At 59.8% G+C, this 57,137-nt stretch carries 54 protein-coding genes, 3 tRNA genes and 1 pseudogene (2 of these 58 only partly in view); 29 read left to right on the top strand and 29 right to left on the bottom strand.

Annotation, left to right across the window (positions count from 1 at the left end; translation table 11 throughout):
* Positions 1-254: the start of a ribose-phosphate pyrophosphokinase gene (locus JHX88_RS08680; protein WP_076528113.1), read on the bottom strand. The gene continues 766 nt to the left of window position 1, outside the view; 254 of the gene's 1,020 nt are visible here — the first part of the coding sequence; it begins with the start codon at positions 252-254; its stop codon lies off the left edge, out of view.
* 87 nt (positions 255-341) lie between these two features.
* On the opposite strand from JHX88_RS08680, the gene JHX88_RS08675 reads away from it, so the two are divergent.
* The 15 genes from JHX88_RS08675 to JHX88_RS08605 all read left to right on the top strand — a co-directional run bounded on the left by JHX88_RS08675 (position 342) and on the right by JHX88_RS08605 (position 12,040).
* Positions 342-941, top strand: coding sequence for a 2-hydroxychromene-2-carboxylate isomerase (locus JHX88_RS08675; protein WP_076528162.1), 600 nt, complete (start codon positions 342-344; stop codon positions 939-941).
* Positions 938-1,714: an alpha/beta fold hydrolase gene (locus JHX88_RS08670; RefSeq protein ID WP_076528111.1), complete on the top strand. Its 777-nt coding sequence runs from the start codon at positions 938-940 to the stop codon at positions 1,712-1,714. Before JHX88_RS08675 ends, JHX88_RS08670 begins: the two co-directional genes overlap by 4 nt.
* Positions 1,715-2,090: 376 nt before the next feature.
* A complete protein-coding gene (locus JHX88_RS08665) occupies positions 2,091-3,404 on the top strand; it encodes a tyrosine-type recombinase/integrase (protein WP_076528109.1) in 1,314 nt (437 codons plus the stop codon).
* An 87-nt stretch (positions 3,405-3,491) separates the two neighbouring features.
* Complete coding sequence (locus tag JHX88_RS08660) at positions 3,492-4,706, top strand: phage portal protein (protein WP_076528107.1); 1,215 nt, start codon at positions 3,492-3,494, stop codon at positions 4,704-4,706.
* A complete protein-coding gene (locus JHX88_RS08655) occupies positions 4,703-5,029 on the top strand; it encodes a gene transfer agent family protein (RefSeq protein ID WP_076528105.1) in 327 nt (108 codons plus the stop codon). Before JHX88_RS08660 ends, JHX88_RS08655 begins: the two co-directional genes overlap by 4 nt.
* Positions 5,022-6,566 carry a phage major capsid protein gene (locus JHX88_RS08650; RefSeq protein ID WP_076528103.1) on the top strand — a complete coding sequence of 515 codons (1,545 nt, stop codon included), beginning with the start codon at positions 5,022-5,024 and terminating at the stop codon, positions 6,564-6,566. Before JHX88_RS08655 ends, JHX88_RS08650 begins: the two co-directional genes overlap by 8 nt.
* Positions 6,567-6,599: 33 nt before the next feature.
* Positions 6,600-7,214 (top strand): hypothetical protein, encoded by a 615-nt coding sequence (locus tag JHX88_RS08645; RefSeq protein WP_141225920.1) that lies wholly within the window; start codon positions 6,600-6,602, stop codon positions 7,212-7,214.
* A gap of 38 nt (positions 7,215-7,252) precedes the next feature.
* The gene (locus JHX88_RS08640) at positions 7,253-7,573 is read left to right on the top strand and encodes an HNH endonuclease signature motif containing protein (protein ID WP_272848221.1); all 321 of its coding nucleotides are present in this window, start codon (positions 7,253-7,255) and stop codon (positions 7,571-7,573) included.
* Between the two features lie 41 nt (positions 7,574-7,614).
* The gene (locus JHX88_RS08635; protein ID WP_076528098.1) at positions 7,615-8,697 is read left to right on the top strand and encodes an AAA family ATPase; all 1,083 of its coding nucleotides are present in this window, start codon (positions 7,615-7,617) and stop codon (positions 8,695-8,697) included.
* Positions 8,697-9,365 carry a DUF3226 domain-containing protein gene (locus tag JHX88_RS08630; RefSeq protein ID WP_076528097.1) on the top strand — a complete coding sequence of 223 codons (669 nt, stop codon included), beginning with the start codon at positions 8,697-8,699 and terminating at the stop codon, positions 9,363-9,365. The genes JHX88_RS08635 and JHX88_RS08630 overlap by 1 nt, the downstream gene beginning before the upstream one ends.
* A 142-nt stretch (positions 9,366-9,507) precedes the next feature.
* A complete protein-coding gene (locus tag JHX88_RS08625; protein ID WP_084203286.1) occupies positions 9,508-9,807 on the top strand; it encodes a head-tail connector protein in 300 nt (99 codons plus the stop codon).
* On the top strand, positions 9,807-10,259 hold the full coding sequence (locus tag JHX88_RS08620) for an HK97 gp10 family phage protein (protein ID WP_076528095.1): 453 nt from the start codon (positions 9,807-9,809) through the stop codon (positions 10,257-10,259). The genes JHX88_RS08625 and JHX88_RS08620 overlap by 1 nt, the downstream gene beginning before the upstream one ends.
* A gap of 230 nt (positions 10,260-10,489) precedes the next feature.
* Complete coding sequence (locus tag JHX88_RS08615) at positions 10,490-10,675, top strand: hypothetical protein (protein WP_076528093.1); 186 nt, start codon at positions 10,490-10,492, stop codon at positions 10,673-10,675.
* Positions 10,676-10,772: 97 nt separating this feature from the next.
* On the top strand, positions 10,773-10,997 hold the full coding sequence (locus tag JHX88_RS08610; protein WP_141225919.1) for a hypothetical protein: 225 nt from the start codon (positions 10,773-10,775) through the stop codon (positions 10,995-10,997).
* A gap of 305 nt (positions 10,998-11,302) precedes the next feature.
* A complete protein-coding gene (locus JHX88_RS08605; RefSeq protein ID WP_076528092.1) occupies positions 11,303-12,040 on the top strand; it encodes an HNH endonuclease in 738 nt (245 codons plus the stop codon).
* Positions 12,041-12,227: 187 nt separating this feature from the next.
* On the opposite strand, the gene JHX88_RS08600 is transcribed toward JHX88_RS08605, so the two are convergent.
* Both JHX88_RS08600 and JHX88_RS08595 read right to left on the bottom strand, forming a co-directional pair.
* A tRNA-Asn gene (locus tag JHX88_RS08600) sits at positions 12,228-12,302 on the bottom strand.
* A gap of 59 nt (positions 12,303-12,361) precedes the next feature.
* Complete coding sequence (locus tag JHX88_RS08595) at positions 12,362-13,225, bottom strand: MBL fold metallo-hydrolase (protein WP_076528090.1); 864 nt, start codon at positions 13,223-13,225, stop codon at positions 12,362-12,364.
* A gap of 34 nt (positions 13,226-13,259) precedes the next feature.
* Here JHX88_RS08595 and JHX88_RS08590 point away from each other — a divergent pair, with 34 nt between their 5' ends.
* From JHX88_RS08590 to JHX88_RS22245, 7 genes and pseudogenes are all read left to right on the top strand, one after another.
* Complete coding sequence (locus JHX88_RS08590) at positions 13,260-14,612, top strand: ATP-binding protein (RefSeq protein ID WP_076528088.1); 1,353 nt, start codon at positions 13,260-13,262, stop codon at positions 14,610-14,612.
* A 159-nt stretch (positions 14,613-14,771) separates the two neighbouring features.
* Positions 14,772-17,192, top strand: a complete 2,421-nt coding sequence (lon, locus tag JHX88_RS08585; protein WP_076528087.1) for an endopeptidase La — start codon at positions 14,772-14,774, stop codon at positions 17,190-17,192.
* 121 nt (positions 17,193-17,313) lie between these two features.
* A tRNA-Val gene (locus JHX88_RS08580) sits at positions 17,314-17,388 on the top strand.
* A gap of 95 nt (positions 17,389-17,483) precedes the next feature.
* On the top strand, positions 17,484-17,993 hold the full coding sequence (locus JHX88_RS08575) for a hypothetical protein (protein ID WP_076528085.1): 510 nt from the start codon (positions 17,484-17,486) through the stop codon (positions 17,991-17,993).
* Positions 17,994-18,005: 12 nt separating this feature from the next.
* Positions 18,006-18,557 carry a histidine phosphatase family protein gene (locus tag JHX88_RS08570; RefSeq protein WP_076528083.1) on the top strand — a complete coding sequence of 184 codons (552 nt, stop codon included), beginning with the start codon at positions 18,006-18,008 and terminating at the stop codon, positions 18,555-18,557.
* Between the two features lie 29 nt (positions 18,558-18,586).
* Positions 18,587-18,662: transfer RNA gene (locus JHX88_RS08565), tRNA-Val, on the top strand.
* Between the two features lie 91 nt (positions 18,663-18,753).
* Positions 18,754-18,882, top strand: a pseudogene (locus tag JHX88_RS22245) (DUF6538 domain-containing protein); the annotation flags it as partial.
* Here the strand turns inward: JHX88_RS22245 and JHX88_RS08560 are convergent.
* Positions 18,865-19,071: a hypothetical protein gene (locus tag JHX88_RS08560; RefSeq protein WP_176011494.1), complete on the bottom strand. Its 207-nt coding sequence runs from the start codon at positions 19,069-19,071 to the stop codon at positions 18,865-18,867. The pseudogene JHX88_RS22245 and the gene JHX88_RS08560 sit on opposite strands and share 18 nt — an antisense overlap.
* 69 nt (positions 19,072-19,140) lie before the next feature.
* Between JHX88_RS08560 and JHX88_RS08555 the strand changes: the two genes are divergently transcribed.
* The gene (locus JHX88_RS08555) at positions 19,141-20,289 is read left to right on the top strand and encodes a hypothetical protein (RefSeq protein WP_176011493.1); all 1,149 of its coding nucleotides are present in this window, start codon (positions 19,141-19,143) and stop codon (positions 20,287-20,289) included.
* Between the two features lie 274 nt (positions 20,290-20,563).
* Positions 20,564-21,559 (top strand): DUF2806 domain-containing protein, encoded by a 996-nt coding sequence (locus JHX88_RS08550; RefSeq protein WP_084203285.1) that lies wholly within the window; start codon positions 20,564-20,566, stop codon positions 21,557-21,559.
* A 382-nt stretch (positions 21,560-21,941) separates the two neighbouring features.
* Here the strand turns inward: JHX88_RS08550 and JHX88_RS08545 are convergent, their stop codons facing one another.
* From JHX88_RS08545 to hemC, 11 genes are all read right to left on the bottom strand, one after another.
* Entirely contained in the window at positions 21,942-22,802 is an 861-nt protein-coding gene (locus JHX88_RS08545; RefSeq protein ID WP_076528158.1) for a methylenetetrahydrofolate reductase, read from the bottom strand.
* 113 nt (positions 22,803-22,915) lie between these two features.
* Positions 22,916-24,253 (bottom strand): glycine cleavage T C-terminal barrel domain-containing protein, encoded by a 1,338-nt coding sequence (locus JHX88_RS08540; protein WP_076528077.1) that lies wholly within the window; start codon positions 24,251-24,253, stop codon positions 22,916-22,918.
* Between the two features lie 698 nt (positions 24,254-24,951).
* Entirely contained in the window at positions 24,952-25,158 is a 207-nt protein-coding gene (locus JHX88_RS08535) for a hypothetical protein (protein WP_419182363.1), read from the bottom strand.
* A gap of 283 nt (positions 25,159-25,441) precedes the next feature.
* Positions 25,442-26,434 carry an adenosine kinase gene (locus JHX88_RS08530; RefSeq protein ID WP_076528073.1) on the bottom strand — a complete coding sequence of 331 codons (993 nt, stop codon included), beginning with the start codon at positions 26,432-26,434 and terminating at the stop codon, positions 25,442-25,444.
* A 10-nt stretch (positions 26,435-26,444) separates the two neighbouring features.
* Complete coding sequence (gene ahcY / locus JHX88_RS08525; protein ID WP_272848220.1) at positions 26,445-27,857, bottom strand: adenosylhomocysteinase; 1,413 nt, start codon at positions 27,855-27,857, stop codon at positions 26,445-26,447.
* Positions 27,858-27,885: 28 nt separating this feature from the next.
* Positions 27,886-29,070 (bottom strand): methionine adenosyltransferase, encoded by a 1,185-nt coding sequence (gene metK, locus JHX88_RS08520; RefSeq protein ID WP_076526293.1) that lies wholly within the window; start codon positions 29,068-29,070, stop codon positions 27,886-27,888.
* 40 nt (positions 29,071-29,110) lie between these two features.
* Positions 29,111-31,786: a methionine synthase gene (gene metH, locus JHX88_RS08515; protein WP_076526291.1), complete on the bottom strand. Its 2,676-nt coding sequence runs from the start codon at positions 31,784-31,786 to the stop codon at positions 29,111-29,113.
* Positions 31,783-32,859: a homocysteine S-methyltransferase family protein gene (locus JHX88_RS22445; RefSeq protein WP_076526290.1), complete on the bottom strand. Its 1,077-nt coding sequence runs from the start codon at positions 32,857-32,859 to the stop codon at positions 31,783-31,785. The genes metH and JHX88_RS22445 overlap by 4 nt, the downstream gene beginning before the upstream one ends.
* Positions 32,860-32,872: 13 nt before the next feature.
* A complete protein-coding gene (gene metF / locus JHX88_RS08505; protein WP_076526288.1) occupies positions 32,873-33,751 on the bottom strand; it encodes a methylenetetrahydrofolate reductase [NAD(P)H] in 879 nt (292 codons plus the stop codon).
* Between the two features lie 76 nt (positions 33,752-33,827).
* Positions 33,828-35,516: a glycine/sarcosine N-methyltransferase gene (locus JHX88_RS08500; RefSeq protein ID WP_076526286.1), complete on the bottom strand. Its 1,689-nt coding sequence runs from the start codon at positions 35,514-35,516 to the stop codon at positions 33,828-33,830.
* Between the two features lie 486 nt (positions 35,517-36,002).
* Positions 36,003-36,947: a hydroxymethylbilane synthase gene (gene hemC, locus JHX88_RS08495; RefSeq protein ID WP_076526284.1), complete on the bottom strand. Its 945-nt coding sequence runs from the start codon at positions 36,945-36,947 to the stop codon at positions 36,003-36,005.
* A gap of 72 nt (positions 36,948-37,019) precedes the next feature.
* Between hemC and hemE the strand changes: the two genes are divergently transcribed.
* Both hemE and JHX88_RS08485 read left to right on the top strand, forming a co-directional pair.
* The gene (gene hemE, locus JHX88_RS08490; RefSeq protein WP_076526282.1) at positions 37,020-38,048 is read left to right on the top strand and encodes a uroporphyrinogen decarboxylase; all 1,029 of its coding nucleotides are present in this window, start codon (positions 37,020-37,022) and stop codon (positions 38,046-38,048) included.
* Complete coding sequence (locus JHX88_RS08485) at positions 38,045-38,923, top strand: DMT family transporter (protein WP_076526280.1); 879 nt, start codon at positions 38,045-38,047, stop codon at positions 38,921-38,923. Before hemE ends, JHX88_RS08485 begins: the two co-directional genes overlap by 4 nt.
* Before the next feature lie 166 nt (positions 38,924-39,089).
* Here the strand turns inward: JHX88_RS08485 and JHX88_RS08480 are convergent, their stop codons facing one another.
* Positions 39,090-39,833 (bottom strand): cytochrome c biogenesis CcdA family protein, encoded by a 744-nt coding sequence (locus JHX88_RS08480; RefSeq protein WP_076526278.1) that lies wholly within the window; start codon positions 39,831-39,833, stop codon positions 39,090-39,092.
* A 158-nt stretch (positions 39,834-39,991) separates the two neighbouring features.
* Positions 39,992-42,739 (bottom strand): ribonuclease E/G, encoded by a 2,748-nt coding sequence (locus tag JHX88_RS08475; RefSeq protein WP_076526276.1) that lies wholly within the window; start codon positions 42,737-42,739, stop codon positions 39,992-39,994.
* A gap of 790 nt (positions 42,740-43,529) precedes the next feature.
* Here JHX88_RS08475 and JHX88_RS08470 point away from each other — a divergent pair.
* Positions 43,530-44,426, top strand: a complete 897-nt coding sequence (locus JHX88_RS08470; protein WP_076526274.1) for a lipase family protein — start codon at positions 43,530-43,532, stop codon at positions 44,424-44,426.
* Between the two features lie 4 nt (positions 44,427-44,430).
* On the opposite strand, the gene JHX88_RS08465 is transcribed toward JHX88_RS08470, so the two are convergent.
* Both JHX88_RS08465 and JHX88_RS08460 read right to left on the bottom strand, forming a co-directional pair.
* Entirely contained in the window at positions 44,431-45,039 is a 609-nt protein-coding gene (locus JHX88_RS08465; RefSeq protein WP_076526272.1) for an inner membrane-spanning protein YciB, read from the bottom strand.
* A gap of 20 nt (positions 45,040-45,059) precedes the next feature.
* Positions 45,060-45,959, bottom strand: a complete 900-nt coding sequence (locus tag JHX88_RS08460) for a DMT family transporter (protein ID WP_076526325.1) — start codon at positions 45,957-45,959, stop codon at positions 45,060-45,062.
* 204 nt (positions 45,960-46,163) lie between these two features.
* Here JHX88_RS08460 and JHX88_RS08455 point away from each other — a divergent pair, with 204 nt between their 5' ends.
* Positions 46,164-46,391, top strand: a complete 228-nt coding sequence (locus JHX88_RS08455) for a hypothetical protein (protein WP_076526270.1) — start codon at positions 46,164-46,166, stop codon at positions 46,389-46,391.
* Positions 46,392-46,432: 41 nt separating this feature from the next.
* On the opposite strand, the gene JHX88_RS08450 is transcribed toward JHX88_RS08455, so the two are convergent.
* Both JHX88_RS08450 and JHX88_RS08445 read right to left on the bottom strand, forming a co-directional pair.
* The gene (locus JHX88_RS08450; protein ID WP_076526268.1) at positions 46,433-46,822 is read right to left on the bottom strand and encodes a VOC family protein; all 390 of its coding nucleotides are present in this window, start codon (positions 46,820-46,822) and stop codon (positions 46,433-46,435) included.
* A 322-nt stretch (positions 46,823-47,144) separates the two neighbouring features.
* Positions 47,145-48,140, bottom strand: coding sequence for a DUF1223 domain-containing protein (locus JHX88_RS08445; RefSeq protein WP_272848219.1), 996 nt, complete (start codon positions 48,138-48,140; stop codon positions 47,145-47,147).
* Between the two features lie 236 nt (positions 48,141-48,376).
* Here JHX88_RS08445 and acnA point away from each other — a divergent pair, with 236 nt between their 5' ends.
* Complete coding sequence (gene acnA, locus JHX88_RS08440) at positions 48,377-51,148, top strand: aconitate hydratase AcnA (RefSeq protein ID WP_076526266.1); 2,772 nt, start codon at positions 48,377-48,379, stop codon at positions 51,146-51,148.
* Between the two features lie 58 nt (positions 51,149-51,206).
* Here acnA and ggt read toward each other — a convergent pair whose 3' ends face one another.
* The 8 genes from ggt to secF all read right to left on the bottom strand — a co-directional run.
* The gene (gene ggt / locus JHX88_RS08435) at positions 51,207-53,021 is read right to left on the bottom strand and encodes a gamma-glutamyltransferase (RefSeq protein ID WP_076526264.1); all 1,815 of its coding nucleotides are present in this window, start codon (positions 53,019-53,021) and stop codon (positions 51,207-51,209) included.
* A 75-nt stretch (positions 53,022-53,096) separates the two neighbouring features.
* Positions 53,097-53,639 (bottom strand): DsbE family thiol:disulfide interchange protein, encoded by a 543-nt coding sequence (locus JHX88_RS08430; protein WP_076526262.1) that lies wholly within the window; start codon positions 53,637-53,639, stop codon positions 53,097-53,099.
* Positions 53,632-53,775, bottom strand: a complete 144-nt coding sequence (ccmD, locus tag JHX88_RS08425) for a heme exporter protein CcmD (protein WP_076526260.1) — start codon at positions 53,773-53,775, stop codon at positions 53,632-53,634. Before ccmD ends, JHX88_RS08430 begins: the two co-directional genes overlap by 8 nt.
* Positions 53,772-54,497, bottom strand: a complete 726-nt coding sequence (locus JHX88_RS08420) for a heme ABC transporter permease (RefSeq protein WP_076526258.1) — start codon at positions 54,495-54,497, stop codon at positions 53,772-53,774. The genes ccmD and JHX88_RS08420 overlap by 4 nt, the downstream gene beginning before the upstream one ends.
* Before the next feature lie 41 nt (positions 54,498-54,538).
* Positions 54,539-55,195 carry a heme exporter protein CcmB gene (gene ccmB, locus JHX88_RS08415; protein ID WP_076526256.1) on the bottom strand — a complete coding sequence of 219 codons (657 nt, stop codon included), beginning with the start codon at positions 55,193-55,195 and terminating at the stop codon, positions 54,539-54,541.
* A gap of 175 nt (positions 55,196-55,370) precedes the next feature.
* Positions 55,371-56,000, bottom strand: a complete 630-nt coding sequence (ccmA, locus tag JHX88_RS08410; protein ID WP_076526254.1) for a heme ABC exporter ATP-binding protein CcmA — start codon at positions 55,998-56,000, stop codon at positions 55,371-55,373.
* Positions 55,997-56,350 (bottom strand): Mth938-like domain-containing protein, encoded by a 354-nt coding sequence (locus tag JHX88_RS08405; RefSeq protein ID WP_076526252.1) that lies wholly within the window; start codon positions 56,348-56,350, stop codon positions 55,997-55,999. The genes ccmA and JHX88_RS08405 overlap by 4 nt, the downstream gene beginning before the upstream one ends.
* A protein-coding gene (gene secF, locus JHX88_RS08400) for a protein translocase subunit SecF (protein WP_076526250.1) crosses the window boundary here: on the bottom strand, positions 56,350-57,137 show its 3' portion. It continues 187 nt past the right edge of the window; only the last 788 of its 975 coding nucleotides appear in the window; the start codon falls outside the window, past its right edge — the gene reads right to left on this strand; it ends in the stop codon at positions 56,350-56,352. Before secF ends, JHX88_RS08405 begins: the two co-directional genes overlap by 1 nt.

The following is a 57,137-nucleotide window of genomic DNA, read 5'->3' as shown; positions in this document are numbered from 1 at the left end:
GCATCGGCGATGATCAGTAGCTCCATCAGGTTGTCATTCGCCGGGTTCGAGGTGGGCTGGATGACATACATGTCCTCGCCCCGGACATTCTCGAAGACCTCGACGAAGATCTCCTGGTCGTTGAAGCGTTCGATCCGCGCGTCGCAAAGACCCACATTCATGCCGCGATGCATCGACATGCGGCGCGCAATGGCGGCGGCAAGGGGAGTGTTGGCGTTTCCGGAAATAAGCTTGGGTTCGGTCATGACGGGCATGGAATGCAGGGCCTCTGGCGGGATTCGTGAGATTGCACAGCCCTTAGCACCCGGTTAACCTCCGGGCAAACCAAGAAGGACATGCGCATGGCCAGCATCGACTATTATCTGGGTACAATCAGCCCATATTGCTATCTCGCCGGTAAAAAACTGGAGGAACTCGCCGAAAAGCACGATGCAAGCGTCACCTACAAGCCGGTGGACCTGCTGCAGCTTTTCGACCGGACCGGAGGGATTCGCCCCGCCGACCGCCATGTCAGCCGGATGGAATACCGAACGCAGGAACTTCTGCGTTGGGCCGATTACCTTCAGGTTCCGTTCAATATCAAGCCCGCGCATTGGCCGGTCAACATGGCGCCATCGTCCTATGCCGTCATCGCCGCGCAACAGGCCGGCGGCGGCAATCTGGGCGGACTTGCCCATGGTTTCACCCGCGCTGTCTGGGCGGAAGAGCGCGATATCAGCGACGATTCGGTGATCCGCGAACTTCTGGGCACGCATGGCTTCGACCCGGCGCTGGCCGACAAGGGCCTGCTGGCGGGCGCCGAGACTTATGGCCGCAACCTGGAAGAGGCGGTCGAGACCGGGGCCTTCGGAGCGCCCTTCTATGTCGTACGCGAAACCGGTCAGCGTTTCTGGGGGCAGGATCGGCTGGACTTCCTCGACCGGCATCTCGCGTCGCTGTGAGCGGGGTTCATAGGCGGCATTGGCCGGGCGACACCGAGCGTCCGGCACTGGCTTTGCATTGCATGTTGGCCTCGGGCAGCTACTGGGGACCAATCTCGGAGCGCCTGGAGGGGCGGATCGACCTGCAAGGCTTCGACATGCCCGGCCACGGACGCAGCGATCCCTGGAGCCCGGAGCCTGATGATCCGGATTACCATACCGCCGTCACCCGTATTGCGGCCAGCTTCATCAACCGCCCGCTGGATCTGATCGGGCACAGCATGGGCGCCACCGTCGCCCTGCGCATCGCGGTTGCGGCCCCCGAGGCCGTTCGCAGCCTGACCCTGATCGAGCCCGTCCTGTTCGCCGCCGTTCCCGCAGCCGCGCAGGCACAGCCCGAAATGCAGATCGACCGCCTGCTTGCCGAAGGCCGCGAGGAGGATGCCACACGGGGGTTCCTGTCGGCCTGGGGCTCGCAGGGTTATGACGATCTGTCAGAGCGAATACAGGCTCAGATGCGGGCACGGATCGGATTGGTTGCGGAATGCACGCCGACGCTTGCCGATGACCGTCCGCGAATCTTGCGTGAAGGTGGGCTCGAATCGATCGATGCGCCGGTGCTGCTGATTGCTGGCGGTGACTCGCCTCAGGTGATTCACGATATCGCCGAAGCACTTGCCGCGCGCCTGCCCGATGTCGGGCGTGCTACCGTGCCGGACGCGGGGCATATGCTGCCGATCACCCATCCAGATGAGGTTGCCGGGCTGATCGATGTCAATTTGGAGCGGGCCTGAAACGCGTATATGGGCCCGCCGCACGCTCCAGCCATCGGTTCAAACTTGGCTTACGCATCTCGGAAACTTGTTTGCCATCTCATCGAAACTCCGATCCAAAATTCGGAAATTTCAAATATAAGCAACCGCTTAGGATGATTTGGCTCCGGCGGTAGGGATCGAACCTACGACCAATTGATTAACAGTCGCATCGGTAAGATTTTTTGACCAAACCCTGAAAAGCAGGAGTTCGGAAAAATTCCAGCGAATACTTGCGCTTACCGCACGTGCCGTCCTTTGCTTAACTGCCGGGTAACGGCGGAAGCGGATCGAAACTGACCAATCTGTTACCCCAGACGTTACCCCGGCTGATGGTTTTTCTGCTGCGGGATGGTCGATGGCGAAGGTTCTGACGACAAGCACAATCGAGAAAATGAAACCCGATCCGGTCAAGCGCATCGAGGTGCCGGACCCCGCGCTGATCGGTCTTTACCTCGCGCTGCATCCAAGCGGGTTGAAGACATGGGCGCTCCGGTATCGATTCGATGGTAAGCCGAAGAAGCTCACCTTGGGACGATGGCCGATCATGGGTATATCTGACGCTCGCAAAGCAGCGTCCGAGGCTATCGAAGCCGTTCAGCACGGCGATGACCCATCGGCAGAAAAGCAGGCGACCAAGGCGGCGAAGCTGAAAGCGCAACAGGAGGAGCGCAACAAGGTCAAAACGCTTATCGAGCAATTCGACAAGCGGCACCTTTCGGCACTTCGGACCGGTAAGACGGTCCGGCGCGAGCTTGATCGTTTCGTTGTAGCGCAATGGGGTGATCGCAACATCCATGAGATCACCAAGCGTGATGTTATCGATCTGCTAGACGATATTGCGGACAGTGGCCGCGTGGTCTCGGCAAACCGCCTTCGCTCATATCTCAACAAGTTTCTGAATTGGCTGGTCGAACGGGATATTCTCGCCATGAGTCCTGCGACCGGCGTTAAACCGGTGGCGAAGGAAGCCAGTCGCGACAGGGTTCTGACTGATGATGAAGTCCGGTGGTTTTGGCAAGCCTGCGACGATCTGGGTCACCCGTGGGGGCCGTTCAGCAAGATGCTCTTACTTACCGGACAACGACTGAACGAGGTCGCGCAAATGACCGAGGCTGAAATCACCGGCAACGTATGGCACCTGTCATCGGATCGCACGAAGAACCGTCGCGCACATGACGTGCCGCTGTCTAACCTTGCGCAGTCAGTTCTGGCGAAGATCGAGCGGATCAGGTGCCGCAGCAGCAATGTGCAGTTCATTTTCACCACGACCGGCAGAAGCCCTGTGAGCGGTTTTCATAAAGGGCGGCATCACATCGCGAAGCAGATGGAAGCTATCGCGTCAAAGGAGCGGCGGACAACGGTCGAGATACCCAAGTGGAATTTCCATGATCTTCGGCGGACGGCAGCGACTGGCATGGCGCGTTTAGGTGTTCCGGTGCGAGTGACCGAAGCAGTCTTAAACCATGTCAGCGGCACCGGCGGCGGTATTGTCGCGATCTATCAGCGGCATGATTACGCATCTGAAAAGGCAGAAGCTTTGGAGAAGTGGAGCCAGTTTGTCATGGACCTGATAGACATGGAAAACCCGTCGCCTCAAGCGAGGTTTGACCTGCCCAACCGTCGAACAGTTCGCCTAGATGACGCGTGGGAGCAGCACTGCCAGTCATAACAAAAAATGCATGTAATGGCGCTTGCTCATAATTTTATGTAATGTTATATTATTACCTGTTGAGTTGTAGCGAGTTGCCCTGTGTCTATGTTCCAGCGGATTGCCCGTGTATTCGGGCAATCCGATCCCATCGAAACGAAATCCGCTGTCACGCTGACCGATCCGGCAGCGTATGAGATTTTCGGTATCACACCATCCAGCACCGGTATCAGCGTCACCGCGCAATCGGCGATGCAGGTGCCTGCTGTCCGGCGTGCTGTTTCGCTGATCGCTGAATCTGTCGCCACCTTGCCCTTCAAGGTCTACGATCAAGAGACGCGCGAGGCTGCCAAGGATCACCCGGCCTATCCGCTGATCCATGATCACAGCAATGACTGGACCAGCGCCGAAGCCTTCCGCGAACAGATCACGACCGATGCCCTGCTGCACGGTAACGGCTTTGCGCAGATTGGTCGCAGTCAAGATGGCACCCCGCTGTTCATGCTGCGGATCGCGCCCGGAGCCGTCAGCATCGAACTCGACCCTTACGGGGAACCCAGCTACCGCATCCGGCTTCAAGATGGCGGCGATCAGGTTCTGCCCTACTCCGAGATTCTGCACATTCAGGCCCTTGGTGGCATCAGCCCGATCACCTTGGCGAAAGACGCCATCGGCTTGACTATCGCTGCCGAAAAGCACCTGTCCGGATTCTTCAAGAATGGCGGTCGTCCTTCCGGCGTCATCAAGCATGAAAAGGCTCTGGATGTCGAAGCCTCAAAGAAAATTGAGGCAAGCTGGTTCAACGCGCATGGCGGTGAGAATTCAGGATCGACCGCGATCCTTGATGAAGGCATGGATTTTCAAGAGATCGCCCACAAGCTGGCGGATTCCGAATTCTCCGAGGTCCGGCGCGAACAGATTCGCGAGATCGCCCGAGCTTTCGGCGTGCCGCCGTCATCGTTGTTTGAGATGAGCCGCGCCACCTGGTCGAATTACGAACAGGCACAGCGCGAGTTTCTGACCGGCACCCTGCGCCCGTGGATCGCACGCTGGCAGGCTGCGTATAGCCGCGCCCTGATCGCACCCGAGGATCGCGCTGCCTTCTATATCGAGGGCAACGCCGACGACATGCTGTCGGTGGATCATGCTGCCCGTGCTACCGCCTTCGGTCAGTATCGCAGCATGGGCGTAATGACCGCGAACGATGTCAGGCAGCGCATGAACATGCCGCCGATCACCGGCGGTGACAGCCTCGACAATCCTTATACTTCGACCGGCGCAGCACCCACACCGGCAGATTCCACAGATGAGAATGACGAATGACCATCACGCATCGCGCGTTCTTCGGCGACGGGGAACGCAATTTCACCCTGACCGATCCAATAGTGATCGAACTGGAACGCCTGACCAGCACCGGCGTCGGCAATCTGTTTCTGCGCCTGACGCGCGGCGACTTCCGGCTGTCCGACCTGATCGAAATCATCCGGCTTGGAATGATCGGCGCAGATACGAATCCCGAGGAAGCCGCCCGGCTGATCGAGACTTACGCCCGCAATCGACCCATCGCAGAGACCCTGCCGCTGGCTATGGACATTCTGGCCGCACGTTGGGGCGGTGACGATGAAGAAGGTAACGCCGATGAGTGAACGTCTGGAAATCAAAGCCGCGCTTGAAGTCAGTGACGCTGGCGAAATCACCGGCACCGCTTGGCCTTTCTCTGGTCCTGATCGCGTTGGCGACCTGATCCAGAAAGGTGCCTTCACCGCACCTGACAAGCTGCCGATGCTCTGGTCGCATGATCAGGCCGAGGTCGTCGGCGTATGGGACCAGATTGAAGAATCCGCCGAAGGACTGACCGTCAAGGGCAAGCTGCTGGTCGAGAGTGTCGAGCGCGCCCGCGAGGTTCACGCCATGATCAAGGCCGGTGCCGTGTCTGGTCTGTCCATCGGTTTCGTCACCAAGCAGGCGCAGCGACATGGCAAGGGCCGGACCATTACCGCCCTCGACCTTCGCGAAGTCAGCATTGTTGCCATCCCGAGCCATCCGGATGCGCAGATCACCTCAGTAAAATCCACGAGTAATCAGGAGAATTTTGTAGTGGAAAACGAAGAAGCGACCCCCGAGGTCAAAGACGAAGTCGAAACCAAGGCAGAGGCTCCGGCCAATGACGCGCCGGGTATCGACATGAAGACTTTCGACGCCATGAAGGCACGGCTTGAAAAGCTGGAAGCCAAATCGGCGATCAAGGCACCTGCCGTCATTCAAGGCGACTTTGAACAGAAATCGGCATTCATCGAATACCTGCAGACCGGTGTCGAAACCAAGGCACTGTCCACGGCGAACGATACCGCCAACCACGTTCTGGCCCCCGAGGAAGTCAGCGCCGAATTCCTGCGCAATCTGGTCGAATACTCGCCCATCCGCGCCATCGCTGACGTGCGCCAGACCGCTTCGGCCAGCCTCGTCCTGCCGAAGCGCACCGGTGTTACTAATGCCGCTTGGGTTGGCGAGACCGCAACCCGCACCGGCAGCCAGCCGACCTTTGGGCAGATGAAACTGTCGGTCAATGAGATCGCCACCTATGTCGATATCAGCCTTCAGCTTGTCGAGGATTCCGCCAATGTGCTGTCCGAGGTCAATCTGGCACTGGCCGAGGACTTCGGACAGAAAGAGGCGCTGGCGTTTGTCGAGGGCGTTGCCGCCAATGATGAACCTGCGGGCTTCATGACGGATGCCAACATCGACACGCTTGCCGCAGTCAGCGCGACCGACATCGATCCGGACGAACTGATTGCCCTGATGTATTCGATGCCTGCGACTTACCGGAACGCCGGCACGTGGGTCATGAATGGCAGCACCCTTGCGGCGATCCGCACCCTGAAAGACGGCCACGGCAATTACCTGTGGCAGCCATCCTATCAGGCAGGTCAGCCGGAAACGATTCTGGGCCGTCCGGTGATCGAGGCTATCGATATGCCGGATGTCGCGACCACGGAAGCGCCGATCATCTTTGGTGACTTCAAGCGCGGTTACCGCATCTATGACCGGGTGTCGCTGGCGATGCTGGCTGACCCTTACAGCGTCCGCGTCAATGGTCTCATGCGCTACCATGCCCGCCGCCGTGTCGGCGCTGGCGTTGTGCGTCCGGACGCCTTCAAGAAACTGGTCATGGCTGCTGCCTGATCCATGACCATGCAGCCCGCATATGAGGTGACCTTGGAACGTGATGACACGTCACTCACGCTTCGGGCATCGCTGCGGGCTGCTGTCGCACTCGACAACCTGCCCGGCGGTATCGCCGGTGCATATGATGGGCTGTTGAAGCAGTCCTTCACGACATTCCGCGCGGTTATACTCGCCACCGCGACGGATCAGGGCGAGGCCCACGCTTACCTCGCCCACTGGTCAGACAAGCCGCTTGCGTCTTTTATCCTTTCTACGCAAGCCGCTTGTCTGGCTGTCATCGCTGCCGTGCTCACCTCCGGCGATGATGATGCTGACAATGAAGCATCTAGCCGCGCCAGCAACAGCGGCACCCAAGAACCGGTGCCGCTGCGCGAGTATTTCAAAACCCTCTACAGTTACGCGACGGGCTGGCTTGGCTGGTCACCTGCTGAGACATGGGCAGCTTCACCGGCAGAGATAGAGGCAGCATTCACGGCCCATATCGATCGGCTGATGAAGCTGACGCCCAGTCTGTCCAATGACGACGCTGACGATCAGCCCAAGACCAGCACCGCTTACACACCGGAACAGCTTCGCCAGATCGAGGAACAGGGTTTCGATCCTGCCTATGACCGGGCCGGGTTACAGCGCCTCAAGAGTCTCTAATGCCACGTCCGCCAAGATTATGCTCATGCGGTGCCATCGTGCCCGGTGATCAGATTTGTGCCTGTCAGGTCGAAAAGACCCGCGAACGCAAACGCCGCCACGATCAGCGCAGACCGTCATCCCGGCAGCGTGGCTATACGCGCGAATGGGAAAAGGCCCGTGCCGACTACCTGCGCTATCACCCGGTATGCCGGATGTGCGGCGATACAGCGACCGTTGTAGATCACATCACACCGCATAAGGGCGACAAGGCGCTATTCTGGAATCACAGCAACTGGCAGCCGTTGTGCAAGCCTTGTCACGACCGCCACAAGCAAAGGCAGGAGCGCATCAAAACACTTCTTGCCCGGCAAAGTTAGGCACGATAGAGATAGTGGGAGCTATAGGAGGGCAATAAATAATGGGAAGCAATTATTTCTTCCACTCCCTTGATGTGAAGAATTTCAGAATTTTTAAGAGCCTTGAAATTAATGAACTAAAAGGCATAAACATATTTAGTGGAATTAATGGCAGCGGAAAATCAGCCATTTTAGAAACGCTATTCTTGTCTATTGATTTGGCGAATCCAATTTGCCTGATACGACCTTTTAATTGGCGCGGCATACCATTAAGTGGTGATGATCTTAAAATTCTACTTCCAAACATTCATGACGAAGCGCAGATTCGAGTCGAAACCAAACATGGCCCATTAGAAATCATCATGAATTATGGGAAGCCGGATGATGATCTAAAGGTATCGATCTCAACAAATGTCAGTAATGAAGCCAAGGCGGCACTTAATCAACTAAACGCTCAAGCAGTTGATGGGATTAACTTATCTGCGAAATATGGAGAGAACTCAACTGGGAAGTTACATATGTTCTCCACGCAGGCAGGAGAAAATATAAACACCACATCGGCAAACTATGGAACCGCTTTTACCTCAACAGGCGTTTACCTTTCTCAATTCGCTCCTAGCCATCCGCGCGAGATATCAGACCGTTTTAGTAAGCTCGTGAAGATGGGGAAGAAAGATAAATTCATAGAATATCTAAGAATATTAAACCCAAATATTTCTGATATTATTGTCCTGCAAGATGCAAATAATGCTCAATTATATGTTTCCACCTTGGGAGAGATGTTTACCCCTCTCGCCTTGATGGGAGGAGGTTTGCGCGCATTAGCGGAAATTGTTTCATCAGTCATGATTTCCCATGGTGGAGTCGTGTTCATTGATGAATTGGATTCAGCATTACACTTTTCCATTATACCTAAACTTTGGGAAATATTGGCGGAGATCTCGTTAACAGAAGAAGTTCAGTTATTTGCGATCACACATAGTCGTGAATCTATTAGAGCGACAGCAACTGGAGTGGACAATGCTAAACGCAGCTCTGATTATCAGTATATCAGAGTTGATGAATTTGATGAATTTCATAAATGTGTGACTTACAGCACCGACGAAGTCCATAGTGCGCTGGATCTAAATGTGGAGATTCGGTGATGAAAGGAAAATATTTCGACTCAAAGAAACCCGAATATAACTATGCTATTCTTATATTGGTTGAGGGGCAGGATGACGCGATATTTCTTGATCGCGTGTTAGAGCAGCTGGAAGTCGAGCAGAATATATGCCGTGTGATCGTTTGCGGTGGGAAAAGCTCCGTTTGGACGCATCTATCGTTAGTTATAAAGTCTGCTCATTTCAGTTCAACGGTGAAATCACTCGCTGTTATCGTTGATGCAGACAATAATGCAGACTCTTGCCGTGACGAGGCAATCAGAAACTTTGAGAAAAATGGACTCCCTAGAGTATTAGCGGGAGATACCGAAATTGCGAACGGAAAGAAATTCAGTTTTTACTCCTTCCCAAGACCTAAAGAAGCGGGAAGTTTGGAGGACTTAGCATTAGAGATATCTCCGGAAAGTGAAGTGTTATCTGAGGCTCAAAAATTTATTGAATTGGCAAACTCTGATGGCGAGTTAAACAAGCTAAGCAAAAGGACAGTCCAAGCCTATTTGGCGGGTGCTTCAGCCAATTTACGACCTACCGTGGGATGGGCATTTTACGACAATATCATTCCGTTTCAATTAGATTCTATTCCAGAGTTTTCTAGATTTGTTCGTAACGTTGTCGAACTAGAATGGGAGGAAAAGCAAACCCCGGGATAGTCTGGGATTTTGCTCTCTATCACAGAACCGGCGATGTGAGGCGCACACAAGATACGGTCGAAATAGATTTTTCTGATCGTTGCGGTTGCAACGATTGGATGTTATATTCAAGCCTATCTATGTTTGTTGCGAGTTTCCTTGTATGCCTGCCCTGTCCCTCGACCTGATCCGGTCGCATCTGAATCTTGACCATAGCGACGACGACCGGCTTTTGACCCATTACAGCAACGTAGCCGCTGCATGGGTTGCGGCTTATACCGGCGCGACCTTTGACGAAACCAACGCCCTGATGATTCAAGCGGCACTGCTGCTGATCGCCCATCAGTATGAGAACCGCGAGGGCGTCACCTTCGCCAATCCGTATTCGCTGCCCTATGGCGTGACCGACCTGCTGTCGCCGCTGAAAGACCGCATCACCGGTCATGTCGCGGAGGCAAGCTGATGGCACAGCGTCGTCAATACGTCATCGGTGCCGATGATATCGCCCGGAAATTCGAACGCGCCAAGATCGCGGCTGCCGAGAAGCTGCGCCCTGCACTGGTCAAGTCCGGCGAGGAACTTGCCGCCGACATGCGCCAGCTTGCTGAATCGTCCCGGCGCAGTGGCGACCTGATCGAGTCCATCCATGTCACCGGCCCCGGTGAGACGACGCCCGCACATTCTGCCGATGGCGGTCAGCGTAAGGCTGGCGAATACGAGGTGCTCGTTACGTCCGGTGACAGCGACACCCGCCACAGTCATCTGGTCGAGGGCGGCACCGATGAGCGCCAGCACAAGGACGGCACGCCGACCGGCAGGATGCCCGCGAAGCCGTTTTTCAATCCGGCCTATCGATTGAACCGCACCCGGATCAGGCGGCGGTTGCAGCGGATCACCGCACCGCCGGTGACGTGACTGATGCCGCCATCAAGAGGCTGGCCAATATTGGCATCGCGCCGGAATCCATCCGTGGAAAAATCGGATGAACCTGTCGGGCACCATCTTTACGTAAGCGCTTACTTACGTAAAATCGTTTATATTCCTATGGTTAGATAGAAAATCCCTGTTGCGCACCCGAATCACCCGCGTATAGAATCTGTGTGTCGAGGCATGAAGCTTCGAACCCAGATACAAGGATACGAACGATGAAAACGAATATCGGCAAAGTCATGATCGAGCACCCGGATGCCGGGTTTGACGCGATGTTTGTCGTCAATGACGACCTGACCGTGGATCAGATGCTGGAACAGGCACGCGCGGCCTTTGAAGTCGCGCTTGGCGACTATGAGCGCGTCTTGCGGCAGGTCTACGAGGTCGAGGAAGCGGCGTAACCAGAAACCCGGTTGGCAATAATCCGCCGATGCATTTATAGAGTTGCTGTCCAGATCGTCACCCGGTTTGGGCAGGACCAAGAAACGAGGGAACCATATGAAAATCAACTTCGATAATCTTGAAAATCTTATCGGAAAGATTCTTGAAGCCCATAAATCAGGCGAGGTGTCGCAGGACAAAGCAACTCATACTATTTGCCATCTGATCGCCGCGGCAAATCTAAGGAATGAGCAAGAATTCAAGTCATGGACTGACGATCCAGCAACATTTGAACGCTGGCTTAAAATGACTAAAGAGTCATATAGCTATCGCAATCCATGAAACGATTATCAAAGATCAGGGTATAACCATAGCATACTGTCCGACACACTCGGCGGTCGCCAAACCGCCAAACGTGTTGGGATAAAACGGTCAGTGCCTAGTTCATATCGCCGAAAACACCGTCACGGCACGGCCTCTATTTTTCTCTGGGGTGCGGCGCCGCAATTTCTCTGGCTAATGAAGGCTCCGGTGCTGACGCATCGGGGCTTTCTTTATTTCCGAATGAACACTTCCGTTCCCGCTTGTGCGCGCCTCGTTACCGCTTAGAGTAAGCTAGGGACAGCCCAAGATATTATGGTGAAGGAATGGTTACCGAAACTCAGCGCCAGAAGCGCAACCCAGTATGGACACGCGATGAATTACTTCTCGCCCTGGACTACTATTTCCGTCACCCTCGTGAAAATCCTGATCCAAGCAAACCGTCTGTCCAGGAACTTACCGGGCAAATTGGACGAGTTGCGAAGGCGCTCGGGATAACCGGAAGCGATACATTGCGTAATGCTAACGGCGTTTCGATGAAACTACTAAACTTCAGACGACATGATTCATACTATCAGTCGAAACACCAGGTTGGGCTTCAGCGAGGAAATAGACTGGAAGCTGAAGTCTGGAAGGAGTTTGAGAACAGGCAACACGATTTGCGGCGTATTGTAGCGAATATCGTTCGCGCCGCAGCTTCAGAAGAAATACCTTCGCCTGGTGAAGATGACTTCGAGGCTCCCGAAGGCCGCCTATTAGTCCGTATCCATAGAAGTCGTGAACGGAACCGCAGGCTAATCGAAAGGAAGAAGGCCAGCGCCCTTAATAAGGACGGCTGCCTTGTCTGCGAGGTCTGCGGTTTCAACTTTGAGGCGGTCTATGGCGAACGCGGACGCGGATTTATCGAGTGCCACCACACCCTACCCGTATCGCTGCTTGAATGTGGTGCAACTACCAAGCTCCGCGACCTAGCACTGGTCTGTGCCAATTGTCATCGAATGATTCATGCGTCTCGCCCGTGGTGGACCCTGGAGCAGGCACGTGCAGCCCTAGGTCACGCATGAAGGCAAGCGCCGGAACACTCTTAAGTTAGCGAAAGCTCCGATGACGGTGTATTGGGCTTTCTTTACGGTCGGCAATTTTGCCACACTTATGAAGCCGAAGCCGTTACCCCAAGCGTTACCCCGGCACAGGCTTGGCAACGAAAGCACATTCTGCCGTTGGGTAGCTACTTGATCATAAAGGATGATTTGGCTCCGGCGGTAGGGATCGAACCTACGACCAATTGATTAACAGTCAACTGCTCTACCGCTGAGCTACGCCGGAACACGAGGCGGGATATAGCAATGTGTTTCAGAGCCGTCCAGAGGCTTTGCGACAATTTTTTATACAGCCCTGAAAATCGATCCCGCCGTCAGTTCCCCATCGCAATTCACAGCGCCAAGGCTGGCCAATGCGACCAGATGTGCGAGGACGTTGCGCGTCGCGGCTGGAAGAAGTTTGGGGGGGACGTCATAGATCCGTTTTGCGAGTGTGGCAGCCTCGGCAGACTCTTTGCGAAGGGATTCGAGGATCTGGGCAGTACGCTCGCGACGATGCGCGGCCAGTTCGGCCAGCCTTGCCGATGGTTCCTCGACCGGATCGCCATGCGCCGTCAGCAATCGGCGCGGCGCGGCGATCTCGATCCTGTCAAGCGACCGGAAGAAATCCGCCAGATCCCCATCGGGCGGAGAAATCAGGGTCGAGGACCAGCCCAGCACGATATCACCGCAGAACATGACATCACCCCACTGAAAACAAAGATGATTTCCGCAATGCCCGGGGGTGTGGAGAGCGCGGAGCGTCCAGTCGGCGGTCTCGATCTCCTGACCGTCTGACAGCAGGATATCTGGCTGGAAGCCCATATCCAGCCCCTCGCCTCCACCAACCAGGCCGCTGGAAGCGAGGCGTTGCATGATCGGAGAACGACCTGCTTCGGCCCCGCCGAAAGCCAGAACGGGTGCGCCGGTCATCTTCGCCAGGGCGGCTGCACCCGCGCTGTGGTCCCGATGGGCATGGGTGACGAAGATATGACTGATCCGCCCTGCCCCGGCCTGCTGGATCGCCTTCAGATGACCGGGATCATCGGGACCGGGATCGATGACTGCGACGTGATCATGGCCGATCAGAAAACTGTTGGTCCCTGGCCCGGTCAGGGGCGAAGGATTGGGTGCAAGAATGCAGCGTGGCTCTTTCTTCATGCGACTCATACGAGTAGCCTAGATCGAGGCAGGCAGGTTTTCCATGGCGAAAGAACCCGAATTCGGCTGGTTGAAACGGATGTTTCCGCGGGGGCTATATGGTCGCGCGGCACTTATCCTGATTCTACCGGTCGTGGTCGTCACTCTGGTTGTCAGCGTCACCTTCCTTCAGCGACATTTCGAGGATGTGACCCAGCAAATGACCGACAGCATGGCGCGGGAACTCGGATTCGTCGCCAGGCGCATCGACCGGGCCGAAAATTCCGCCGTGGCACTTCTGGCGGGCCAGACCATCGCCGCCCCCCTGGGGCTGACATTGCGGATGCCCGCCCGGCCGACCCAGGAAGACAGGCGCCTCTTTTACGATTTCTCGGGCCGTGTCGTGATCGAAGAATTACGCGGCAGCCTTCCCGAGGTGACCGGCATCGATCTCGCAACCGACGACAAGCGCGTCGATGTGACCATGAATGGCAAGTTCGGCCCCTATTCCCTGTCATTCGACCGAAGACGGGTCAGCGCCTCGAACCCACATCAATTGCTGGTGCTGATGGTATTCACCTCGCTCCTGATGTCAGGTATCGCGACAATCTTCCTGCGCAACCAGCTTCGCCCGATCCGACGCCTTGCGCGGGCAGCCGAAGCCTATGGCAAGGGCCGGGTCGAACCCTATTACCCTGGCGGAGCGGTCGAGATCCGTAGTGCGGGCACGGCTTTCCTGGATATGCGCAACCGCCTGGAGCGGCAGAACGAACAGCGCAAGGTAATGCTCTCGGGAATCAGTCATGATCTACGTACTCCGTTGACGCGGCTGCGCCTCGGCCTGTCGATGATGACCCCAGCTACGCCGCCCGACGAGGAAGATATCGCCGCGATGGATGCGGATATCGGCGAGATGACCCATATGGTCGACGCATTTCTGGACTATGCGCGCGACGATGCCCGGGAAAGCCCGACACAAGACATCGATCCGTTCGAATTTCTGCACAGCATTGTGTCTGATGCGCAACGTGCCGGACAAGATGTCACTCTGGCCGGCACGCAGGGCGATTCAGGGCTGGTGACCTGTCGCCCCGACATGTTGCGCCGCGCATTGGACAACCTGATCGGAAACGCGGTCCGATACGGCAAACGCGCCGAGATCGACGCGGCATTGGGCCCGCGCAGTCTGCGAATCGGAATCGAGGATGACGGACCGGGCATCCCGGACGAAGCGGTCGAGACGGCAATGCGGCCATTCACGCAGCTCGACAGTTCGCGCAATCGCAATCATGGCCAGGGCGCGGGGCTGGGGCTGGCCATTGCCGCCGATGTCACACGCGGGCATGGCGGGCAGTTGCGACTTGGGCGCGGATCGCGATTGGGCGGACTCAGGGCTGAAATCGTTATACCGCGTTGAAATTGCTGGCAACTGACGCGATTTCGCTTCTGTGTTAAATTCAACCTGTCTCGATGTTCTATTGAACGGCAATGCTTGGACACATAAGTTGTCGCGACGCAGGGGCCGCGCGTTGCTAATCACGGGGCCGCGGCTTCGGGCAGGAAAGGAATATATAACATGAACGATTTCGCAACTCAGACCTACCCGGTGTTGCCTTTGCGGGACATCGTCGTCTTTCCACATATGATCGTGCCTCTTTTCGTGGGCCGCGAGAAATCTGTGCGCGCGCTGGAAGCGGTCATGGAAACCGACAGCCCGATTCTGCTGTCGGCGCAAATGGACGCATCGGTCGACGAGCCAGCGGAAGACGGCATCTATCGCACCGGTGTTCTGGCCAATGTATTGCAATTGCTGAAACTCCCCGATGGCACGGTGAAAGTGCTGGTCGAAGGCCGCGAACGCGTACAGATCACTGATTTCGTGCCGAATGACGATTATTTCGAGGCGGCGGCCGAGGTCATCTCGGAGACTCTGGGCGATGAGGCGACGGTGACAGCACTTGTTCGCACCGTGACCGAGGAATTCGAGCGTTACGTCAAGGTTCGCAAGAACATCCCGGAAGAGGTCGTCACCGCCGTTGCCGACGCGCGCGAACCCGGCAAGCTGGCCGATCTGGTCGCGGGCCATATGGGCATCGATCTGGACAAGAAACAGGAGCTTCTGGATACGCTGGAAGTGGCGACCCGGCTGGAGAAGATTTACTCTTCCATGCAGGGGGAAATGTCGGTCCTGCAGGTCGAGAAAAAGATCAAGTCGCGCGTCAAGACCCAGATGGAGAAGACACAACGCGAATACTATCTGAATGAGCAGATGAAGGCCATTCAGAAGGAACTTGGCGACGGTGAAGACGGTCAGAACGAAATCACCGAACTCGAAGAGAAAATCGCCGAGACCAAGTTCAGCAAGGAGGCCCGCGAAAAGGCCGAGGCTGAGCTGAAGAAACTGAAATCCATGTCTCCGATGTCGGCGGAGGCAACGGTCAGCCGCAACTACCTGGACTGGTTACTGGCCCTGCCTTGGGGCGTAAAATCGCGCACCCGCAAGGATCTGGGCCGGGCCGAAAAGGTTCTGGACGAGGATCACTACGGGCTGGAAAAGGTCAAGGAACGCATTGTCGAATACCTGGCCGTTCAGGCGCGCAGCCAGAAGCTGAAAGGCCCGATCCTGTGCCTTGTCGGTCCTCCGGGCGTGGGCAAGACCTCGCTCGGGCGGTCGGTTGCACGCGCGACCGGGCGTGAATTCATCCGTATCAGCCTTGGCGGCGTGCGCGACGAATCCGAGATTCGCGGTCACCGGCGGACCTATATCGGCTCCATGCCCGGCAAGATCATCCAGGCGCTGAAAAAGGCCAAGACGACCAATCCGCTGATCCTGCTCGATGAGATCGACAAGATGGGGCAGGATTTCCGCGGCGATCCGGCTTCGGCCATGCTCGAGGTCCTGGACCCGGAGCAGAACTCGACCTTCGTGGACCACTATCTCGAGGTGGAATACGACCTGTCGAACGTGATGTTCCTGACCACGGCCAACAGCTACAACATGCCGGGCCCCCTGCTCGACCGGATGGAGGTCATTCCGCTGGCCGGTTATACCGAGGACGAAAAGCGCGAAATCGCCCGCCAGCACCTGTTGTCCAAGCAGATCAAGGCCAACGGGTTGCGCAAGGGTGAGTTCTCGATATCGGACGAGGCGCTGACCCATGTCATCCGGTATTACACCCGCGAAGCCGGTGTCCGCTCGCTTGAGCGCGAGATCGCCAAACTGGCCCGCAAATCCGTGACTGAAATCCTCAAGGGCAAAGTCAAATCGGTCGAAGTTACGCCCGAAAAGGCCGAGGAATTCCTGGGGGTGCGCCGCCATCGCTATGGACTGGCCGAGAAAGAGGATCAGATCGGCGTGGTCACCGGACTGGCATGGACATCGGTCGGCGGCGACCTGCTGCAGATCGAGGCGTTGCGCCTGCCCGGCAAGGGCCGGATGAAGACGACTGGCAAGCTGGGCGACGTGATGAAGGAATCGATCGACGCGGCTTCCAGCTTCGTGCGTTCGATCTCGCCCGAGATCGGGGTGAGGCCGCCGGAATTCGACAAGCGCGACATCCATGTCCACGTTCCCGAAGGCGCCACACCCAAGGACGGGCCATCTGCGGGCATCGCCATGGTGACCTCGGTCGTGTCGGTGATGACCGGGATTCCCGTGCGCAAGGATGTGGCCATGACCGGCGAGGTCACGCTCCGTGGTAATGTACTGGCCATTGGCGGGCTCAAGGAAAAACTGTTGGCGGCGCTGCGCGGAGGCATCAAGACGGTGTTGATCCCGGCCGATAACGAAAAGGATCTGACCGAGATCCCGGACAATGTGAAAACCGGGCTCAAGATCATACCGGTCGGCAATGTCCGGGAAGTATTGGGTCACGCGCTGATTCAGATGCCCGATGCGATCGAATGGGACGAAGCGGCGGAGGAAGCCGCCGCAGAAGCCGCACGTGTGCCGGCCAAGGGCGACAATATGTCAGGCGGCGGCGCCGTCGCACATTGATCGCCATGTGACGGAAAATGAGCCGGACCCGACATTTCCGGCTCATTTGCCACCAGGGTTTAAATCAACCGCATCTCTGGTCTTGCGGCCTTTCGTGGTTGCTGCTAAATCCCGCTCCCACGGGTGATTAGCTCAGCGGTAGAGCGCTTCGTTCACATCGAAGATGTCAGAAGTTCGATCCTTCTATCACCCACCAGATTCCGGAAAAGGCGCCGAGGCATAAATGCCCGACGCCTTTTTTGATGCGGTCATGATAAAGCGCGCGGGGACCAGCAGAAGGACGAGGGCAAATTGCAAGACGGTACCGAAGTTGTTCGTGTCTCTGACCGCTTTCAAAGCGACTACACCTATGTCCTGTCAGCCCCCGAAGGCGCGAATTTCGACAGCCGCTTCACACCATATTATACGCCCAGGCAGATGTTGGAACTTGGTGTGTTCGAGGGAAAATATCTCAACGATTGCCGGGATGAGTTTCCTGTGGACTGGTACAAGAATGCAAGAATCAACAGTGAACCGGACCCTTCCCTCAACTATTTCGGGATCAAGAGCCGTCAGTCATTGGCGCATTGGCGGCAAAAGGGCTGGATCGTCGAGCCCGATCCCCGAGGTTGGTTCCAATGGTATTGCCGTTATTACCGAGGGCGGCGTATCCCCACAGTAGATAACTGGCAGATCAAGAGATGGCGCGCCTTTGCCCGCCATCAGGCACAGGTCCGCAAGAATTGCTATCCCGCAGATGTATTCTGTCGTCCACGCCAGAGGCAGGCCTTGCTGCAATGGGCCTATGATGCGTTGATTTGAGGAAGAATCCGGATGTATCCCGATCTTTACATGATGCGCCACGGGCAGACCGAATGGAACCTGGTTGGGCGAATGCAGGGGCGATTGGATTCGCCGCTGACGCAACTGGGCATATCGCAGGCTACGCGGCAATCCGAACTGATCTCTGAACTGACAGCGACACGCTTCTCGAGCCCTCAGGGCCGCGCGATCCAGACCGCAGAGATCGTATTTGCCGAAAGGGGGTACACAACCGATTCACGTCTATGCGAAATCGACACCGGCGAGTTCACCGGACGAATGATAGAGGAATTGCGGCAGAACCGTCCGGAATTTTTCGAAGGCTCACCTCTCGATTGGTATGACCGCACGCCGGGCGGCGAGAATTTTGCGCAACTGTCGGCCCGTTGCCAAAGCTTTCTGAATGATCTGACCGGCCCGGCCCTGATCGTAACACATGGGATTACTCTTCGAATGTTGCGCATTCTCGCACTTGGCTTGCCACATTCGCGACTGGAGGAGTTACCCGTCGAACAAGGGGTGGTCCATGTTGTTCGAAAAGCTGTTCATGAGGTCTGGCGTTAGCCATCACAACAGGCTAAAAGCACCGCCGGGGGCGGTTAGCTCAGCTGGTAGAGCGCTTCGTTTACACCGAAGATGTCGGGGGTTCGAATCCCTCACCGCCCACCATGATACCCCCAGCAATTGCTAAAAAACGCTTGTATTCAGGGCCTTTGGTCGCTTTGATGTTACAATCACTGTTACAAACGGACCTCCGAAAATGGCTGGCGCGACGCGATACCTACAGAACCGAGATGGACGATTCTTCGCGCGACTGGTCGTGCCGAAAGACCTGCGGAAGATCATTGGCAAAACCGAACTGCGCAGCTCGCTAGGCCCTGATCGGCGCACCGCCATGAAGCACCTGCCGGGTGCCGTTGCAGTCATGCAAGATCAGCTTGCACGTGCCGAGCGACAGCTTGCTGCCTCTGGGGCGAAGCCGATCCAATTCGGCAGGTATCCTCTCGCGCCAGATCAGATCGCAGCCCGGCATTACGCGCGCCGCCTCGCCTTCGATGAGGAACTCCGGCAAGATCATCGCTATGCATCTTTCGGATACATCGATGAAATCTACGTCGCCGACCTTCGGAACGCTATCGCAGGCAAGTTGAGCGATCCCGAATTGCAGGCGCTGATGGGTGAGCATATTGAGCGGTTCCGCTATCTAGGCAACCATACCGCCGAGCCGGGCAGCGACGAATGGCGCACTATCGCCCGAAAGTTGGCCGTCGGTGAGCTTGAAGCCCTCGCCAGAGTTGCAGAGCGTGACGAGGGAGACTTCACTGGCAAGCCAGAACATCCATTGATCGCGAACGCACAGCCGCCAGAGGACGAACCTGATCCGGTTAGCCTGTCCAAGCTGTGGAATGACTATATCAAGGCCCGCACAACGGCAGGCTTCATGAAGGATGGCGGTAGGCGTCAGCGCCCGGTCATCGACAGCTTGCGCAAATTCCTAAAGCACAATGACGCCCGACGCATCACGCGAAAAGACCTGCTGGCGTGGCGCGATCACCTGATGAGTGTAGACAAGCTGTCTGCCAGAACTGTCAGCGGGATTTATCTATCGACCATCCGGTCTTTGCTCGGTTGGGCATGTGAGAATGAATTGCTGGCGGAGAATGTCGCTGCGACCGTCAAGCAAGCCAAGCCGCGCCGGGTGCAGCGAACGCGCGAGGCGGGCTATACCGATGCAGAGGCTGTCACTGTCCTGAAAGCATCGCGCTCATATCAAGCCAAGGCCGATGAATTCGGATACGTTCGCGAAACGCCACATTCGGTTGCAGCGAAGCAATGGGTGCCTTTGCTATGCGCTCATACCGGAGCACGGGTCAGCGAGATTACCCAGCTTCGAAAAGAGGACATTCGCAAGGAAGGCGACAGGTGGGTGATCCGAATTAGCCCTGACGCTGGTAGCACTAAAACTGGTCAGTGGCGCGATGTGCCACTGCACCGACAAGTTGTTGCGGAAGGGTTCAACCTGCGCGACAATCTGGCGAGGTCAATCCTGCTTAAACAGGCAGCCGCGCTGATCGACGGCGACCAGCTTACCGAGGTCGCCCGCGAAATGGCCAACGAGCAAATGGCCGAAATGGGCGTGATGCCTGAATCCTGTCGCGAGAGTATGGCTGCGGGCTTGCGCTTGGAGGCACTCGCCAAGGATCACCCCACGGTCACGATGGCCGATCTAGGCGTCACGCTGCCTGAGCCGGTCAAGAACGTCATCAACATCAGCATCGACACAGACACCGCCTGACCGGCGGATCGTCAAGAATAGGGTTCGATGCCGACCCTGCCCGAATGTCAAACAGCGGGCGAACGGCATTGCGATCAGACGGCGAGTGCGCGCTGGCATAGCGAAAACCCCGTCACGGCATGGCCCCTTTTCTCGGGGGCGCGATGCCGACTGATGCACGCCGTTGCCACGGTGTTACGTGCCTATTTCGGATCATTTTCCGGTTCCATTAATCGAAGCACTTGTCAATGTGCCTGCTGTCCCGTCACTCTAATCGCGGAACAGGGGTGGAAGAATGTCTGACGAATCAGAAAATTGGCTCTCAAATATCGCATCAGGTGGATTGCCACAGATTATAGCGGGACCGGCAGGAAAGGCCATTAGTCGCTTGATTGGAGCGGCAGTTGACATACCTGCTGCATGGCTTGAAGTAAAAGCACAAGCGATACACGATGAAGCAAATGCAAAACGCAATGTTAATAATGCCATTGTTGATTCTGTCGCCCAAGTGTCGGCTTCTGATGAGCAGATAATTGAGAGGGCAAAAAATAGCTTAATTAATAAATCCTACAGGACCCAAGTTAACAAAGAAGCCGTGGCAAGGATAGCGGTAGGGGAGCTGATAGAAACCCCACCTCCGCCTGAATCCGAAGGCCCATCAGATGATTTCATGAATAAGTTTGAAAGATACGCAGAGGACGCTTCTAGCGATGATCTGCGCACGCTGTTCGGTAAGATACTGGCCGGTGAGGTTAGGAAGCCCGGAAGTATATCTCCGTTTACAATGCATTTCACGGCAATGCTAGATAAGCATACGGCAGACTTGATCAATAGATACTTGCCATACTGCGATGATAACGGAAATTGCTATTTGGGGTTTATGCCAGAAAAGATTTCAGAAGTTGAGAAGGTATCTCTTGAGCAAGCCGGTTTTTGGAGCACCGGAAGAATGATAACATTTCAAAAAAGAGAATCGGAAAGAATAGACGTTTCCGGATTCATAATGAGAAATAAGAAAATATCTACGTTTTCTGTCACAGAGCGAAGGAACGCAACAGTAAATGTTGCGATACTTTCGAGAGCAGGAAAAGACTTGGTAACGACCATCGATCCGTCGTTCAACTGGAGGTCAGCGGCAGAATATTTGTTGGAAAATGGGGTCGAAACACTTGTTGTTCAAAAATTTCCTCCAACTGGCGGAGCATCTGTTCCCAGCCGCATCTTTGCAAGAATCAATGGCTCTATTGTCGAATCTGAAATGCCTCCCTCAACACCGGAAAAAGATAAATGACGCCACGTCATCCGGTCATTTTTCAGGCTGCACAAACGTTACAAACATCGCTGTAAGTTATTGATATTATTGAAGTGATCGAGAATTCGAATCCCTCACCGCCCATCAAAAAACCTCAACAAATTCACATAACTACAAGTAATTATGTTACGTTTCCCGAAATGTGCGCGGGTTCAGCGAACCTAAGTCGCAGGTCGAATGCGGGGAAAATCCAGCACATTGGCTGCTTCCATCCGATGATACGGTACAGAGAAGCTGCATATATCACTTTCAGTGATTGATGTGTTCGAGTGACCGAGAAGCTGGCCAATCTTGGCCATCATTGCGGGACCGGCCCTTGGCAGTTGGAAAGATTGGGGCAGGTGCTACCGATGACAAACCGTCAGGACCTTCGTTGGTCGGCTATCCAGGTCAGTGTCTTTTTCCAGCCGCCGAACGGAAAGAAATGCAGGTTCAGGGTGCTTGCCCCGAAAAAACCGGCTTCAATTCCTTCGATGATATCGCCGGGATCACGATCACTCATGATTTTCATGAGCCCCCCTGCGTTTTTCTTCAAGACAGCCATGGAAGGTCCGACACCGCATATGACTGCGAACCTGATCAACGTGGGGAGCGAGGTGACGCCGGCGAGGCCCAAACGAATTGGCAAGTTCGGCTCTTCTGTCGCGATCCTGTTTGCCCAGGCCGCTATCGCATCCCCGTCGAAAGCGAATTGCGAGATGATTTCGGGGGTCATTCCATGCGTGCGGCAAGCTTCGAGCTTGTGCTGCCTGGCGCTCTCCAACGCGTTAGGGCCTATATCCGGATGACCCTCGGGATAACCGCCAATGAATGCATGCAAGAAATTTGCGTCACGCAACACACCATGATTCAAGAGATCGAGTGCCTCATGAAGCGGACCGTTGTGCTTTCGGGGATTTCCTCCCAGGAACAATCCGTGAGTAACGCCATTCTGGCTATGTGCCTGCACGAGCCTGACATATTCGTCTTCCGTTTCGAAGTTGCGCGCGCCCATATGTACGACAGGAACGTACCCAATCGACAGAAGACGCTTCGCGGCATAGATCTGGGTTTGAATATCTTTGCCGGCGATATGTGTGAGAAAGACTTTCGATCCCTTTGAAAGAATTTCGGGATCGGGATCGAACTCGTCGACAGTTTCGGGTGACAATTCGATCGATATGTCGGCATCGAGAAGGTTTGGCGTTGTCGAAGCGTTTCCAGCCAGGGTGAGATCCGTCATCGGCCCTTCTTTCTTCAATATCGTATGGATCGTCCGGAACATGCGGTTGCTGAACGCTCTGGCAAGCAGGCCCCGGACAGTCCCTCAGGCGGGTCCGACCCAAAGAACCCGGCTCAGTCGGCCGAATCGCGCCCGGCGGCGATCGCACGTTCACGCGCGCTCGGGTTGACCGAGGGTCTGAAAGGCACCTCGCAGACCACCGCATCGACGGACTGACCGGAAGTTTCAGAGTAGGCCTCGGGCAGTTCGACCTTCAACGCGGTGCCGCGCGCAGACATTTCCCACGGCACGTAACCAAGGGCGATGTTCGTTTCCAGTTCCGGCGACCACCAGGGCGAGGTCAGATAACCCATGCGGTTGCCTTCGGGATCGGTTACCAGCCAGAAATCCGGCGCATAATCGGTGATCGGATGGCCGCCCAGCTTCATGCCGACCAGCTTTTGCCGGAACGGGTAGCCGCCCTCGTCGATAATGGCGCGCTGGCGCTCCAACTCGGCCCTGCCGATATAGTCGCCCGCCTTCTTGCGCGGCACCTGGTAGGCGAGATTGACCTGGAAGGGCGAGGTTTCAGCGTCCAGATCCTGACCCCAGGACAGGATTCCGGCCGCGATACGACGGTGATGAGCCGGTGCGATGACGCGCAGACCGAAGCGCGCACCCTGCCCCCGGATCGCGTACCAGATCTCTTCGGCATTCTCCGTGGCGTCACGGACATAGACCTCGTATCCTTTTTCGCCGGTGAAACCCGTCTGGCTGATGACGACAGGACAGCCGCCGATCTCGGTCTCCATCAGGCCGTAATAGGGAATGGCCCGCACCTCCTCGCCGACAAGATCGGCCATGAGATCCTCCGACAGCGGTCCCTGGATCTGCAGCGGCGAGACATCGATCTCGTCGATCTCCACATCGAAGCGGCGCGCGACATTGACGCCCTGCAACCAGAGCATGAGGTCGGAATCCGAGATCGAAAACCAGAACTCGTCCTCTGCCAACCTGAGCAGCACCGGGTCGTTCAGGATACCGCCCCTGTCATTGCACAGGATGCAGTACTTGCCATGCATGGGCCTGATCCGGGTGGCATCGCGGGTGATCACGAAATCGACGAAGGCTTCGGCATCCGGCCCCTTGATCCGGATCTGTCGTTCGACCGCCACGTTCCAGAGTGTCACACGGTTGATCAGGGCATCATATTCGGCCATCGCGCCACCGTCTTCGGGCCGGACATAGCCGCGCGGGTGATACATGCGATTGTAGACCGTGGCGCGCCATGCGCCTGCCTCTATGGACAGATGCCAGAAGGGCGATTTTCGCACGCGGGTCGAAATGAGCATCTGGACCGGCGTCGGCCCGGACTGGCGCAGGTTGATCGGAACGATCCGATCCGACTGGTCCACCGTGGGTACATTGGGGTGAATGCGCTCATCCCCGGGGGTCTGTGTTGTACTGAGCATGGCATATCTCCTCGTCGCGATTTGATCAGGCATGTCTCCGAGAGGTCAAAAGCAATGGGGCCGGTAGCCTGTTACCGGCACACTTGACCCGGATTGACCACTGGCCAGGTTGTCAGGCGGCAATCTCCCCGCTTACCGCCTCTGCGAGAGCTTCCCGAAACCCTGCGCCTTGAGTGGTTCGAAATCGTCTCTGCTCACCGCCTACAGTGATGGGAGCAGGCGGAATTTGAAGTCATCGGCATCGTACCAGCTTCCCTATTGGCATCGTACCAGCTTCCCTATTGGCCCCGCCTCCGGAGGGCCACTATCTTTAATGATAGTTGTGGCGCACGGTGACGATCACTCAAGAGCGGCACCTTGCCGACCGAATGCGACTTTGCCCCTCGGTGAACAATCCGTCGGTCACCGTTGGGAGATTGCAAAACATCTGCAGGGTGCAGGGTTCACTCTTCACCATGCATAACCCTGCCTTATACGCATATTTTCCGGGCCCAAGCACCTATGCCACATTGGCGCTCGAGCTGTAGATTTCCCCCATGGTCCCGCGCCAGCACACAGATCGATAAAAGTAAAAAAGCCCGCCACGAATGGCGGGCAATTGTCTTTCGACAATTCAGAGCATGACCTTGTGGAGATATTCTCATATCCAATACGATAGCGGATCAGATAATTACGAGAGATATCCCACGGATGTCGCTTCAGGTGTCGTCGTCGTCCGACGCGACCGCAGCAATGACGCCCAGCAACAGCAGGGCAGGAACAACCAGCCCGGCATTCGAGCTTGCTGGTTCCTCCTCAACGATCACCGGCTCCGGCTCGACAACGGGTGCGACATAGCCACCCGCGAGTGCCGAGGAAGCTGCCAAACCGAGTGCGGCGGTCAAAGTCGTGAATTTGATCATCATTATGCTCCCTTACATTTTCACGGTCCCAGTATAGGGCAAGCCGTTCCGAACTGTATATCGGCCCGTCAGGGCCATTGCCAAAGAAAGCAAGAAATCGCCGATATGTTTGTCATAGAAGCAATCTCTACAGCCCCACACATCTCCGAAAACGAGGTGCAGTGTTTGCAAGACATTCCCGGTTCACGACGCTTTGCTTTCATTTCTTCTTCTTTCGTCAGTGCTGCAAGCTACTTTCGAAAAGAGAGAAAGGATGGGCGGAGATCAGGGCCGCCCACCCCGCCCTTCAAGCCGCAGAAAGCTTGATCGCTCGCGCGGCAGCGCCTTCACGAGCACCGAAATGCCCCAGGACACGGGCCGCGAGCCCTGCGCCGATCCGGCCGGATTCAGCGACATCCAGACCCCGCGCCAACCCGCTCAGGAAGCCGCTGGCATAGGCATCGCCCGCCCCTGTCGAATCGACGATTTCGGTTACCAGGGCCGCATCGATGCGAACGGGCTCTCCGCCATCGGAGACAAGCGAGCCGTTTTCACCTTCGGTCACGGCTGCAACCGAGACGCGGTCAAGCGCCCATTGCAAGGCGGCAGCAGTATCATCCTGCTCGGCCAATGCCCCGATCTCGACATGGTTGCCGATCAGGATATCGGCATGATCGGCGATGAAACCCAGCATGCCGTCGCGGTTGCGCTCTACACAGCCGGGATCGGAGGGTGTCAGCGCAACGCGCGCCCCGGCCGATTTTGCGTATCCGGCTGCGGTTTCGATGACCGCCGGACCATGCGGCGCATCCCAGAGATACCCCTCGATAAAGAGGATATCACAGCCTTCGAAATGCTCGGCCGCGATATCGGACGGGGAAAGCGTGACCGCGGCGCCCAGATGGGTGCTCATCGTGCGCTCGCCGTCGGGGGTCACCAGCACGACGCAATGCCCCGTGCCGATCCCGTCCTCCGGGCCGTCCTTCACCGGCGCGGCAATGCCCATGCCGTCCATTTCCTCGCGGAAGGTGCCGCCAAGATCGTCAGCGGCAATCTTGCCCAGATAGGTCGCGCGCAACTCGTTCCCGGTCATATGGGCGATGGAATTGGCAACCGATCCGCCCGATTGGCGATAGCCCGGCGCGACTTCGGCGAAAAGCGCCTTTGCCGCTTCGGCTTCTACCAGATGCATTCCCCCGGGGGTGAGGCCGTGCCGGTCGATCACATCGTGACCGACCGGAGCGACAACATCCACCAGAGCATTTCCGATTCCCACGATATGTGGCTTCGTCTCGCTCATGGATGTCTCCTCAATACCGGTAATGATCTGATTTGAAGGGACCATCGACCGAAACACCGATATAATCTGCCTGTTCGGGATCGAGCTTGGAGAGCCTCACCCCGATCTTGTCCAGATGCAGCCTCGCGACTTTTTCATCCAGTGCTTTCGGCAGGATGTAGACACCGGGCCGGTATTCATCGCCCTTGGTCCACAGCTCGATCTGGGCGAGCACCTGGTTGGTGAAGCTGGCCGACATCACGAAGGACGGATGCCCGGTCGCGTTGCCGAGGTTCAGCAGACGCCCCTCGGAGAGCAGGATGATCCGGCTGCCCGAAGGCATCTCGATCATGTCCACCTGATCCTTGATATTGGTCCATTTGTGGTTCTTCAGCGCCGCGACCTGGATCTCGTTGTCGAAATGGCCGATATTGCCGACGATCGCCATGTCCTTCATCTCGCGCATATGCTCGATGCGGATCACGTCGCGATTGCCGGTGGTGGTAATGAAGATATCGGCAGAGGCCACCACGTCTTCCAGCGTCACCACCTCGAACCCGTCCATCGCCGCCTGTAGCGCGCAGATCGGATCGACTTCGGTCACCTTCACCCGCGCACCGGCGCCGCGCAGGCTTGCCGCCGAACCCTTGCCGACATCGCCATAGCCGCAGACCAGGGCGGTCTTGCCGGCCATCATCGTGTCGGTGGCGCGGCGGATGCCGTCGACCAGCGATTCCTTGCAGCCGTATTTATTGTCGAATTTCGACTTGGTGACGCTGTCATTGACGTTGATCGCCGGGAAGGGCAGCAGCCCTTTCTTGTGCAGGTCATAGAGGCGGTGCACGCCGGTCGTGGTTTCTTCACTGACGCCTTGCAGCTGGTCGCGCTGCCTGGTGAACCAGCCGGGGCTTGCCGCCATCCGCTTCTTGATCTGGGCAAACAGCGCCTCTTCCTCTTCGCTGGTCGGCGTTTCGATCAGGTCGGTCTCGCCGGCCTCCACCCGCGCGCCCAGGAGGATGTAGAGCGTCGCGTCGCCGCCATCGTCGAGGATCAGGTTGGCGCCCTCCTCGAACAGGAAGATGCGGTCGCAGTAATCCCAGTATTCCTCCAGCGTTTCGCCCTTGATGGCGAAGACCGGGGTGCCCCCGGCGGCGATCGCGGCCGCGGCGTGGTCCTGGGTCGAGAAGATGTTGCACGACGCCCACCGCACCTCGGCACCGAGCGCGACCAGCGTCTCGATCAGCACCGCCGTCTGGATCGTCATGTGCAACGAACCCGCGATCCGCGCGCCCTTCAGCGGCTGCGCCGCGCCATATTCCGCACGAAGCGCCATCAGGCCCGGCATCTCCGTCTCGGCGATGTCAAGTTCGCGGCGGCCGTAATCGGCAAGCGAAATGTCGCGGATTACGCAATCTTCAGGGGTGATTCTTTCCGGTTTATTCATGTGTCTTTTGCCTTTTCGTTTTGTTCGATTACTCGGCCGCTTGGGTCGCACCAAAGCTGCGGGCCAGTTCGTCGGCGAGATCGGTCTTTTCCCATGAGAAGCCGCCATCGGCATCCGGCTCGCGCCCGAAATGGCCATAGGCCGATGTGCGGGCATAGATGGGCTTGAGCAGGTCCAGGTGCTCACGGATGCCGCGCGGAGTCAGGCGCATCATCTCGCGCAGCTTCGCTGCAAGCTTGTCTGTATCCACGCGCCCGGTTCCGAGCGTCTCGACATAAAGCGCGACCGGCTCGGGAACGCCGATGGCATAGGCAAGCTGGATCTGGCATTTCTCGGCAAGACCCGCGGCAACCACGTTCTTGGCAAGGTAGCGGGCGGCATAAGCTGCCGAGCGGTCCACCTTGGTGGGATCCTTGCCCGAGAACGCCCCGCCGCCATGAGGCGCCGCGCCGCCATAGGTATCCACGATGATCTTGCGTCCGGTCAGCCCGGCATCGCCATCCGGCCCGCCGATCACGAAATTGCCGGTCGGGTTCACGATCAGCCGGTCATCGGGCAAGCTCCAGTCGTTCGGGAAGACGGCGGTGATATAAGGCTTCACGAGTTCGCGCACCTCGTCCTGGCTCAACCCCTCCATATGCTGGGTCGAGACGACCACCGTGTCGAGCCCGACAGGTTTGCCATTGCGGTATTCCAGCGTGACCTGGCTCTTGGCGTCGGGACCGAATTTCGGCTGTTTGCCCGATTTCCGATCCTCGGCCATCATCCGCAGGATGCGGTGCGAGAACTGGATCGGCGCCGGCATCAGCTCGTCGGTCTCGTTGCAGGCATAGCCGAACATGATGCCCTGATCGCCGGCACCTTCCTCGCCCTTACTGCCTTCGTCGACGCCCATGGCGATATCGGCGGATTGCTCATGCAGCAGGTTGTTGACGGCGCAGGTCTTCCAGGAAAAACCTTTCTGCTCGTAACCGATATCCTTGATGGCCTGACGCGCGATCTCCTCGACATGCTGACGCACGTCATCAGGGCCGCGAACTTCACCGGCGATGGTCACGTGATCGGTGGTGGCAAGCGTTTCACAGGCGACGCGGCTGTTCGGATCAGCGGCCAGATAGGCATCCAGCACAGCGTCCGAGATTCTGTCGCAAACCTTGTCTGGATGTCCCTCGGACACGGATTCGCTGGTGAATAGCCAGGTTCTGTCGGTCATCTCGTTCCTCTCTTTCTGCGGTGGAGTAGATTGATCGCAATCAGGCGATCTTGCGCTCGGTTTCGTCCCGCCCGGCATTGCGGTTGGGAGCGTAAGCGAGGCTGGGTGCCAGCCAACGTTCGGCCTCGGCCAGATCCATGCCCTTCCTGCGGGCATAGTCGGCCACCTGATCCGGGCCGATCCGGCCGATGCCGAAGTAACGGGCACCGGGATGGGAAAAATAGAAGCCGGACACGGCCGCAGCCGGCCACATCGCATAGCTTTCGGTCAGCTCGATCCCGGTATGACGGGGCGCGTCCAGCAATGCGAAAAGACTGTCCTTGTCGGTATGATCCGGGCAGGCAGGATAGCCGGGCGCGGGACGGATACCGCGATATTGCTCGGCAACCAGAGCCTCGTTATCCAGCCTCTCATCCGGCGCATATCCCCAAAGCGAGCGGCGCACGCGGGCATGCAGCGCCTCGGCAAAGGCTTCGGCGATCCGATCCCCAAGCGCCTGGACCATGATCGAATCATAGTCATTGCCGTCAGCCTTGTACTGCTCTGCGAGGTCATGCGCCTCGGGCCCCGCGGTCACGGCAAAGCCGCCGATCCAGTCGTCGATCCCTTTCGGTGCCACGAGATCCGCCAGGGACATGTTGGGCCGGTCCTTCGACTTGCGGCTCTGCTGGCGAAGCTGCGGCAGCCGGGCCGCTTCGGTCTTGCGGTCCTCATCCGTCCAGACAATCAGGTCGTCGCCATCGCTATTCGCGGGCCAGAGCCCGACCACGGCGCGGGGTGTGAACCAACCCTCCGAGATGATCCGTCCAAGCATCGCCTTGGCATTGTCGTAAAGCTCTCGGGCAACAGCCCCCTTGTCGGGATCGTCGAGAATGGCCGGATATTTTCCGCGCATCTCCCAAGTGGCGAAGAACGGCGTCCAGTCGATATATTCCGCAAGGGTTTCAACCGGCATATCATCGATCACATGCAGGCCGGGCGATTGCGGCGCCGGTGGGCTATAGCTGTCCCATCCACCATCGAAGGCATTCGCGCGCGCCTCGGCGAATGGAAGTGTCGGGCGGTCGCCGCCGCGATCCGATGTCGCGCGCATCTGTTCCTGCGTGGCGAGGATCTCGTCCAGGTAGCTCGTCCGGGCCGTTTTGGACAACAGTTTCGAGACCACGCCGACCGCTTTCGACGCATCGTCGACATGGATAACGCCATGCTCATATTCCGGCGCGACCTTCAGTGCCGTGTGCTTCTTGGAGGTGGTAGCACCGCCGATCAGCAACGGTAAATCGAAATCCTGCCGCTTCATCTCGGATGCGACTTCGACCATGCGATCGAGCGAAGGCGTGATCAGGCCCGAAAGCCCGATGATATCCGCCTTCTCCTCACGCGCCTTGGTCAGTATGTCTTCGGTCGGAACCATGACGCCCAGATCTACGACATCGTAATTGTTGCATTGCAGGACGACGCCGACGATGTTCTTGCCGATATCGTGCACGTCGCCCTTGACGGTGGCCATCAGCACCTTGCCCTTGGCCGAGGTATCGCCCGTGCGTCTCTTTTCCTCTTCCATGTAAGGCAGCAGATGACCCACGGCGGTCTTCATGACCCGCGCGGATTTCACCACCTGCGGCAGGAACATCTTGCCCGCCCCGAAAAGATCGCCGACGACATTCATGCCGTCCATGAGCGGCCCCTCGATCACGTCCAGCGGCTTGTCGGCCTTGTGGCGGCATTCCTCGGTGTCATCGATGACGAAATCGGTAATGCCGTGAACAAGCGCGTGCTCGAGCCGCTTCTCGACCTCCAGTTCGCGCCATTTCGGATCTTCCTTCTTGGTCGCCTCGCCGCTGCCCTTGTACTTGTCGGCGACTTCCAACAGCCGCTCCGTCGCATCGTCGCGGCGATTCAACAGCACATCCTCGACCCGATCACGCAGCTCGTCCGGGATATCGTCATAAACGGTGATCTGGCCGGCATTCACGATGGCCATGTCCAACCCGAGGGGGATGGCGTGATACAGGAAGGCGGAATGCATCGCCTCGCGCACCGCATTGTTGCCGCGGAAACTGAACGAGGCGTTCGACAACCCGCCGGACACGTGGCAATGCGGCATCGCCTCCTTGATCATGCGGGTCGCCTCGAAGAACGCGACGGCATAGTTGTTGTGGTCCTCGATCCCTGTCGCGACCGCAAAGATATTGGGGTCGAAGATGATGTCCCACGGATCGAAACCGGCCTGCTCGGTCAGCAGATCGAAAGAGCGCTTGCAGATATCGAACTTGTGCTGGGCGGTCTCGGCCTGTCCGTTCTCGTCGAAGGCCATGACGACCACCGCCGCGCCATAGCGGCGAACGGTCCGGGCCTGTTCGAGAAACGCCTCTTCGCCCTCTTTCAGCGAGATAGAGTTCACGACCGAGCGACCCTGAACGCATTTGAGCCCGGCCTCGATCACCTCGAACTTGGAGCTGTCGATCATGACCGGCACGCGGGAAATGTCGGGTTCCGACGCGATTAGGTTGAGGAAGGTGGTCATCGCCTCGGCCGAATCCAGCAGGCCCTCATCCATGTTCACGTCGATGATCTGCGCACCGTTCTCGACCTGCTGACGTGCGACATCCAGCGCCGTGGCATAGTCGCCTTCCATGATCAGCTTCTTGAACTTCGCCGACCCGGTAATGTTGGTGCGCTCGCCGATATTTATGAAATTCGCGATCCCACTCATGCTGCGCTCCCCTCCGTCTGCCGGTCCTCGGCCCCCATGGCCTCGAACAGTTCCAGCCCGCTGAGCCGCATCCGCTTGACCTTGGCGGGAACCCTGCGCGGCGCCTTGCCCTCCACGGCCCGGGCGATGGCCGCGATATGCGCGGGCGTGGTGCCGCAGCAGCCGCCAACGATGTTCACGATGCCGGCATCGGCCCATTCGCCAAGATGCTCTGCGGTATCTTCGGGCGTTTCGTCATAGCCGCCCATCTCGTTGGGCAGACCCGCGTTGGGATAGGCGCTGACGCGGGTATCGGCCTCCTGCGACAGGGTGCGGACATGCTGCCGCATCTCGCCCGCGCCCAGGGCACAGTTGAGTCCGATGGAGAACGGGCGCGCATGGCTCATCGAGGCCCAGAACGCTTCGGGCGTCTGGCCGGTCAGGGTCCGTCCCGAACGGTCCGTGATCGTGCCGGAAATCATCAGGGGCGGCACCGCGACTCCATTGTCCCGCAACGATTCGATGGCATAGATCGCGGCCTTGGCGTTCAGCGTGTCGAAGATGGTCTCAATCAGGATCAGATCGACCCCGGCCTCGATCAGCGCCCGCGCCGCCTCGCCATAGGCTGCTGCAAGGACATCGAAGGTCACCGCGCGATAGCCCGGATCATTCACATCGGGACTGATCGAAGCGGTCTGGTTCGTCGGCCCGATCCCCCCGGCGACCCAACGCGGCCGGTCGGCAGTCGCCACGGCATCCGCCGCCTCACGCGCGAGCCGCACGCTTTCCATGTTCATCTCGACGGCCAGATCCTGCATGGAGTAATCCGCCTGGCTGATGGCGTTGGCTCCGAAGGTATTGGTGCAGAGGATATCCGCGCCGGCCTCGAGAAAATCGGCATGGATGCCGCGGATCATGTCGGGCGCGGTCAGGCTGAGAAGCTCGTTGTTCCCGGCGATATCGGAACGAAAATCCTTGAACCGCTCGCCGCGATAGACGGCTTCATCCGGTTTCTGCTGCTGGATCATCGTGCCCATCGCACCATCAAGCACGAGTATCCGCTCGGCGGCATGTTTCTCGATGTCAGCTGTCATCTTGTTCTTCCTTTCACGCAGCCCGATCGGCGCTGCTTTGCCCGGACAGCCCTAATGCCCGGCAGATGGACAGGGTCACATCGGGCTTGTTCAGGGTATAGAAATGAAACTCGGTGATGCCTTCGGCAGCGAGACGGCGGCACTGCTCGTGGGCCAGGCTCGCCGCGACCATCGCGCGCATGTCGGGTGCATCGTCCAGCCCGGCGAACATTGTCTCCATCCACTCCGGGATCGACGCGCCGCAACCTTCCGAGAACCGCTTGATGCTGGCGAAATTGGCCACCGGCATGATGCCCGCCACGATCGGCGCCTCGATGCCGGCTGCACGTGCGCGATCAGCGAAGCGCAGGATCTTGTCGGTATCAAAAACATACTGCGTGATCGCCCGAGCCGCGCCCGCATCGATCTTGCGCTTGAGGTGATCGAGATCGCTTTCGACGCTGGCCGCTTCGGGATGCACCTCGGGATAGGCGGCGACGGAGATGTCGAAATCCGCCACGCGACGCAATCCCTCGACCAGTTCGGCCGCGTTGCGGTAGCCGTCTTCCGATAGGGTCTGACCTTCCGGCAGGTCGCCGCGCAGGGCCACGATCTTGCGGATTCCCGACTCCCACAGCTCCCGCGCCTGCTCATCCAGTTCGGCACGGCTGGCCCCGATGCAGGTCAGGTGATGCGCAACCGGCAAGCGGGTCCGCCGATGCACCATATCGACGATATGCCTGGTGCGGTCACGAGTCGTGCCGCCCGCGCCATAGGTTACGGAAAAATAGCCAGGACCGGCACTGGCAAGCTGGGTGACGGTGCGGTCGAGATTCTCGATGCCTCGCTCTGTCTTCGGCGGAAACAGCTCGAACGAGACGTCCAGGGGATATTCGGGAACAAGCCCGCCCATATGAATGGCTCCATGTTTTGATGCGAATTCTGACGGGTGATCAGGCCGGGCGCATGGCCGCGCCCGGCCCTTCCGATCACTCAGGCTTGCGGAACAGCTGGATTCCCCAGGCAAGATGACCGTCATCCGCGGCTTTGACCCAGTTTTCCAATCCGACCGCCATCTTGTCGAGATATTCGGCCGAAGCGCCGTTTTCACGAAGCTTGTCGTAATTGGCGATCAGATCCTCGCGCACCCGGGCGTAGTGGGTCCGCAGGTGATGAGCCATATCATCCTGACGCAGCGTCTCGAACCCGCGCACCTCTGCCACCTCGCGATAGAAGCGGAAGGAGCCGAGGCTGTTGAGCTGAAGCCGGTCATAGACGGGCTGCAGCACCCCATGGGGCACATCGTCTGCCTGGCACGGATCGGTGAAGATGAAGTAACCGCCGGGCTTCAGCACCCGCCAGACCTCGTCGAACACCTTGGCGCGCTGATCCGAATGCAGGATCGCGTCCTGGCTCCAGACCACGTCGAAGCTGGCGCCTTCCTCGGGAATATCCTCGAAGACCCCATGCACGACATTGATCTTGTCGGCGAGACCTGCATTGCGCGTCTTGGAGCGGTTATAGTCGTTCTGCGTTTCAGAGATATTCAGGCAGGTCGCCGAGCAGCCATATGCCTTGCTGACCCTGCGCATCGCACCGCCGTAACCAGCGCCGATATCGAGAATGCGGCTCGACTGGTCGAGATCGGGGAGCAACTCCGCCATGCGGTCGATGGTCTTGTCGCTCGCAGTGCGAATGTCCTTGGTGTTGTCATAGAGCCCGATATGCAGGTCCTCGCCACCCCAGATATTGGAATAGAAGGCGTCGGCATCGCTGCTGTCATAATAGTCCTCGGCGATCTCCCGAACATCGGTCTCGCCCGGCTGGTATGAGCCACCGCTCCAGCGCACCAGGTGCATCGCCGATTTTTCCGCGACATGAACGAAGAAGTCCGGATCGTTCTCGGCATAGGTTTCCTGGAAATCGCCATAGGTCCGCACGCGCTGGAACCCGGCCTCGGACAGCAGGCGACGGACATAGTTCTTGCGGATCGGACACATGTTCAGCGTGTATTCCGCCCCATCGGGGAAGCTGTAGACCATCCGCACAAGGCCTTCGTCGATATGCGACGGCTCCGCCGTGACCTGATCTCCGCAATAATAATACTTGTGCTTGGTCGAGAACCCTTCGTCCAGCATGGTATCGTAATTGCGCTGATCGATGATCAGGACGCCGTCATGCTTCAGCGCGGCATAGAATTCGGCCAGCGCCCGGCGGCGGTCCTGTTCTTCATACAGGTGGGTAAAGGAGTTCCCCAGGCAGATGATGGCATCGTATTTGCCCTGGATGTCACGGTTGAGCCAACGCCAATCGGCCTGCACGGTCTTGAGGATCAGGCCGCGCGCCTGACCGTTGTCAAAGGCCTTGGCGAGCATTGCCGCCGAACCGTCGGCGGATGTCACGTTGAATCCGGCCTCGGTCAGGCGCACCGAATGGAAACCGGTTCCGGCCGCCACATCGAGGACGGTATCCTTGCCGCGGGCACGCAGCACATCGATGAAGAACTGACCCTCGCTTTCGGCACGGGCACGCCAGTCGATCAGCTCGTCCCATTTTTCGACAAACGTTGTCACATACTCGTTGCGATACTGATCCGTTTCACGATCCTGCAGCGGATCGCCGCTATATACCTGATCTGTCAGGGTAAGCTCCGCGTTCATCGCACTCGAATCGGACATAACGTCTCCTCTCTTCGTTGCTGTGACCGCATACCGGAATCGTTTCGCCCGGCTTGCGGCGAGTACAGGCTCACTGTTTCTGATCAGCGGTGGTCGTCTGGTCTGTGCTGCAAAGGGCGCACGACGCGACCACCACATACTTTGGACAACTAAGCACCACACTGTCGGGCGCTCTCGTGTAGGAGATGCCTACATGAAGAAAGCGCTGCACCTCAAGGCTTGTGAGCGAATTTCATAAAAACTATGTATTTCGCCCCCCTAATAAATCCGTTTTGCATAACAATTGAGCGTTCAGGGCAGGGTTAGGCCGAACAGGTCGATTTTCGCCGAAACTCGGCTTTGAAAGCGGGTTTGTGTGGAACAGGGCCGGAACTGGCATAATTAATCGGGGAACGTCCGGCAAAATTCGACGCCCCAAGGCCGAACAGCCGATTCGCTGCCCGGCTGACCCTCGATGAATCCGCTTCAGGGAATCGTCAGCCGGGTTTACGGCAGGTGGTCAAAGAACCCCTGCCCCGCATCGGTCAAAAGCTCCTCGGCCAGGTCCTTGCCCATCGCCGGACCGTCGGCGATCTCACCCTCGCGCGAACCGGACAGGGCGATCGAGCCATCCGGGCGCAGGATTTCACCGCGCAGGAACAGCCGGGCATCCTGTAATTCCGCGTAACCCGCGATCGGTGTCTGGCAAGAACCGTCCAGCCGGGCCAGGAAAGCCCGTTCCGCCGCGACCCGCTGCCCTGTTTCGACATCATTGATCGGGCGAAGCATCGCCGCGACATTCTCGTCATCCAGCCGCCGCTCGATCCCGATGGCGCCCTGCGCGACGGCAGGCAGCATCTCGGCGGGATCGATGGGGCCGCGGGCGACATGGACCATATCCAGTCGATGCAATCCCGCCATCGCCAGGAAACTGGCCATGGCCACGCCGTCTTCCAGCTTTTTCAGCCTCGTCTGGACATTTCCCCGGAACTCGACCAGCCGCAGATCGGGTCGCCGATGCGCCAGTTGCGCGCGCCGCCGCAAGCTGGACGAGCCGACCACCGCCCCCTCGGGCAGTTCGGAGATCGAAGAGACATGCGGGCTGACGAAAGCGTCGCGCGCATCCTCGCGCGGCAAGAGGCAATCTATAATCATCCCCTCGGGCTGGACGGTCGGCATATCCTTCATCGAATGCACCGCGATGTCGATACCGCCATCCGCCAGCGCATCCTCGATCTCTTTCGTGAACAGCCCCTTGCCGCCGATCTCTTTCAGCGGGCGGTCGGTCACGCGATCCCCGGTGGTGCGGATCACCACGATCTCGAAGGCGTCGACGGGCAAGTCATGCGCAGCCATCAGGCGCGCCCGCGCCTCATGCGCCTGCGCAAGCGCCAGTTTCGAGCCGCGGGTGCCGATCTTCAGCGGAGAGGTTGGGTTGGGCAATTCAATCATGCGTCCCGCTTACCCGGCAGCGGGCCGCTTGACAACGCCCGCCTGCTGGCCATGAAGGGCACAGGAGGCTTCATGACCAAACTTTTGCTGCGCGCGCTTGCGGGCGAGACCTTACCGACCCCACCGATCTGGATGATGCGTCAGGCCGGACGGTACCTGCCCGAATACCGGGCCACCCGCGAAAAGGCGGGCGATTTCCTGTCACTCTGCTATTCCCCCGAACTGGCGGCAGAGGTGACCCTGCAGCCGATTCGGCGCTTTGGCTTCGATGCGTCGATCCTGTTTGCCGACATCCTTCTGGTGCCGCAGGCCCTGGGTGCCGATCTGTGGTTCGTCACCGGCGAGGGACCGCGGCTGTCCACCATCACGACACGGGCCGAGGTCGAGGCGCTGAAACCTGCTGACGCGATCCATGAGCGGCTCTCTCCGATCTATGAGACCATCCGCATCCTGGCGGGCGAGTTGCCGCGAGACATCACGCTGATCGGTTTCGCCGGGGCGCCATGGACCGTGGCAACCTACATGATCGCCGGGCGCGGCACGCCGGACCAGGGCCCGGCCCATGCCTTCAAGGCGGCGGATCGGGCGGCTTTTTCGGCGCTGGTCGACCGTATCACCGAGGCGACCATCCTGTATCTGTCGGCACAGATCGAAGCCGGGGCCGAGGTGGTCAAGCTGTTCGACAGTTGGGCTGGCAGCCTTGAGGGAGCCGATTTCGACGATTTCGCGATTGCCCCCGCGCGCCGGATCATCTCGGCGTTGAAAGAGCGTCATCCGGGCATTCCCGTCATCGCCTTCCCGCGCGAAGCCGGGGACCGCTATATTGGCTATGCTCAGGCAACCGGGGCGGATTGCGTGGCCCTGGACAATTCGGTCAATGCCGAATGGGCAGCCAAGCATGTGCAGACCGAAGTCTGCGTGCAGGGTAACCTGGACCCGCGGCATATGGTCACGGGCGGCCCGGAACTGGAGGCAGAGGCCCGGCGCATCACCCGCGCCCTGCGGGGCGGGCCGCATGTGTTCAACCTGGGCCACGGCATCACGCCCGATGCCGATCCCGACAATGTCGCCCGAATGATCGAGGCGGTGCGCAGCGCATGATCTGGGTCGCGGCCACGCTGATCGCGGCCGTCGCCCAGACCGGGCGCAATGCGGCGCAGGCCGGGCTGGGCGCACGTGTCGGAACCATCGGCGCGACCTCGGTGCGTTTCATCTTCGGCCTACCCTTCGCGGCACTGTTCCTGTTGCTACTCTCGCCATTCACCGAGATTCCCTGCCCGAATGCGGCCGTTCTCGGGTTTACGGCCATGGGAGCCGGGGCACAGATCGCCGCCACCGCCTTCATGCTGCTGACCATGCGCGGGCAGAGCTTTGGCGTTGCCACCGCGCTGATGAAGACCGAACCGGTCACGCTGGCGCTGATCGGCGCGGTGATCCTGTCCGAACCGCTCGGCGCCGGACGATTGGGTGCCATCGGCCTTGCGACCCTTGGCGTGGTGCTGAGCTCGGGCGCGAAATGGTCGCGGGCGGGACTGGTGCCGATCGCGAACGGTATCGCCGCCGGGGCGTTGTTCGGGCTCTCGGCCATCGGTTTTCGCGGGGCCCTGCTCGCCTTGCCCGAGGGCGGCTATTTCATCCACGCCTTGACGGTGCTTGTCCTGACATTGACGATCCAATCGGCGGTTATGCTGATCTGGATGCTTGCCGCCGACCGGCCCGCCCTGCGCGGGATCATGGGGGAATGGCGTGTCTCGATGGCCGCAGGGGCGCTTGGGGCCTTTGCCTCGCTGTTCTGGTTCATCGGATTCGCGCTGACCCCGGCCGCCAATGTCCGTACCCTGGCACTCATCGAGGTAGTCTTCGCGCAGATCGTCTCGGGTCGGATATTGCGCCAGACGACCGGACGGCTGCAATTGGCCGGGATGGCGCTGATCGTGATCGGTGTCGGTTGGCTACTGGTCGTGGCCGCGGGATAAGACAGAGGCCGCAGGGTTTGTTGCATCCCGCGATGGCCGGGGAGCTGCGCGCCCCCGTCGCCGGCAGATCTCTCGAACCAGTGGCGCTCCAGCCAGCGACCCCCGCGGGATATTTTCATGAAGAAGAAGAACCTGCGGCTTTGATTCTGCGCGACCGCCGAAGCCGTCAGCCCAATTGCGCGAGGCCGGGGAAGGTTTCCAGAAGCCAGTAGGAGAATGCCGAGAACGCCCCGGTCAAAAGCATTGTGCCGACGATCAGCAGCAGCACGCCCATGACCCGCTCGATCAGCTTCAGATGGGGCTTGATCCGGTTCATCACGCCAATGGCCCGGTTGATGAAGATCGCCGCGAGCAGGAACGGGATACCCAATCCGAGCGCATAGACGGCAAGCAGGCCGGTGCCCCGGGACATCTCGCCCCCCGCCGCGGCGAGCGACAGGATCATCCCAAGCTGTGGCCCGATGCAGGGCGTCCAGCCAAAGGCAAAGGCCAGCCCCAACAGATAGGCGCCAAAGGCACCGCCACCCTGCTTGCCCGCCTCGATCCTGGCTTCCTGATCGAGGATAGGGATGCGGAAGACATGCAGGAAATGCAGGCCCATCACGATCACCGTGACACCCGCCGCCTTGGCCAGAACATCCTGGTATTGCAGGAAGGCCCGCCCAAAGGCCGATGCCGCGAAGCCCATGACAAGGAAGACGGTGGACAGCCCGAGAACGAAGAACAGTGCCGGCAACGCGGCGCTGCGTTCGCCCGTTTTCAATCCGTTCACATTTACCCCGGTCATATAGGCCAGATAGGGCGGGACGATCGGCAGAACGCAGGGCGAGAGAAAGGACAGGAAACCCGCCAGCAACGCGACAAAGGCGGCGGGCAGGAAGGCGGCGGTGGCGAGTTCGATCCCAAACATGCCGGGCACCTTAAACGATGCTGCGCCCGGCGAAAGCCGTCAATTCGTCACAGCTTCGTGCAATGGCGACGAAAACGGCGGATAAGCATTCCTGCGATGCGGACCGGTGCAAAGAGAATCCGGGCGCCGGATTTATCCGGCGCCCGGGATAGACAGTCTTAGCTGCCGAAAGACCACCAGCCGCGCCGCTTGGGCCGGGCGGGTTCCTCGGCGGTCTCGGCCAGTTCGGTCTCTTGCGACGGGGTCTCGGCGACCGGTTCCGCCGGAGTCTTCTCGGGCTCTTCCGCAGCGGCAGGTGTTTCGGCGGTCGGGGTCACGGGTTCCGGCTCCGGGGTGACGGATTCAGCTTCGGCCTCCGAAGCCTCTGGGGCAGGTTTCCGGTTGTCCTCCTCGACCGCCACCACGGCGTCAGCCACGGGTTCTGCCGTTGCGACAGCCTCTTGCAGCTCTTCGGCCTGGGGGGGGGACTCGGCCTCGGCTGCCAGTGCCGGATCGGTTGCGGTTCCCTCTGCAGTAGCGGCTGCCGGTTCCGCCGATTTCCGTGACCGGCTTCTGCGACGAACCGTTGCCTCGGGGAATTCCTCGGCGCGCGAATCCTCGGGCTGATCGCGTAAATCGACTACCTCTGGCAAGGGCTCGGACGTGGGCGCCGTCACCTCATCGCTCTTTTTGCGGCTCCGCGAACGCGAACGGGTCCGCCGGGCGGGTTTTTCCTCGGCGGCTTCCGCATCAGGGCCGGTCGCTTCACGTTCGGCATCGGCAGAGGCCTCGGCCACGACTTGATCGGCTTCGCCCTCGGCCGGTTTGGCCTGCGCCGGTTCGGACTGGGCCTCACCGGATGACGAAACATCGTCCATCGGCATGTCCTGCCCATTGCTGTCCGCGCCATCGCCGCTTTTCCGGCGGCGGCGGCGGCGGCGGCGGCGCGAGCGGCCACCCTCGCCAGACTCGTCCTCGGCAGACGAGCGGGTGCCGCTACGTTCCTCGGATCTGTCCTTGTCTTCGGCTTTGTCCAGATGATCTTCGGGTTTTGCCCGATCCTCGACCTCACCCTCATCCTCGTCATCGATGCTGGCCATCAGCTCGGCATCGACCGACAGGGCGGCGTGGGGAGCTTCGGCAATCAGCCGGGTGGCGGTCTTGAACTTCTCGATCGCGTAATCGGGCGAGATCAGCGCCGGATCGGCCTCGACCCGGACCGACAGCCCGTAACGCACCTCGATCCCGGCGATATGCTCGCGCTTGATATTCATCAGGAAATTCGCCACCGAGACCGGCGCCTTCACCAGCACCTCGCGTGAGCGCTTGCGCGTGCCCTCTTCCTCGATGGCGCGCAGGATGGTCAGCGCAAGGCTGTCATCCGAACGGATCAACCCGGTGCCGTGGCAATGTGCACAAGGCTGTGTGGTCGATTCCAGCATCCCGGGGCGCAGGCGCTGACGGCTCATCTCCATCAGGCCAAAGCCCGAGATGCGGCCCACCTGGATTCGTGCCCGGTCGGATTTCAGCTTGTCCTTCAGACGCTTCTCGACGGCCGAGTTGTTCTTGCGCTCGTCCATGTCGATGAAGTCGATCACGATCAGCCCGGCAAGGTCGCGCAGGCGCAACTGCCGCGCCACCTCGTCGGCGGCTTCGAGATTGGTCTTGAGTGCCGTGTCCTCGATCGAGCCTTCCTTCGTCGCCCGGCCCGAGTTCACATCGATGGCGACCAGCGCCTCGGTCACGCCGATGACGATATAGCCGCCGGATTTGAGCTGTACGACCGGGTTGAACATGCCGCCGAGATAGCTTTCCACCTGGTAGCGGGCGTAAAGCGGCATGGAATCCGCGTAATGCTTCACGTTGCGGGCATGGGACGGCATGATCATCTTCATGAAGTCCTTGGCCACGCGATAGCCACGCTCGCCCTCGACCAGCACCTCGTCGATCTCCTTGCTGTAGAGATCGCGGATCGAGCGCTTGATCAGATCGCCTTCCTCATAGATTGGCGCGGGGGCGACGGATTTGAAGGTCACCTCGCGGATCTGCTCCCACAGGCGCAGGAGGTATTCATAGTCGCGCTTGATCTCGGTCCGGGTGCGCTGGCTGCCGGCAGTGCGGATGATCAGCCCGGCGCCCTTGGGCACCGAGAGCTCTCCGGCGATATCCTTCAGCTTCTTGCGGTCGGCGGCATTGGTGATCTTGCGGCTGATCCCGCCGCCACGGGCGGTATTGGGCATCAGCACGCAGTACCGGCCCGCCAGCGACAGATAGGTCGTCAGCGCGGCACCCTTGTTGCCGCGTTCTTCCTTGACCACCTGCACCAGCATGATCTGGCGGACCTTGACGACCTCCTGGATCTTGTATCGGCGCGGGCGCGGCTTTTTCGTGACGCGGATTTCCTCGGTCACGTCCTCGTCGGCGACCGACTCGATGCTTTCATCCTTGTCGGTGGCGTCCGTTTCCTCGGCCCCGTTATCGTACGCCTGATTGTTCCCGGCGGATTTATCCTCTCCGGCGTCATCGGCCTGCGCATCGGCGCTGACGGTCTCGTCGTCGGTCTGCGCCTTTGCCGCCTTGGACGACGACCTGCGCCGCTTGCTGCCTCTGCTGGATTCCTCGGCCTCCTGCGCCTCGGCATAGGCCTGTTCCTCGGCGATGAGCGCATCGCGATCAGCCGCGGGGATCTGGTAGTAATCCGGATGAATCTCGGCGAAGGCGAGGAAGCCGTGACGGTTTCCGCCGTAATCCACGAAGGCCGCCTGCAACGAGGGTTCGACCCGCGTCACCTTGGCCAAATAGATATTCCCGGAGATTTGCCTCTTGTTTACAGTCTCGAAATCAAATTCTTCGACCTTGGTTCCGTCGACCACGACCACCCGAGTTTCCTCGGCGTGGGTGGCATCGATCAGCATTTTTTTTGCCATTGTTATGTCTTTCGCACAGACCGAAACCGGGCGGTGCCAATGGCATCGTCCGGGAAGGGCTGCGGCATGATTGGGGCGCGGGCGCGGCTGCTGAGATGGTGATGGGGATGGCGAGGCGATCTGCCTGCCCTCTCCCTCTCCATCCATTCGTTGCGCGCGTCATCGCGTCTGTTCCTTTGTGGGACCCGGGACCGTCGGACGGTTCGGGCCAGTGCTTGTCGTCATCCCGGTGCGGTTGATCGCGCCTGAGACGGGGTTTTCCGCGAGGCACATGCCGTCCAGAACTTGGAGCAGAGGTGCCGCGCTGCGAAACTGTTGGCGCCGCTCGGCCCGCGATAGCGTGACTTCGGCGCATATCCACAACATAGAGGTGGTGGTGGGGGAAATTCAATGGTGAAAAGGATTCCCGCTACAGGTGTGGACGGATTCCGCCGGGTCGGGGCCATTTTTTCAAGATGGCGGCCTACTTCGCCCCACATTGGCCGGGGCGCTGCCCCGTCGCCGGAAGATCCCTCGAACCAGTGCCGCGACCCGCCGGCGACCCCGAAGTATTGAGACAACGAAGAAGAGGCCAGGTTTCGGGATTGCCGGCAGATCGACCGGCATTACCACAAGCCTTGGAGGCCCTCACCAGGTTTTCCGATATTATCCCTCCAACGACCTGATCGAAAACGACATTGCCTCTGCCATCTGCGAGGGTGGGGCGTCACGCGGTCGTTACGTTCCAGTCATGCTGCTGTTGCAGCATTGCCCTATCCAATCCCTGTCTGGACGGGACAGGATGCGATGGATGCCGGTCGTCAAGCTCAACGCCGATAGCACGCCGCCACCCGAATTGTGGCAACTGGCCGACAGCCTGCCCGAGGGGGCGCCGATCATCGCCATGATCCATGGCTATCGCTATTCGCCCTCGCAATCCGCCAATGATCCGCATCGCCATATCCTTTCGCTCGACCCGCAGCTTGGCGCGCATCGGGCGCTGTCATGGCCGCGTGCGCTCGGCTTCGGCACCGGCCGCCCCGAAGAGGGGCTGGCGCTGGCTTTCGGATGGGAGGCGCGGGGCCGCCTTGGCCGCGCCTATCGGCAAGCCGGAGAGGCAGGGGCATCGCTTGCCCGGACTGTCTCGGACCTGGCCGAAAGGGCCGGACGGCCCGTGGCCCTGATCGGGCATTCGCTGGGCGCGCGCGTCGCCTTGCAGGTGCTGCATCGCGCCGATCCCGGCAGCATCGGGCGCATGATCCTGCTGACCGGGGCCGAATTCCGCGACGAGGCTGCCGCGGCGATCGACAGCCCGGCAGGACGACGGGCAGAAGTGCTGAACATCACCTCGCGCGAGAACGACCTGTTCGACTTCGCCATAGAGATGTGGCTGGGCAAGGGCCGCAGGCAGGCACTCGGCTTCGGGCTGGACGAGCCCCTGCGCAACTGGTTCGACATGCAGATCGACCATCGCGGCACGCTGGACGCCCTTTGGAACCTCGGCTTCCCGGTGGACCGCACGCCGCTGCGCCTGTCGCATTGGACGCCCTATCTGCGGCAGGGATTGTTCGATTTCTACCGCACCGCGCTTGCCCAGCCCTGGGCGCTGCCCATGCCGATGCTGCGCGCCCGCCTTCCCGGCCGGATCGAGCCGCGCTGGTCGCGCCTGCTGGCGCCCCCTGCCCCCCTCGGCGGCCTCGGAGCCTGAAGGATCAGCTGTCCGTCTCGTCCGAATCCTTGTCCAGCGCGTGATCCCGGAACAGCCCCGAATTTGCGATCAGGAAAACGAACAGGATCAGCGGCAGACCGAAGGTCTTGAAATAGACCCATGCCGTCTCGGACATTGTCCGCCAGACAATCTCGTTCGCCACGGCCAGCGCCAGGAAGACCAGCGCCATGCGCAGGGTCAGCTTGCGCCAACCCTCGGCATCCATCGGCAGCGCTTCGGACAGCACCATCTGCAACCAATTCTTGCGCGCGATCAGGCTGACCCCCAGGATGATCGCGAAGAGCAGATAGATCAGCGTCGGCTTCATCTTGAAGAAGCGCGGATCGTTCAGCCAGACCGACAGCCCGCCGAACACCACCACCAGCACCAGTGTCGCGACCTGCATCGGCGACAGCTTGCCGGATAGCCGCCACTGGATCAGCGTCGCCAGCGCCAGCACCGGCACGAAGATCAGCGTGGCGAGGATGAAGGCGCTGTAATCGCGCCCGAAGAGAGTCACCTCCTCGCCGCGGAACAGCATGAAGACCGCGAAGAACAGCAGCACCGGTCCAAGTTCCAGCACCGGTTTGACCCAGGGTTTCGTCTCTTTCATCGCATCCTTCCTTGGCCCGGTCAGGCACCCAACTCGACTATCACCGCGCCCGCGGCGATCACTGCCATCAGGACCGCGCGAACCGGCCCCACCTTTTCGCCCAGGATCATCCAGCCGACAAGGGCCGCGAAGACAGTCGAGGTCTCGCGCAGCACCGCCGCCCGTCCGACATCGTCGATCCTCGTGGCCAGCATGATCGATCCAAAGCTCGCCAGCGCGACCAAAGCCCCGGCAATTCCACGCAATGCCAGCGGCCCGATCTCGGATTTCGGCAGGGCCGCAAGGCGGCGCCGGTTCCAGATCGGCATGAAAATGGAATCCAGCAGGAAAAACCATGCCAGAAATGTGTACGGATCCGCCGCCAGCCGGATGCCCCAGGCATCATAGGTGGTATAAAGCGCCACCAGCCCGCCCGTCACCAAGGCCCATGCCAGGGCCGGTCCCAATGTGTCGCGCCCGATGGTCAGGCGAAGCCGGTTAAAGATTGCCAATCCGAAGATTCCGCCCACCAGCAGCAGCACACCCAGCCATTGCACCAGGTTGAAATGCTCGCGGAACACCACTCCGGCGGCAATCACGGTGAAAAGCGGCCCGCTGCCGCGCACGACAGGATAGACGACGGTATAGGCACCTCGCTGATAGGTCTGTGCCTGTGCAATCTTGTAGACGATATGAATGGCCATCGCCCCGAACAACACGGGCCACAACTGTGCCGAGGGCCAAGGCACCACGAACAGCGCCACCGGCAGGGCGATCAGCCCATAGCTCAGGTCTATTGCCGCCCGGCTGACCCACGGATCGTGCCGGCCCTTCTGCAACGCTCCGAACACCGCGTGCAGGAACGCCGCGCTCAGCGCGAGGATTGATGCCAATCGCGCGCCCTCGGACGTGCCCGCGATCTGGATGATCCACTCGCTCATGATCGGGTGATGGCCGGGTTTTGCAGGATGTGCAAGGGCGTTGCTCACATGATAATCAAGGACAGAAGTACTTTTCCGGGTGTTAGCGTTCCTTGTTGTCGCCTTTGCAACCGATGCATGATCCCAATATGGCCCCGGCCACCCAAAACCGTTTCAGACGTCACGCCCCCGTACGGATCAAATCAACACGCGCAGATATCCCAAATGACCTCTCGGAACTTTACAGGCACCAGCATCCTGCATCTTTTTGCAATCCTGTTTATCTATATCCCTGCCGCAGCCATCTTCCCGATCGGCTTCTTGCTGGCACTTCACAATCTTTATTGGGCTATTGGTTTCGTCGCTATCTGCATCGCAGTCATTTTGCTTGCAAATATGGTCAAGCCAAAGCTTGCACATCGGCTAAACGTTCCTGACGAACCTCATCACTGACAGGAATCTATTACGGAATTGGTTCTCCTCCCCCTCCTGCCTCAAGTCCCCTCGTGACAAACCGCCTCTATGTTGTAGCCGTCCGGATCGATGATGAAACAGGCATAGTAATTCTCGTGATAGCGTGGGCGCAGTCCGGGTTCGCCATTGTCTCCGCCCCCTGCCCCTGTCGCGGCCCGGAAAAACGCATCGACCTCTTGCCGTGTCCCCGCGTTGAAGGCGAGATGGGCCAGAGGTGGCACCGGCGCGCCCGACGCGATCCAGAACTCCCCTCCCGGATCAAGCGATCTGCGGTTGCCCTCGGCCACGCCGAAACCGACGGCATCTATCTCCTCGACCGTGATCCGATAGCCCAGGGGCGCCAATGCGGCAGCATAAAAGCGCTTGCTGCGCGCAAGATCGGCAACCCCGATACAGATATGATCCAGCATCTCTCCTCCTGATCCACCCGCCCGATATTGTCCGCCGCTCGAAATATCCGGTCAAGCTCATCAGGTGGCCTGATTCCAAACCTGCAGTTTACGAAAGAAAAGCTGATCGCCGGTCGCGCAACGCTCGCCGCCTGTGTACGGGCTGTGTACGTCCTGTGCACATGCCGTGTACGGATGTCACAGCCGGATTCCCAGCATTTGCTGGGTGAATCCGGCATCTGTTGCGCGGGAAGTCAGATGCAACGCACGGTGCTGTTGCCGTGCGCGCGTTGCGTTGGAAAAGCCGTGATTGCGGTAAAAGGGACGGCCGGACCGGAGCGGTTCAATCGAGCCCGATCGCGGCAAGGATCGGTCCGGGCATTTCCTTGCCGCTCAGATCCTCCTGCACCAGGATCACGTGGCGGGTATCGGCAGGGAAACTGTCATCGGGCAGCCCCTCCTGCCGCACGGTCAGGCGCAACGGGGCCTGGCCATCCCAATCGGCCAGCTTTTCAAGCGACAGCACGACATTGACATAAGTCATTTCACGGCCACGATTTTCCCCGGCCTTGATCTCGACCGTGCGCTGCGGGGCATAGCGGACCAGGATCACGTCGATCGGCATCGCAAGTTCTGACAGCGGCACGATCTCTATCCGGTCGCCTTCAGCCGTCTGCTCGCGATTCAGGCTCACCACCGCGGGCGAGGCGCGATGCGCATCGATCAGCCCCATCAACTGGACCGGTCCCGGCGCCACGGCCGTGTCCTGCCCATCGATGATGAGTTGCGGGGTATAGACCGATCTTTCGCCTGCGGCGCGGGCATAAGCCTCTTGCCTGGCGGTAAATTGCGGGTTGGCGAAACTGTCCGCCCATCCCAGGTAATCCCAGTAATCGACATGCAGCGACAAGGGCAGGATTCCCGGATCATCCGCCAGCGTTTCCAGCATCGCATCGGCAGGCGGACAGGAGGAACAGCCCTGCGAAGTGAACAGCTCGACCACCACGGGCAGTGTGGGCGGTGTGAAATTGTCCAGCGACGGTGGCGCCATGTCACTGGCGGCAAAGCTGTTGAACCCGCCGATCTCAGGGGCGCTGTATGGACTCGTCACCGAGGGCGCGGAACGGCCAGGATCGGCCGGAGCGGCAATGATCGGCGCATCCGCACCCACCCCGAGGGCATCTTGTGCGGCAACGGGCAGTGCTGCGGTCAGCGCAACGGCAATCGCCCCCAAACATGCTTTTGCCCTCGACAATGCCGTCATCTTCCCCTTGACCAGATCACTCCGGCTGTGCGTCAGAACGCCCGGTTGCGCCCTGCCTGAAATGCTATGCATCATCCAGCCCAATTCATTGAATGTCGATCTCTTGCATAGCGGGTAGCAGGGCCTCAAGACAAATCAAGGCTTTGTTAGTCTGCCGAGAGCAAAGCATCGTGCCTCTTGAGCAACAGCGGAAAGTCTGGTATGCGATTGCATACAAACTCTCTGCGATGCCCTTGCAGAACCTTTCTCCATCAGGCAAAGCAGGGATACCGCATGCCCGACCCATCCATTTCGCAGACAGGGAGGCCCTGATGCCCATCCAGACCGGAATTGATTCCGCCAAGACCCGCCGCAAGCTCAAAGCCGGCGGCAAGGAAATCGCCTATTACTCGATCGACGCCGCCACCGAGGCTGGCCTTGGCGATTTCTCCAAGCTTCCCGCCGCACTGAAAGTGGTGCTGGAAAACATGTTGCGCTTCGAGGATGGCGGCAAAACCGTCAGCGCCGACGACATCAAGGCCTTCGCCGAATGGGCCGCCAAGGGCGGCAAGAACCCGCGCGAGATCGCCTATCGCCCTGCCCGCGTGCTGATGCAGGACTTTACCGGCGTTCCCGCCGTGGTGGACCTGGCGGCAATGCGCGACGGCATCAAGGCGCTTGGCGGCGATGCGCAGAAGATCAACCCGCTGAACCCGGTCGACCTGGTCATCGACCACTCGGTCATGATCGACGAGTTCGGCACCCCCCGCGCCTTCCAGTTCAACGTGGAGCGTGAATACGAACGCAATATCGAACGTTACCAGTTCCTGAAATGGGGCCAGAAAGCGTTCCAGAATTTCCGCGTCGTACCGCCGGGAACCGGCATCTGCCACCAGGTGAACCTTGAATATCTGGGCCAGACCGTCTGGACCGATACCGACCAGAGCGGTGAGGAAGTCGCCTATCCCGACACGCTGGTCGGCACCGACAGCCACACCACCATGATCAACGGCCTCGCCGTTCTGGGCTGGGGCGTCGGCGGGATCGAGGCCGAGGCAGCGATGCTCGGGCAACCGATCTCGATGCTGATTCCCGAGGTCGTGGGCTTCAAGATCTCGGGCGCGCTGACCGAAGGCGTGACCGCGACCGACCTGGTGCTGAAGGTCGTTCAGATGCTGCGCCAACATGGCGTTGTCGGCAAATTCGTCGAATTCTACGGCGATGGGCTGGATCACATGCCACTGGCCGACCGCGCGACCATCGCCAACATGGCGCCCGAATACGGCGCAACCTGTGGCTTCTTCCCGATCGACGACGAAACCCTGCGCTACCTGCGTCAAACCGGCCGGGACGAAGAGCGCATCGCACTGGTCGAGGCCTATGCCAAGGAGAACGGCTTCTGGCGCGGCAAAGGCTACGATCCGGTCTATTCCTCGACGCTGGAACTGGACCAGGGCGATGTCGTGCCCGCCATCTCGGGGCCGAAACGCCCGCAGGATCACGTCGCCCTGACCGAATCCGCCTATGAGTTCCGCAAGTATATCTGTGGCACCCGCAAGCTGCCCGAGCCGACCGGCAACGGTACGCGCGCATGGAAATCCGAAGGCGGCGCCGCCACACCAGACGATCTTCCCGGTCATCACGAAGGCTACAAATCCGGTTCGGTCGAGGGAGAGGATTACAAGCTGCATGACGGCTCTATCGTGATCGCCTCGATCACATCCTGCACCAATACCTCGAATCCCTATGTGCTGATGGCCGCCGGTCTCGTCGCCCGCAAGGCGCGCGAACTGGGCCTGACCCGCAAACCCTGGGTCAAGACCTCGCTGGCGCCGGGCTCGCAGGTCGTGTCGGAATATCTGGAGGCAGCAGGCCTGCAAGACGACCTGAACGCGATCGGCTTCAACCTCGTGGGTTATGGCTGCACCACCTGCATCGGCAATTCCGGCCCGCTGGAGCCGGAAATATCGAAATCGATCAGCGACAATGACCTGGTCGCAGTGTCGGTCCTGTCGGGCAACCGCAACTTCGAGGGCCGGATCTCGCCCGACGTCCGCGCCAACTACCTGGCCTCGCCGCCGCTGGTCGTGGCCTATGCGTTGGCGGGCGACATGAATATCGACCTGACCACCGAGCCGCTCGGCACCTCGAAGGACGGCAAGCCTGTCTACCTGAAAGATGTTTGGCCAACCACGAAGGAGGTGGCCGAGTTGGTCGAAACCGTCGTCACGCGCGAGATGTTCCAGGAAAAATACGCCGACGTGTTCAAGGGCGACGAACGCTGGCAGGGTGTCGATGTCACCGATAGCGAGACCTATGACTGGCCGGCAAGCTCGACCTATATCCAGAACCCGCCCTATTTCCAGGGCATGTCCAAGGACCCTGGCACGATCAGCAATATCGAGGGCGCGCGCGTCCTGGCATTGCTGGGTGACATGATCACCACCGACCACATTTCGCCCGCCGGTTCCTTCAAGCCGGACACCCCCGCCGGGAAATACCTGACCGAGCGGCAGGTTTCCCCGCGCGAATTCAACTCTTACGGCTCGCGCCGCGGCAATCACGAGGTGATGATGCGCGGCACCTTCGCCAATATCCGCATCAAGAACGAGATGCTGGACGGTGTCGAAGGCGGCTATACCAAGGGGCCCGACGGCAAGCAAAACTCGATCTACGATGCCGCGATGGCCTATGAGGAAGCGGGCGTTCCGCTGGTCGTGATCGGCGGGGTCGAGTATGGTGCCGGTTCGTCTCGGGATTGGGCGGCCAAGGGCACCAACCTTCTGGGCATCAAGGCGGTGATCGCCGAAAGCTTCGAGCGCATCCACCGCTCGAATCTGGTCGGCATGGGCGTCATTCCTTTCGAGTTCACCGATGGCGACAGCCGCAAGACCCTGAACCTGACCGGAGCGGAAACCGTCTCGATCAGCGGTCTGGAAGGTGATTTCAAGCCGCTTTCACAGGTTCCGGCAACGATCACCTATCCTGACGGCACCACCAAGGAGATCACGCTCAAGGCCCGCGTCGATACCGAGGTCGAGATCGAGTATCTCAAGAATGGCGGCGTGCTGCATTACGTGCTGCGTAATCTCGCCGCAGCCTGATCGGGCGCTGAAGACAAACGGAAACCCCCGGCCATTGCGCCGGGGGTTTTCTTTTACATCAATCGCCTATCGCGACACCTTCACGGCGCGGATCAGCCCCACCCGACAAGCCATCAGGCGTGATCGCGATGCCGTGCAAACCGGAATTCAGGTCGGCTTCCTCGACCTCGAAGCCGATATCGGTCAGCGCTTGGGTCAGGTCAGTCGCCGGTGTTCCCGCCTCGACATCCATCGTCCCGAACCGATTGACGATATTGGGAAGGGCCACCGCCTGCTGCACATCCATGCCCCAATCGATGTAACCGATGATCGCCTTGGCGACATAACCGATGATCCGGCTACCGCCCGGCGAACCGATCACCAGCACCGGCTTGCCATCCTTCATCACGATGCTCGGCGCCATCGAGGAACGCGGACGCTTGCCCGGCTCCAGCCGGTTGGCGATGGGATAGCCCGCCTCGTCATGCGTCTCGAAAGAGAAATCGGTCAGCTCATTATTCAACAGGAAACCCTGGGTGAACAGGCGCGAGCCGAAACCGTTCTCGATGGTGGTGGTCATGGAGAGCGCATTGCCATCCGCATCGACGATCGAGATATGCGAGGTCGAGGGCAGTTCCAGCGAGCTGTCCTGCCCCCAGTTCATCGCGTGCGACCAGCCCGGCGAACCGGCGCTGACCTCGGGCAGGCTGTCATCTCCGCCCAGCAACTCGCCGCGCTCGGCAAGGTAATCGGGCGCGATCAGGCCCTCGCTCGGGACCGGCACGAAATCGCTGTCGGCCATGTAGCGGCCCCGATCCGCGAAGGCGAGGCGTGACGCATCGCCGATCAGCCGCCAGCTTTCCGGGTTTTCGGCCCCAAGCGCGGCCAGATCATAGCCCCCCAGCATCCCGAGGATTTGCCCCACGGTCAGCCCGCCCGAGGACGGAGGCCCCATGCCGCACACCTCGTGATCGCGATATTCTGCGCAGACCGCCGGGCGCTCCTTGACCTTGTAAGCCGCCAGGTCATCAACCGAGAGCAATCCAGGATTTCCCTCTGCATTCCGAACAGTATCGGCGATACCTTCAGCGATTTCTCCGCTATAGAAAGCGCGACTGCCCTCTGCCGCCAACCGCCGCAGAACATGGGCGTATTCGGGGTTTTCCAACATGTCACCCGCCGCAATGGCCTGACCATCAGGGAAGAAATAGGCCTTGGTGGCGGGGAAACGGCCCAAGCGCTCGCTGTCGTCGGCCACCAGCGCGGCCAAGCGCGGCGAGACGGTAAAGCCCTCATCTGCCAAGGTGATGGCATCATCGAACAGGCTGCCCCAGTTCACCTTGCCCCAACGGCGATGCGCTTCCTCGAGCAGCGCGGGCGTGCCCGGCGTGCCGACCGAACGGCCGCCGACCACCGCGTCATAGAATTCCAGCGGCTCGCCATTCTCATCCTGGAAATAGGTCGGAGTCGCGGCAAGGGGCGCGGTCTCGCGGCCGTCCAGCGTGGTCAACTCGCCGCTTTCGGCATCATACCAGACAAGGAAGGCGCCCCCGCCCAAACCCGAGCTTTGCGGCTCGACCAGCCCCAACACGGTCTGGACGGCCACCATCGCATCGGCAGCCGATCCGCCGCGCTCCAACACCTTGGCTCCGGCCTCAACGGCCAGTGGATTTGCCGCCGCCACCATCCAGTTCTGCGCGGTGACCGGCTTGCCTTCTTCTTTGCTGGCCAATGCGGCGCCGGCAGCCTCGCCCAGACCGGCGAAGACATCGGCGCTTTCGGTCTCGGGGCTCCCTGCCTCCGGCGCAACCGCATCCGTCGCCTGCTGCGCTATCGCAGGCATTGCCCAAACGCCGCCCATCAGCAGCGCCGTCACTAGACTCACCCTTGTCATGGCTGACCTCTCCCCGTTCTCACAAATGGATGAGGTCACTCTGTCGCGCAGTTGCACAAGGCGCAACCCGTCAGATCACTGCTCGGCGGCCAGCGCCTTTTCCAGCTCGGGGACAAAGCGGTTGGTGTAATCCTCGCGGACCATCGGCCCGGCAAAGCGATAAAGGATCTCGCCCTCGCCATTGACGATGAAAGTCTCGGGCGGGGCGGTCACCCCCCAATCGATGGCCCCCCGCCCCTTGGGATCGGTCGCCATGGCATGGAACGGATCGCCGTCCTCCTCCAGGAATTCCAGCGCATTGGCCTCCGGGTCCTTCAGATCGACGCCATAAACCGGAAGGCGTTCGGACAATTCCATCAAGGTCGGATGCTCTGCCCGGCAAGGCGGGCACCAACTTGCCCAGAAATTCACCAGCTTCACGCCGGGCTCGCGCAGCATCGCGTCGGTCAGTTGCGTCTTGCCCGGCAGCGTGGTCTGCGGCACGGCAGGCGCCTCGCGCCCGACCATGGTCGAGGGCAGCGCGTCTGGATCGTCGCGCCCCATGCCCCAGAGGAACATCCCCGCCAGAGCGGCAAAGGCCAGCGGCGGCAGCGCGACAAGGGGCGAAATCCTAGCCATTCTTCTCGTATTTCTCCAATTCACGGCGGGCGCGTACATTTGCTGCCCAGCTTTGCCAGATAATCCCGGTCAACAGCAGCAACGAGACCCCGTAGGCGGCCAGCACCGTGCCGGCATATTTCCCAAGATCCATCATGCGCGCATCTCCCGTGCCTGCAATGCGGCAAGACGCCGCCTGCGGATTTCTGTGCGGGTGCGGACCAGAACCAACACCAGAAACAGCAGCAGGAACCCGAACATCGAAAGGTAAAGCGGATAGCGATAGATCTCGCTCATACGTTCGCCCGGCGCAACGGACAGCGAGGCCCCCTGATGCAACCCCTGGTTCCAGAACAGCACCGCGTAGCGCGACAGCAAAGCAAAGACCGAGCCGACAAGGCACAGCACCCCGGTCAGGTCGGCGGCGCTATCCGGGTCCTCGATGGCGGACCAGAGCGCGATATAGCCGATATAGAACAGCAGCAGGATCAGGAATGAGGTCAAGCGCGGGTCCCATTCCCACCATGTTCCCCACATCGGCTGCCCCCAGATCGCCCCGGTGGCCAGCGCGATCAGCGTCATCACCGCCCCCACCGGCGCCGCGGCCTTGGCGGCCAATGCGCTGACATGATGACGCCGGATCAGCCAGATCAGCGAGGCGATCAGCATCATCACCCAGATATTGATCGCCATCATCGCGGCGGGCACATGCAGGAAGACGATCTTGACGGTCGAGCCCTGCTTGTAATCCTCGGGCGTCAGAAATCCCCATGCGACGCCGCCGATGGTGCAGACCGCCGCGGCGATGGCCAGCCATGGCAGGACGGCGCCAGAGACGCGCATGAACTTCACGGGGTTTGCGTATTCCCAGATCGACATATGTCTCCCCTATCCTCGGCGCGCGCGCCCCTCAAGCCCTCTCACCGCAGATTGACCCGCAGGGCGGCGGCGGCGGCGAACGGCACCAGAGCCATGACCCCGGCGGTGATTCCGGCAAGGAACAGGATCGGCGTGGTGGGATCGCCCCCCTCCGCGCCGCGCCGGATGATCTCGGTACCGAAGATCAGCGTGGGGATATAGAGCGGCAGAACCAAGAGCGACAAAAGTAGCCCACCCCGGCGCAGCCCCACGGTGATCGCCGCTCCGAATGCGCCAAGCATCGACAGCGCCGGTGTGCCGATCAGCAGCGAGACGATCAGCCAGCCGGTGGCCTGCCCCGGCAAATGCAGCAGGATGCCGAAAACCGGCGCGGTGGCAATCAGCGGCAATCCGGTGGTGATCCAATGCGCCAATGCCTTGAGGGCAGTGACCGCCTCCAACGGGATCGGCGCGGTGGCCAGCAGATCAAGACTGCCATCCTCGTAATCCAGCGCAAAGATGCGATCCAGCGACAACAGGCAGGAAAGCAGTGCCCCGACCCAGAGGATTCCCGGCGCGATGGGACGCAGTGCGCTGGTCTCGGGACCGACGCCAAAGGGCACCAATGCGCAGAGGATCAGGAAAAACGCGACCGCAAGGCCGAAACCGCCGCCCGCGCGGGTGGCAAGGGCAAGATCGCGCTTCAGCAGGGCCAGCATCTGTGGCCCTCCCCCCGGTTACGATCTGCGGGACCGCCGATTCCGGCGCGAGACGAACCCGCACTCGCCCGCTTTCTTCTTTGCAAAAATATCTTCGGGGGGGTCCGGGGAGGCGAAGCGCCCCCCGGCTGTCGCGGGACGCAATCCTTGTAGGGCAGGTCTGACACGGATCGGCTCATGCGAAAGCCTCGTTGAAGCCTGCAGGCCTCCCGGATCGTCCCGGCCTGGCGCGATAGGGGGTCAGGTCCAGCACTCGCGCCTCTTCCAGCCCAAGGTCGATATGCGTCGCCATCAGTGCCGCACTTCCTTGGGCCAAATGCGTCCGGACCGCCTCTGCGAAGCGCTGGACCGAGACGGCATCAAGCGACACGGTCGGCTCGTCCAGAACCCAAAGCGGGCGTCCCGTGACCATCAGTCGTGCAAGCCCCAATCGCCGCTTCTGTCCGGCGGACAGTGCCGCTGCTGGACGATCGGCCAGCGCAGTCAGATCCATCGCGGCCAAAGCCTGATCGACGCTTTCGCCACCGAATATCCGCGCCCAGAAGCGCAGGTTCTCGGTCACTGTCAGCGCGGCTTTCAAGCCATCCGCATGGGCTGCATAGGCAACCGAGTCCTCGGTCATCTCGATCCGCCCGCCGGCCGCCGGTTGCAACCCCGCCACGCAGCGCAGAAGCGTCGTCTTGCCGATGCCGTTCGGGCCGCGCAGGATTAGCGCCTCTCCGGGATCCAGGGTAAAGGACACACCTTCCACCGCCCTGATCCCGCCGCGGGCGGCGGCAAGGTCATGGACGGCAAGCAGAGTCACAGGGGTAAAAGCGCGCAGGCGACGCGACGGCCTTCGGACAAGGTCACGTTATAGGTGCGGGCCGCCGTGGGAGAGGCCATCGCCTCGACCATCACCCCGACCTCTTCCAGCGCATCGACCAGATCACCCGGCGGATGGGCGATCTCTTCCCCCATTCCCAGGAACAATACGTCAATACGACCGACCAAAGCCAAAAGCGCTGCGCGATCCTCCAGCCCTTCCCAAGGCTGCGCTCCCCCCTGTTCGACGAGGACCGGGCCCTGGATGACCTCTCCGCCCACGCGGAAGAAACCGGGGCCGTAGCCGTCAACCGGCACCGCTCCGTCGAAATCTGTGGGCTTCATCGCCATCAGGGGGCCTCGGCTCCCGGAAATGCCGCTTCCTTGGGATCTTTTTTCGACCAGTCGCGCTTGACGCCAAGCCACAGAACCACGTTCTTGGCCACATAGATCGAGGAATAGGTGCCGATCACGATCCCGAAGGTGATCGCGAAGACAAAGCCACGGATCACGTCGCCGCCCAGCACCAAGAGCGCGATCAGTGCCACGAGCGTCGTGCCCGAGGTCATCACCGTGCGGCTGAGGGTCTCGTTCACCGACAGGTTCATCACGTCACGCAGGGCACGCTTCTTGTATTTCATCAGGTTCTCGCGCAGCCGGTCGAACACGACAACCGTATCGTTGATCGAATAACCCACGATGGTAAGCAATGCCGCCACGGTCGCAAGGTCGAACTTGATCTGGAACAGCGCGAAGACACCCATGGTGATAACCACGTCATGAACCAGCGAGACGATGGCCCCGATCGAGAACTGCCATTCGAAGCGCAGCCAGATATAGACCGAGATCGCCGCCAGCGACGCGAGAACGGCATAGATCGCGGTATTGATCAGTTCCCCCGACACCTTGGGACCGACCGATTCGACCGATGGGAAGGTGATCGAGGAATCGACCTCTTTCAAAGCCGCCTCGACGGCATTGATGGTTTCCGGGGTCACGGATTCGACACCATCCTGCGCGCTGATACGGACCTGGGCGACATTCTGATCGGGGCCGAATGTCGGGTCGAACACCTGCGAAATCGCCACGTCGCCCAGACCAAGAGGCTGCAATGCCTCGCGATAGGCGCCGACATCCA

Source organism: Paracoccus saliphilus (assembly GCF_028553805.1).
Lineage (GTDB): Bacteria > Pseudomonadota > Alphaproteobacteria > Rhodobacterales > Rhodobacteraceae > Paracoccus > Paracoccus saliphilus.
The sequence above is the reverse complement of the archived record's forward strand: the minus strand, read 5'-3'. Positions and strand labels throughout refer to the sequence as shown.

Coding starts and splice junctions, on each gene's coding strand:
- JHX88_RS08675 (WP_076528162.1), top strand. CDS start 342: ATGGCCAGCATCGACTATTATCTGGGTACAATCAGCCCATATTGCTAT.
- JHX88_RS08665 (WP_076528109.1), top strand. CDS start 2,091: ATGGCGAAGGTTCTGACGACAAGCACAATCGAGAAAATGAAACCCGAT.
- JHX88_RS08660 (WP_076528107.1), top strand. CDS start 3,492: ATGTTCCAGCGGATTGCCCGTGTATTCGGGCAATCCGATCCCATCGAA.
- JHX88_RS08655 (WP_076528105.1), top strand. CDS start 4,703: ATGACCATCACGCATCGCGCGTTCTTCGGCGACGGGGAACGCAATTTC.
- JHX88_RS08650 (WP_076528103.1), top strand. CDS start 5,022: ATGAGTGAACGTCTGGAAATCAAAGCCGCGCTTGAAGTCAGTGACGCT.
- JHX88_RS08635 (WP_076528098.1), top strand. CDS start 7,615: ATGGGAAGCAATTATTTCTTCCACTCCCTTGATGTGAAGAATTTCAGA.
- JHX88_RS08630 (WP_076528097.1), top strand. CDS start 8,697: ATGAAAGGAAAATATTTCGACTCAAAGAAACCCGAATATAACTATGCT.
- JHX88_RS08625 (WP_084203286.1), top strand. CDS start 9,508: ATGCCTGCCCTGTCCCTCGACCTGATCCGGTCGCATCTGAATCTTGAC.
- JHX88_RS08620 (WP_076528095.1), top strand. CDS start 9,807: ATGGCACAGCGTCGTCAATACGTCATCGGTGCCGATGATATCGCCCGG.
- JHX88_RS08615 (WP_076528093.1), top strand. CDS start 10,490: ATGAAAACGAATATCGGCAAAGTCATGATCGAGCACCCGGATGCCGGG.
- JHX88_RS08610 (WP_141225919.1), top strand. CDS start 10,773: ATGAAAATCAACTTCGATAATCTTGAAAATCTTATCGGAAAGATTCTT.
- JHX88_RS08605 (WP_076528092.1), top strand. CDS start 11,303: ATGGTTACCGAAACTCAGCGCCAGAAGCGCAACCCAGTATGGACACGC.
- JHX88_RS08595 (WP_076528090.1), bottom strand. CDS start 13,225: ATGAGTCGCATGAAGAAAGAGCCACGCTGCATTCTTGCACCCAATCCT.
- JHX88_RS08590 (WP_076528088.1), top strand. CDS start 13,260: ATGGCGAAAGAACCCGAATTCGGCTGGTTGAAACGGATGTTTCCGCGG.
- lon (WP_076528087.1), top strand. CDS start 14,772: ATGAACGATTTCGCAACTCAGACCTACCCGGTGTTGCCTTTGCGGGAC.
- JHX88_RS08570 (WP_076528083.1), top strand. CDS start 18,006: ATGTATCCCGATCTTTACATGATGCGCCACGGGCAGACCGAATGGAAC.
- JHX88_RS08560 (WP_176011494.1), bottom strand. CDS start 19,071: ATGATCTTGCCGGAGTTCCTCATCGAAGGCGAGGCGGCGCGCGTAATG.
- JHX88_RS08550 (WP_084203285.1), top strand. CDS start 20,564: ATGTCTGACGAATCAGAAAATTGGCTCTCAAATATCGCATCAGGTGGA.
- JHX88_RS08545 (WP_076528158.1), bottom strand. CDS start 22,802: ATGACGGATCTCACCCTGGCTGGAAACGCTTCGACAACGCCAAACCTT.
- JHX88_RS08540 (WP_076528077.1), bottom strand. CDS start 24,253: ATGCTCAGTACAACACAGACCCCCGGGGATGAGCGCATTCACCCCAAT.
- JHX88_RS08535 (WP_419182363.1), bottom strand. CDS start 25,158: ATGATGATCAAATTCACGACTTTGACCGCCGCACTCGGTTTGGCAGCT.
- JHX88_RS08530 (WP_076528073.1), bottom strand. CDS start 26,434: ATGAGCGAGACGAAGCCACATATCGTGGGAATCGGAAATGCTCTGGTG.
- ahcY (WP_272848220.1), bottom strand. CDS start 27,857: ATGAATAAACCGGAAAGAATCACCCCTGAAGATTGCGTAATCCGCGAC.
- metK (WP_076526293.1), bottom strand. CDS start 29,070: ATGACCGACAGAACCTGGCTATTCACCAGCGAATCCGTGTCCGAGGGA.
- metH (WP_076526291.1), bottom strand. CDS start 31,786: ATGAGTGGGATCGCGAATTTCATAAATATCGGCGAGCGCACCAACATT.
- JHX88_RS22445 (WP_076526290.1), bottom strand. CDS start 32,859: ATGACAGCTGACATCGAGAAACATGCCGCCGAGCGGATACTCGTGCTT.
- metF (WP_076526288.1), bottom strand. CDS start 33,751: ATGGGCGGGCTTGTTCCCGAATATCCCCTGGACGTCTCGTTCGAGCTG.
- JHX88_RS08500 (WP_076526286.1), bottom strand. CDS start 35,516: ATGTCCGATTCGAGTGCGATGAACGCGGAGCTTACCCTGACAGATCAG.
- hemC (WP_076526284.1), bottom strand. CDS start 36,947: ATGATTGAATTGCCCAACCCAACCTCTCCGCTGAAGATCGGCACCCGC.
- hemE (WP_076526282.1), top strand. CDS start 37,020: ATGACCAAACTTTTGCTGCGCGCGCTTGCGGGCGAGACCTTACCGACC.
- JHX88_RS08485 (WP_076526280.1), top strand. CDS start 38,045: ATGATCTGGGTCGCGGCCACGCTGATCGCGGCCGTCGCCCAGACCGGG.
- JHX88_RS08480 (WP_076526278.1), bottom strand. CDS start 39,833: ATGTTTGGGATCGAACTCGCCACCGCCGCCTTCCTGCCCGCCGCCTTT.
- JHX88_RS08475 (WP_076526276.1), bottom strand. CDS start 42,739: ATGGCAAAAAAAATGCTGATCGATGCCACCCACGCCGAGGAAACTCGG.
- JHX88_RS08470 (WP_076526274.1), top strand. CDS start 43,530: ATGCCGGTCGTCAAGCTCAACGCCGATAGCACGCCGCCACCCGAATTG.
- JHX88_RS08465 (WP_076526272.1), bottom strand. CDS start 45,039: ATGAAAGAGACGAAACCCTGGGTCAAACCGGTGCTGGAACTTGGACCG.
- JHX88_RS08460 (WP_076526325.1), bottom strand. CDS start 45,959: ATGAGCGAGTGGATCATCCAGATCGCGGGCACGTCCGAGGGCGCGCGA.
- JHX88_RS08455 (WP_076526270.1), top strand. CDS start 46,164: ATGACCTCTCGGAACTTTACAGGCACCAGCATCCTGCATCTTTTTGCA.
- JHX88_RS08450 (WP_076526268.1), bottom strand. CDS start 46,822: ATGCTGGATCATATCTGTATCGGGGTTGCCGATCTTGCGCGCAGCAAG.
- JHX88_RS08445 (WP_272848219.1), bottom strand. CDS start 48,140: ATGATGCATAGCATTTCAGGCAGGGCGCAACCGGGCGTTCTGACGCAC.
- acnA (WP_076526266.1), top strand. CDS start 48,377: ATGCCCATCCAGACCGGAATTGATTCCGCCAAGACCCGCCGCAAGCTC.
- ggt (WP_076526264.1), bottom strand. CDS start 53,021: ATGACAAGGGTGAGTCTAGTGACGGCGCTGCTGATGGGCGGCGTTTGG.
- JHX88_RS08430 (WP_076526262.1), bottom strand. CDS start 53,639: ATGGCTAGGATTTCGCCCCTTGTCGCGCTGCCGCCGCTGGCCTTTGCC.
- ccmD (WP_076526260.1), bottom strand. CDS start 53,775: ATGATGGATCTTGGGAAATATGCCGGCACGGTGCTGGCCGCCTACGGG.
- JHX88_RS08420 (WP_076526258.1), bottom strand. CDS start 54,497: ATGTCGATCTGGGAATACGCAAACCCCGTGAAGTTCATGCGCGTCTCT.
- ccmB (WP_076526256.1), bottom strand. CDS start 55,195: ATGCTGGCCCTGCTGAAGCGCGATCTTGCCCTTGCCACCCGCGCGGGC.
- JHX88_RS08405 (WP_076526252.1), bottom strand. CDS start 56,350: ATGGCGATGAAGCCCACAGATTTCGACGGAGCGGTGCCGGTTGACGGC.